We start from the raw sequence: 53,116 nt of genomic DNA, 5'->3' as shown, positions 1-53,116 counted from the left end.
TTCCGATAGACGTTGCTCCGGTTGCCGACATCGATCACGGCAATAACCATCACATTGTCCTCGAACACAAGAATGATCCGGTACTGTCCCACACGAAAAGAATACAACGGACTATTCGGATGTCCTTTCAGTTTTTTGGCGTACAGGCGAGGGTACGGCTCGTCTGCCAGGGCGTCGAGTTCGTCCTTGATTCGTTGGGCATCAAGGTCCGGGAGTTTATTGAGTTTCCGCTCGGCCCCTGGCAGGAGGTGAAGCCGCCAGATCATTTAAGGCCACGTTCCCGAGCATACTCTTCGAAGGGGCGACCCCGACCGGCCCGCATGTCCGCAATGCTTTCTTCGATCTCCTGCAGGGTCTCTTCGGAGAGCGGTTCCGGATCGAAGAACGCGTCCAGGATACGATTGAGTGTCTCGTCATAACTCTCCCGAGGATGCGTTTTCAGGGTATCCAGGCGGGACTTGGTCTCGGGTTGGAGCTGGATCGTCGTTGCCATAACTACCCATAGGTTGCCATAAGATATAACGATTTTGTCAGGGCTCCGTTCAAAATAATGGGCTGAGGATTCCCGCGACTTGAGTCGTGGGAGGAATCGGCCCTCCACATATCCCGATACACGTTCACCTCGCGGGGGTATTCTTTATACCGGGCGAGCGCCAATCGAGACGGCGTATGCAATCGGTGACTGAGTTGCGGTTGTTTGCGTCTCCCGACGAACGACGGCTGCTGTTCGCCACGATGGAGCGGTACAATGCGGCCTGCAACGCCGCCTCGCCGGTTGCCTTTTCTGAGGGGCAGTTCTCTGACCGTGGGCTCCAGGCCAGACGGTATCATCGTATCCGGGGGACCTTCGGGCTCTCGGCACAGATGACCATTCTTGCCCTCCGCAAGGTTGCCGGGAGTTATCGGAGCACCCGGGAGGCGATCAAGGAGCAGAACAAGATGCTCGCCGCTCTCGGCAAACTCTTGAAGTCTCTCACCGAGATCTCGTTCCGGGAGCACGGGGCCATCTGTTACGATGCCCGGGTACTCTCCCTCGGTCGGAACCGGGTAAGCATCTGGACGCTGGACGGCCGGATCAACCTCCGGTGCAGCAGGCGGTCTTCGAATGACAAAAGTCCTGTTTGACGGCTCGGTCTTCCGGCCGTCCGGCCCCATCGATCTCGAAGCAAGAAATACACCATCACAGTACACCTCTCCCCGGAAGAGCCCGACAAGGATCCCGCCTTCGAGATCGCGTCGCTTGCCGTAGACACCCATATCCCCGACCTTGCAGCGGAGCACGACCACTATCTCTACGGATCGCCGAAACGGGTTGCTCACGAGTAATGACAGGTGTTTTGTCGATTCGGCTTGCTGGATCGCACTCCTGAACAGGCACGATAACCTTCATGAAACCGCTAAAACCCTCCATAACCTCCTCGCGGGTGAGGCCTGCCTGCCGGATGATCGCTCGTAATATCCCTCTCCCAAGTTCTTCTCCCTGGTGGACAACGATACCTCTTCCATCAGAGTGCTGCAGAATGATGTGGCTGCCCCTCTGCCGGGTAAAAACCCGTATCATCTACTGGATCAACCGGCGCGATCCAAGGCCAACCCCTAACCGGCAAAACCTCATATCCTGTGATGGCAAAGAACTATCATCGGTAAGTCCCGGAGGTGAACGAGGGTGAAAGAATATCAATCCATCAAGTCGCAAGTTCTGGCCCTCCTTGAGCGTGAGCTTCCTGTCCTCCGGGAGAGATACGGCATTAAAACGATCGGTATCTTCGGCTCCGTGTCGCGTGGAGAGGACACACCGGAATCGGATCTGGACGTCATATACTCATTCCGTCCGGAAATGGACACGTATGACAATCTATTGGATTTAGGGGATTTTCTTGAGGGTCTTTTTCAGAGGAAAGTAGATCTGGTCCCCGAAGAGTGGATGAGTGAGAGGTTCCGTGCGAGTGTGATGACGGAGGCTATTTTCTGTGCACGCGAGCGAGGTACGGCATGACCCGGTTGCGATCGTATCTTACGGATATGTACGAGCAATCTGAAAATATCATGAAGGCGACCGGACGAATGAGTTATGAGGAGTTTCTGGAGGATGCACTATACAACGCGGGTATCATCAGATTTTTTGAGATTATCGGTGAAGCGGCAAAGCATGTTCCGGATGATTTCCGAAACGAACACCCGGAGATTCCCTGGAGAAAGATCTCGGGGCTCCGGGATCGGCTGATCCACGATTATCCCGGCGTGAACTTGAAATACGTCTGGACTCTGGCAACAGTGGAAATACCTGTTCTGCACCGGCAAATCGGAGAGATTCTCGGCGATCTGGAGTAAACGTTACCTTTACCGGTACTTCAGCAGCTTCGTCATGAACTCCTCGCGGGTGAGGCCGGCCGCCACGTTGATCGGGTTATACCCGACAAAAACAAACGTTTTTGTTGGAATATAACCCAACAAAATGTATGCCCTCGGTCCTCGATCTCCTGGTCGCGCTCAACCCCTGGTGGAACGATAAACCCTTCGAAGCCGGCATCAGGCGGGAGAACTACTTTGCGAAGATACAGAAGTACCTCAAGACCAACGAGATCGTCGTCCTGACGGGGGTGCGCCGTTCGGGCAAGACGACGCTCCTCTTTCAGATCATCGACGACCTCATCCGCAACCGCGGGCTCGATCCGCGGTCGATACTCTTCGTCAACTGCGACGAACCGGAGGTGACTCGCCTCGATAACCCGCTTGAGACCCTGCTTGAAACCTACCGGAGAGATGTCTACAGCGGCGATGCAGCGTATATCATCCTCGACGAGATCCAGACGATCGACGGATGGGAGCGGTGGGTGAAGTCACTCTACGACCGCAAACAGTACTCTCTCATCGTGTCCGGTTCGACGTCCTACCTCCTCGACTCAAACCTCGCAACGCTCATCTCCGGGCGATATCTCCCGGTCCATGTCTACCCCCTCGATTTTGCGGAATACGCGGTCTTCTCGGGGGAAGAACTGCCGCACGATCCCGTCGCGCTCGCGGCGGCGAAGTACCGGTTCCTGAACCTGCTCGGCGAGTACCTCAGGGAAGGGGGGTTCCCGCAGGTTGTCCTTTCAGATGATGAGACGATCCGGCGTGATCAACTCAGAGCATACTACGATAGTATCGTCTACCGCGACATCGTGCGGGTCAACGAGGTGCGCAACCAGAAGGCGCTCGGCGATCTGCTCGCATACTGCATGACAAACGTAACCTCCCCCTACTCCTACCGGAACCTCCAGGAGATGCTCGGCATCGATATCGAGACCGTCAAGGAGTACCTCCACTATGCAGAGCAGGCAAAGATCCTCTTCGAGGTTCCCTACTTCAGTTACTCGCTGAAGGTGCAGAGCCGGAACAACAAAAAGATCTACTGCATCGATAACGGCCTCAGGAACGCCGTCTCGTTCCGGTTCTCGAAAGACGAGGGAAGACTCGCCGAAAATCTCGTCTTTGTCGAACTTATGAAACGAGGTCATGAGGTGTACTACTGGAAGAAGAAAGGCGAAGTCGACTTCGTCGTCAAAAACCCGGACCAGTCGCTCTCGGCCATCAACGTCTCCTACACGGACGCTCTCCCCGAGAGGGAAGAGAGAGCGCTGCTTGAGTTTGCGGACCAGTACGGCACGCAAGTGCAGGAGTGTATCCTCCTCACGAAGGATACACAGAGAGTGGCAGGGAGGGTCCGGTATATCCCGCTCTGGAAGTGGCTGCTTTTGCAGCGCTGAGCAGGTGCCGGGTCATGCAGAGATCATGGTATCATTCTCCGGGAAATGAGGTACCTCACCCCGGACAAGGAGAGCAGGCTCTATGGGGATAGGGGGGCGGCACGTCTCCACCATCATCCTGTACGGGTCGTTTTCCCATGGCGACTTCCACGAGGGGAGCGATCTCGACCTGATCATCGTCGGGGACGTTCACGAGCGGTTCCACAAAGCCGGGCGGCGGCCATCCTCGATCTCCCGGGTCGAACCGATCTGCTACACCGAAGAAGAGTTCGCCGAACTGGTCCGGAGTCCCAGCCCGTTCATCCACCCGGCACTGGCCGAAGGTGTCAGGGTGTAGGCACGGATCCCGACGATCTGGCTCTCCCCGGATAGTTCCACGGCATCGGTTGCAATCGACCCGGCAGGGGAACGGAGACTATTCACACAGCAGCCTCCGACCCCGTCGAAGCACATGTAAGAGCGCTGGCCACCTGTCATGACCGGGAGGTGTTGAGAGAGTACAGGAGAGCGAATCCCGACAAACGACTCGTCCTCGACACCTTCAGCTCGCATCATGCCATCGTGGTCGGACAGTATGCCGCCGGCAACGGAATCCGGCTCGTACATCTCCCGCCATACTCACCGGATCGGAGTCCCATCGAGCAGGTCTGGCGGGCGATCAAGCGGGGGAAGTCTCGGCGACGTCCGTCACGGGCTATGAGCACGTGATTGCCACGATTGCACGGGCATTTGAGAAACTGGCGGCGGAAAGAACCTATCGGGAGAAATGGGTGAAGACATTCCTGAGTCCAATATATGCTGCAAAGATGGTGAGCCAGTAGCCATGAAAAGAAAATCAGTATAATCCGTATCTGCTGTGCGCCTGGTTTATTCCCATCACATCATCTATGAGGACCCGCTTGTTTTCGTCATCAATACGATAGAATGCGGTGTGTGTCATCGATACGTGAAGGCGATACGTGTGTTTCTTAGAACCCTTGAGGAGTTTCTTGTTGCACCGCTTAGTTGTCTTTTTCAGATATTCTCCAAGGCATAAAGAGATTACATCTTTCACATGTACCAGGTCTTTTTTCGGTATTTGCGACAGGTATTTGAGCGCTTCCTCACTGAAGATTAGTTTATGCACCTTCGAATACCTCTTCGAAGGAGTAAAACTTAGACTTCTTCTCGATTAGATCTAGATCGGCATCCAGTTTTTCAACATCCCAATTCTCATCGTCGACCATCTGAGATATCACATCATCGTATGTCATGTTCCCCTTCTTCAGCTTCTTCAGTTTCTCCTGGGTCGCACGGCTAACACGGATACTCACCATGTCAGAATTATTTGGACTTGCGCTCTGAGTCATAGATATTGATAATCGTTTCAATGACATTATGTTTCTGCCGGTGACGTGTTTGCCGACATGAACTGTGGACCGTGGTGGCATCTGCGCTGATCGTGAACTACCCCCAGCTTACGCAGGGGGCTTCCTGCTTCATCCCCCTCCCCACCGGGAGCGAGTCCACAGGCTCGACGGCGCTCATCCGGCGCCTGCAAGTGCGAATTGTTTGATATTGATCGCGGCGTTCAGGTCCCGGTCGTGGGTCGTGCCGCAGTCCGGGCACGTCCATTCCCGATCCTTCAGTGTCAGATCGGCTTTCCGGTAGCCGCAGACCGAACAGGTCTTGGAAGACGGCTCGAAGACCCCGATCTTCAGCAGGGTTTTCCCCGCCTCCCGACACTTGTACGCCAGCATCGAAAGGAACGTCCCCCATCCGGCATCACTAATCGATCTCGCGAGAGAGTGGTTCTTCACCATGCCGTCCACGTTCAGGGACTCCACAGCCAGGGCTTGGTTTTCGCGAACCAGTCGAGAAGAGAGCTGGTGCTGGAAGTCCTTTCGTTGATCGGCAATTTTTTGGTGACACCGTGCAACCTTGAGCCGGGCTTTGTTCCGGTTCCGGGAACCCTTCTGCTTGCGGTCGAGTCGTCGCTGTAAGACGGCGAGCCGCGTCTGGGCGTTCCGGAGATACTTCGGGTTCTCCACTTTCTCCCCGGTCGAGAAAACAGCATAGTGTTTCAGCCCCATATCGATCCCGACCGTCTGATCCGGGATCGGATCGGCGGGTTTCAGGGGCTTCCGGCCGTCCTCGACCACGATGCTGATGAAGTACCGGCCGGTCGATCTGCGGATGACGGTTGCGGACTTCGTCGTCCCCACGAAGGTGCGGTGATACTTGACTTTGAGCGTTCCGATCTTCGGGAGTTTCACGGTGCCCTGCTTGAAGTCCAGGGTATACGACTGCGGCACCGTGAACGCCTGTTCGGGGTCGTGCTTCTTTTTGAAGGTCGGTTCTTCGGCGCGACCCTCGAAGAAGTTCGTGAACGCACGGGAGAGATTGTGGATCGATTGCTGCAGGGACTGGGCGTTGACCTCTTTCAGCCACGGCAACTCTTCTTTGAGAGCCGGGAGCTGCTGCATGAGGTCGTACTTTGAGAGACTGAGGCTCTCGTTGTGATATGCCCGGTTCTTGCGGGCGAGCGCCCAGTTGTACACATACCGGCAGCATCCGAGGTGCTTGGCGATCAGGGGTTCCTGATCCTTCGTCGGATAGAGCCGGTACTGGTACCTCCGCAGCATACGATAGGATCATCTGGGACTCTCTCCGGCATAAAGAATACCTGTGTGGTGTGAAAGTGAAGAAGGGGCTCCGCTTTCACCTCCCCCCTTGCGGAGGGAGCCCTCCCGCTCTGCCCCTTCAACCCCGCAGAGGTAGATATTATTCGTCCGTGCCGAAGCAAAAGAGGGTGAGCAGGCGAAGAGATGCATCAGGGAGATCGTCCGGTTGCAAGCGACACAAACGGGGACCCGTGATCGGTCACCCTCTCAAGCATGGTGCAGATGAGGACCTTCTCCACCCGGCGGAGCGAACGAAGATTGATGGTTCCTGCACACCATAGAGAGATGAGGAGGTTCGCAACATTGAGTGCAGAGCCAGTCACGTTGTCGATGAGCTCGCGTTCCGGGTCGCGGTCATTCTCCCCCTGCAGGAGTACGAGCAAAGGATAGACCTTGCTGTGGTGGCGGAGCGGCGTGAAGAGCCGGCCATAGAGTTCAGGGAGCGGGGGGTACGCGATTCGCGACAGGTGCGATCAGAGAGACACCGCGGCGTTGCCGCATAATGCTATTATTCCCATTCTCCAGAGCCCGCCATGAGCTTTCGGCCCATAGATGAGCACAAGACAGAGGTGATCGACCCGATCCTGCGGCAGCCGGAGTGCGGCCGGCGTTCATGCTCCATGAACAATATGTTCACGGATCGAAAACAACATCTCCCCCCACCACAAACAACCTCTCTGGATCATGCTCTCAGAGATCTTCAAGACGGAAGAACGCATCCGCATCCTCCGCCACATCAGCCTCAGGCAATCGGCCACGGTCGGAACAGTCGCCCTCGCCACCGGCGTCTCCAAAGGGCTTGTCTCCGGCTACCTCAATATGCTCGCCAGGGAGGGGCTGCTCAGACCGGAGAACCGGGCATTTCATAGGGATGATACGCCCCTGTGGCCGGCTATCAAGCGCCTCCTCAACCTCGATCTTCTCAAAGACACGATCGTTCTACCGGAATGGGCGCGGGGAGTCGGGATCTACGGGTCCTGGGCCGGCGGCACCAACACCACGGAGAGCGACCTCGACCTCTGGGTCCTCGTCGATACCGCGAGCTCCGACACCGAGATCCGGGCGGCGGAGCTTGAACAGACCCTCGCAATGCATACCCGGTGCGAAGTCAACACCCTCATCCTCACCCCCGATAGAGTACGACATCTTCGAGAACACGACCGGCCGTTCTATACGGCCTTGACGACAGGACACGTAACCATGGAGGGTGTTGACTTTGCGACCGCTTGACGACTGCTTTGCCGGCGGGAAACTCCGGACCGTGGAGCCCTCATACGAGAAGGCATGCCAGTCGATCGCCCTCGCCCGTGCCTACCTTGACGAGGCACGGCAGTCCGGGGCCATCGGCACCACCCGGCTGGCGATGAATGGTCTCTACTTCGCATGGTTTCACGCCGGCCGATCCGTTCTTTTGCGGACGGCATCCGGGAGAAGAGCCACTACTGCCTCGAACAGTATCTCGGCACATACGTCTCCGCAGGGAAACTCGACGCCCGATGGCTATCGCTCTTCTCAAGGATGCGAAAGAGGCGTGAGGACAGCCAGTACTCGTTCAGTCCCGCGCCTCTCCCCGACGAGATCGAGAGTGTTCTTGACCTGACGGAGCAGTTCATTGACCGGATGGAGAGGCTTGTATCAGAACGATAGCAAAGGATCAGATTGCAGTGCAAAGACCCCGGAATCTCTGCATTATGGACTGACGAGAGAGGTCGGTGCGTTTGAGTCATCGGTCCCGGCAGGAGAGAAGGCACTCGACAGCGCCTGCATCATGACCACGCTCGCCGGACAGCATCGTGGGGAACCTGACGCCGCCCTACGCCAGGGAGGACACCGGGGAATGCATCGAGTACGCGGACTCGATCTGCACTGCCGCGAGGCGAACGCTCTTTGGGTGATCGAGCAGGTCCGGGACCTTGCCCGGGGTGCGCCGGCACGTCTCCGCCGTCATCCTGTACGGGTCGTTTTCCCGCGGCGACTTCCACGAGGGGAGCGATGTCGACCTGATCGTCGCCGGGGACGTTCGCGAGCGGTTCCACAAAGCCGGGCGGCAGCCATCCTCGAGCTCCCGGTCGAGCCGCTCTGCTACACCGGGGAAGAGTTCACCGAACTGGTCCGGAGTCCCAACCCGTTCATCCACCAGGCACTGGCCGAAGGCGTCCGGGTGTAGGTGGGAACGAAGCCGCGACCCAGGGTGCTCGTGGCCGAAGGGGTTCCCCGGGCGATGACGAAACTCTCCGTCTTTCTCTCCGGGGAGCCCGACCTCTATACCGCGAGGGATGTCAGGGCCGAGCGCGGTACTAACGTATATCTACACGGAAGTCGAAAGTACGCCTTACCACGCCAAAACCTGCGGGGATGATGATGACATGGCCCAAAAGATCGAGTTAGGCCTCTACCTGGAAGGCGACGACGCCCGCCGCTTTGAGAAGTACATGGCGGACCCCGACCGGTACGACACCCCGGAAGGGCGGGAGATGACCCGGTGGGTACGTGCTCACGGAGAGGAACTGGTAAAATCCATCCGTTGACACCTCTCCGCTACGGCCTATTTTAACGCGATTGAGATGCCCTCCAGGAACCTCCCGGCAACCCCGGACGCCAGATTACCAAAGATACCACTATTGGACATATCTTTCGAGCACCTCGCCCCGGATCATGACCTCCTGCCTTTTTCCTGCAGGCAACAGGAACTGAACGACTACCTGACCGCCGACGCGCTGAAGGATGCTCATGTCGCTGTTACCTATCTCGCCTTGTACGATGGGAAGTGTGTAGGATATTTTTCACTCCTAAACGACAGCATCATCAAGAAGGATATCGATCCTGAGGACGACAAAGACTGGTATGCCCACTCCTACTATCCTGCGATCAAGATCGCCCGGTTTGCTACACACCAGGATTACGAAGGAAGAGACATTGGGCGAGCCATGTTAACCGCGATACGGTCGATAGCGACGGAAGTGGCGAAACACTCCGGGTGTTGCGTTCTCACCGTCGATGCCAAACCCGATGCCGAACCTTTTTATGAACGATTCGGATTTCACAGGACCTTGAAAACCAAAAAGAAGAACACGATACCGATGTATCGTTGCAACATATTCTAAGCTCCCGGGTAGAATTTGCGTCACGAGGGTTCTACGGCATAAAGAGACCTTATCTTCCCATCTATTCCGGGTCAGGAGTTACCCTCACTACAAGGGTGACTGTTCCCCCACTGAAGTGGGGGCCTTCTGCCTGCTTTCTTCGTAAGTCCCGTAGTACCCCGAAGAACCCAGGAAACTTGCCCCTGCTGGAGACAGCAACAACTTCGATGAGGTGATGCTGTCCGACAACCTTCGCCGGCAAAAGAGAGACTCGTCGGGCAAAGAGTGCCTGCAGACCGTATGTCCGGCCATGCCGGCATGACCGGTATCGAAGCGGACGTCAGGGAGAGCGCCCGGACGCTCGCCGAAAACCTCGACGAACTCCGCACCGGGAGACCACAGCGATGATGAAACTTTCCGGGCAGTCGCTCTCCGTCTCTCTCTGAGGAGCCGGACCCCTATACCGCTAGGGATGTCACCCTGAAGGGGTCCTGACGTCACCCCGTCGGGTGACATGGCCCGCCCTCCGGCGATCGGCCCATCCCGGCAGATTTGCCGGGAGGTAACACTCAGTACCCGAACCGGCGATCATAGTTGGTGTGGTCCAGCCACTCGATGATGACCGCGTTTATATCGCCGTCGCGGACTACGGTATACATGAGCCGCCACGATCGGGTGAGATTATACTTCCAGAGATTCTTCAGCGGTCCGCATTTCTTGTGGTAGTCTTTCGGAATCAACTTCTTCGGCACCTGGATCCCGCAGAAGGCATCTGCCGCGATTCTGTCGAGAGCCTGATCCAGCAGCCCGGCTAACCGACGGTCCCCGGGATCCTGGGAGGCCTGAAGAGCCAGGAAGGCCTCCCGCACCTGCTCGTCTGCAAAATAGATTCGGCACTTCATCGGATCCGCAGGTCTTCGCGCATTGCATACTTCCGGACGAGGTCCGGGTTGTGAATCCAGCAGATTGTCCCCCGCGAATCGCTTGCTATCTTCCCCGACTCCAGAAGATACTCGATGATCGTCTTGAACGTCTGGTACATCATTTTCTTTGGCAGGTTCTCCCACAAGGCCCGCCGTTTGTATTCGCCGCTGTGCTCCTGAATGAACTCTTCGACCATCCGGATCGTGTCGAGCTGGGGGCTGTGTGTGCTCGGGTTACACGCTGGCATGAGTGATTTTTAGTTGTATAAGTAAATATAACTATAAGATACAGGCGTCCGGGGTCTTCCCGCTCCGCCCTCTTCACCCCTGCACGATAACCGCCCTGGTGGACGAAGGCCTCCGGCTTGCCGGGAGGTTATCCCCCGATGACCTCACCCGCCCGGTGTGTACTGAGCATGTAACCGGGACCCCGAACCGCCGCCCCCCTCCTCGCCGGTCCGCTGGCACGTAACCCGGCCGGTCGCCAGGGTAGGACTGTGCAACCGGGGAACCGATCCGGGTGTCAATGCAAAGCTCGCCGCCCTGTTCAGGATCTGATCCGGGCGAAGAGCGCGCAAGAGACGCACCAACCGATCATCCGGCTGCGGTCGGTACAGACCGGGGCCCACATGATCCTCTCTCAAGGTCCCGGAGAGCTCCCGGCTGCGGATGAGAACCCTCCCCACCCGGCGGAGCGAACGAAGATTGATAGTTCCTGCACACCATAGAGAGGTGAGGAGGTTCGCAACATTGAGTGCAGAGCCAGTCACGTTGTCGATGAGCTCGCGTTCCGGGTCGCGGTCATTCTCCCCCTGCAGGAGTACGAGCAACTGCAGGAAGACTTCCACGACCTTGCTGTGGTGGCGGAGCGGCGCGAAGAGCCGGCCATAAGATTTGAGGAATTCAAAAAGCGGCACGGACGGTAATGTCTGGCTACGCGATCCGGGTCAAAGCAAGCGTCGAGAGAGATATCTCGGCATTGCCGCGCGATGTACTTCCACGGATCTTCCAGAGTATAGAGGCTTTATCCGAGACGCCTCTGCCGTTTGGCGTGCGCAAGTTAAGCGGGGCAGAGCATCTCTTCCGGATCCGCGTGGGAGACTACCGGATCGTATACGCCGTGGACCACGCAGTGCAGGAGGTCATAATTCTCTACGTCCGGGCCGCAACGTATGTCGTGGGTTGTGACCTCGGGCGAGCTGCCCCGGTCCTCCCGCTTCACCGGGAGAAGAGCAGGGTTCCCGTCTCCATCGCCCGGCGGGCGAGGGGGTTTGCAAGTTCACCCACCGAGTAGGGGAAGAGATCGACGCCGATCCCGATACCGGAGAAGTAAGTGAGATACGCGGGGATACGCTCAAGGAAAGGACGCTCGTCGTGTGTAAGGACGATCATGACATCAAGATCGCTCCCGGGAACGGCCCTTCCTTCGGCAAACGATCCAAAGAGGATGACACGGAGGACGTTCGGGTCATCTGCCAGTCTCTCCACCACCGCTCGCAGCCGTTCGCGGACCAGATCCGTATCAAGCCAGAAGACCGTCACAGAACCGAATGATTCTTTCCGCACCGTTGATTGCATCGTCTGCATCCTCCCGGGTGAAGTAGTCGGCCGGCTTCCCCCGGGAAAACCCGTTTGGGTAGCGTGCCGGGATATAGTTGCGATCGAGACTGCGTGCAACTGAAAAGAGGTCGGCAGGGACCTCCCGGCCGGCCGCCTGGAGACCCTCGAGGAGATCGCGGACGGAGTGACCCCATGCAACCGCCCCATGCTTCTGGTAAACCGCCTTTATCGCTTTTTCAGCGGCCTGCTGGGAGATGAAAGAGGCCCACTCAAAGAACCCGGCATCCCGGGCCAGCCCGGCCATGGCGAGGCCCCGCCAGGCCAGTTCCATCCAGTCCGCACTCCGCTCGGGCATATCGTAAGGGGTTATAGAGGCGCAGTTATATGAATGTAGGGTTGCGTGCCGGGCCGAGCGGTTCGGACCCACCCCGTGAGGGGCTATCTCCAGGTCGCCGGCGGGTGACGCCCGGGGGATCTGCCCTGTCGCTTCCCTGAGCGCGATGGCATCGCTGATATCCTCAAAGCGGAAGGAGACCCCAATACATAGACGACCTCACCGGCGATGGCATCCGTGGCCTCAGGGTATCGGCGATGACGAGGTCCGGCCCCCGGGAGGCCGGAAGTTGACCGGGAGAAGAACCGCGGCGCACTTATATCTTCGGAGCGACAACTCATGGTAACCGTCGGGCAGAGACCATGGATGCGAATATGCGAGAAGCGGAGCGGTGGCTGCGGCAGGGGGAGCGAGATCTTGTCAGCGCGCGAAACAGCTGCCGGTCGGGCGACTTTGAATGGGCCTGCTTTCAGGCGCAGCAGAGCGCGGAGAAAGCCCTGAAAGCCTTGCTGTACGCCAGGGGATTCCGGAGGATCCTGACGCACTCGGTCTACGAACTGATAAGAGAGGTCGGTGCATTCGAGCCCTCGTTCCAGGAGCTGAAGGCCGGAGCGAAGGTACTCGATAGCGCCTACATCATGGCACGTTATCCAGATAGCATCGTGGGAAACCTGACACCATCGGAGTATTACGATAAGGAGGATGCCGGGGAATGCATCGAGCACGCGGACTCGATCTGCACTGCCGCGAGGCGAGCGCTCTTTCGGTGATCGAGCAGGTCCGGGACCTTGTCCGGGAGATCCGGGCACGCCGGCGCATCTCCGCCGTCATCCTGCACGGGTCGTTTTCCCGCGGCGACTTCCATGAGGGGAGCGATGTCGACCTGATCGTCGTCGGGGACTTTCGCGAGCGGTTCCACAAGCGGGCGGCAGCCATCCTCGATCTCACCGAGCTCCCGGTCGAACCGATCTGCTACACCGACGAAGAGTTCACCGAACTGGTCCGGAGCGGCAACCCGTTCATCCTCCAGGCACTGGCCGAAGGCGTCCGGGTGTGAACGATCCCGTCCGTAAGGGTGGGCAGCTCACGAAAAATAACTCGCTGTGCTAATCATTCATCAGTCTTGCCGTGAACTCCTCGCGGGTGAGGCCGGACCCCGGATCGGATCATCGCCGGTCTTAATGGGAACGACCACACTTGCGAGAATCTTCGCGAAGAGCAGGGTGGTCGCGACGGGCAACCCGAACCAGAATTGCATGGCAAGTTTCAAGGGGGTTGTCCTCCATACTCCTGAATGAGAGGGCATGACAGACGGGGCAGGGATCTTAGAGCGGGTCATGACCGAGCGGGACCGGATCTGCGAGATCGCCGCACGCCATGGCGCACACAACGTCCGTATCTTCGGTTCCGTGGCGCGTGGGGAGGCAGAAGCGGAGAGCGACCTCGATCTCTTGATCGACCTCGAACCGGATCGGAGCCTCCTCGACCTCGTTGCCCTGAAATCGGAACTGGAGACACTGCTCGGGATCCCCGTCGATGTTGCCGAGCCCCTAACCCTGCACTGGTATATCAGGGACCGGGTGATGGCAGAGGCGGTGCAGCTGTGAAGGACGCCATGCTCTACCTGATTCACATCAGGGAGTGCACCGACCGAATTGCGAGGTATACTCAGGGCGGGAAGGAAGCGTTTCTTGCTGACGAGATGATACAGGATGCTGTCCTCCGAAACCTCCAGACTCTCGCCGAGTCCACGCAACGCCTTGATGAAGGCCTGAAGGTAAACCATCCGGAGATCGACTGGCGGGGCATCTCTGGATTTCGGAATATCCTCGTGCACCAGTACCTCAGCGTCAATCCCCTGCGGGTCTGGAATGTCATCGAACAATATCTTCCCCTCCTTGCGGGGACAGTCGCCCGGATGCTGGAAGAGATCGGAGATGAATAAGCCTTCACCGACGACGAGAGGGATGCCGGGGAATGCATCGAGTACGCGGACTCGATCTGCGGTGCCGTGAGGCGAACGCTCTTTGGGTGATCGAGCAGGTCCGGGACCTTGCCCGGGGCGCGCCAGCACGTCTCCACCATCATCCTGTACGGGTCGTTTTCCCGCGGCGACTTCCATGAGGGGAGCGATGTCGACCTGATCATCGTCGGGGACGTTCGCGAGCGGTTCCACAAAGCCGGGCGGCAGCCATCCTCGATCTCACCGATCTCCCGGTCGAGCCGCTCTGCTACACCGAGGAAGAGTTCGCCGAACTGGTCCGGAGCCCCAACCAGTTCATCCACCAGGCACTGGCCAAAGGCGTCCGGGTGTAGGTGGGAACGAAGCCGCGACCCAGAGGAGGCGTGCGGCTTCGAGACGCTGGCGTGACTTGATCAGAAGTGCTGCCAGAACCTGTTGAGACTGATCGCTCATCCCTAAACCGCCACGGCATCACGAAAAACATGCCTGATGAAAGGGTACTCCCGGTGCGCTTGCATACATCCGCCCGGGAGAGGACCTTGACCGAGAGCCGCTCACCCGAGAGCATCAGCAGATCGAAAGCAAGTCCGGTGAGGTATTCGCGAAGACGAAAGTCCTCTTCAGACGTGATCACAAGGATATCGATATCGGAGTCCGGCCGATCGTCTCCCCGTGCCACGGAACCGAAGAGCAGGATCTCCTCTATTGCGTCGCCGCACGCCGCACGCGCCTTTGCCGCGAATTCATGGACGATCGGCCGCCTGACCGGGAGCATACAGCGAATACTTGTGAACGCACGGTCATAATGATTGCTGATCGAACCGTCCCCGGAGAAGAAGCAGACCCTGTGCCCCTCGTGAATCAGGGGGCCGTGCGCCGCAGGAAATCGTCCACGAACTCCTTAAACGCCAGATAGAGGGGTTGATGGAGACGATGCCATCGCGGATATCGTCAAGAGGGACCCCGGCATAGATGACCTCGCCGGGGCGGCATCCTGAATCCATGTTAGGGTTGAGGACCCTCCCCACCCGGCGGAGCGAACGAAGATTGATAGTTCCTGCACTCCATATGGAGGTGAGGAGGTTCGCAGCAAATGAGTACAGCAGGAGAACAGTACGTTGTCGATGAGCACGGGAACCGGGTCGCGGTGATCCTCCCCCTGCAGGAGTACGAACAACTGCAGGAAGATCTTCACGACCTTGCTGTTGTAGCGGAGCGGCGCGAAGAACCGGCCATAGGGTTTGAGGAATTCAAAAAGCGGTACGGGCGCTAATGGCTGGATACGTGATCCAGGTCAAGGCAAGCGTCGAGAGAGATATCGCGGCATTGCCGCGCGATGTAATTCCACGCATTCTTCAGAGCATAGAGACTCTGTCTGAGGCGCCTCTGCCGTTTGGCGTGCGCAAGTTAAGCGGGGCAGAGCATCTCTACCGGATCCGCGTGGGAGACTACCGGATCGTGTATGCCGTGAACCATGCCGAGCAGGAGGTCATCATCCTCCACGTTCGTGTCGTAGTGCATACCGCGGGTTGTGAGAACGGGGATCGAGCCCCCTTGCCCCGGTCCTCTCGCTTCACGAGTTGACGGATTGCGGTCAACCTTCCGCCACCCGTCGGGCGAGGGGATTCGCAAGGGGGAAGAGCTCGGCGCCGATCCCGATCCCGGAGAAGTACGTGAGGTACGTGGAGACCCGCTTGAAAGATGGGGCCGTTCAATCGCGTGCAAGGACGATCATGATATCGAGATCGCTCCCGGGAACAGCCCGCCCCCCGGCAAACGACCCAAAAAGGACGACGCGGAGGACGTTTTGGTCGGATGCCAGCCTCTCCACCGCCGCTCGTAGCCGTTCGTGGACGAGATCCGTATCAAGCCAGAAGACCGTCACAGAATTGAATGATTCTTTCCGCACCACTGACTGCATCCTCCCGGGCGAAGTAGTCTGCCGGTTTCCCCCGGGAAAACCCGTCCGGAATATAGTTGCGGTCGAGACTGCGTGCAATCCCAGAGAGGTCGGCGGGGATCTCCCGGCCGGCTGCCCGGAGACCATCGAGGAGAATGACCCCACGCGAACCGCCCCCGACCTCTGGTAGACGGCCTTTATCGCCTTTTCAGCAACCTGCTGCGAAATGAGAACCGAGCCCATTCGAAGAACCCGGTATCCCGGCCATGGCGAGATCCCGCCGCGCCTGCTCCATCCAGTCTGCACTCCGCTCAGGCATACCGCATGAGAATATGGAGACACAAGTTCACTTGAATGCAGGGTTGCGGATGCCGAATCAGGGCAGACACCACATCCTTCACGTGCTGCCCCACAAGCGGCAGGAACCGGCGGGGGAATACTTCGCCGTTACCCAAAGAGAGCAGGCCCAACCATGAGACGCAGGTACCCGAACGTATATTAACTGGATAGGTACAGTGTACCGTAACACGCCCGAAAACCACGCGGGATGACCCGATATGGCTCAAAAGATCGAACCGGGTTTCTCTCTGGAGGACGACGATGCCCGCCGCTTTGAAGAATACGTGGCAAAACCCGATATTACTCCGGAAGGACGGGTACGTGCCCACAGGGAGAATCCATACGCTGAAATATCCCCGAACCAAAGAAGTGCCCGGTGAGTTCAATGGCAAAAAATCCCCTGCTGAAATACTCCGTTGAGGTTCTCCTCGTAGAGGCAAACCCTGCCGGGGAGCCGTTCTTCCGCAAGACCCATCTTTACAAGACCTTGTTCCTGCTCCACCAGAACCTGTTGGGGCAGGGGATCGATATCGGGCTGCCCTACTGCTGGTACCTCCACGGCCCCCTCATCGAGGCGATTACATTTGAAGAGCAGACCGGAACCCCCCTTGATGGAGGGTACCTGCAGCCTGACGGAGCGACTGTGCCTCTTCGTCACGTTCACGACGAGGAACTGATGACCGGGGAAAAGCAGGTGGTTCTCCAGGAGATTCGAAAGATCCTGAGAAAATACCGGAGCGGGACCCGGTGGGAGGAGGGATATGGCAGCAGGCTGGTCGGTGATGCATACAAACTCGCTCCGTTCCGGTATCAGAGGACCTTCAAAAGAGAATACCTGGACTACCTGGTCTCCTTATCGGGCGAACCGCGGGTCTATGATTATGCGTACGGCCGGATCTCCTCAAACATCCTTCGATACCTGGATACGCTGATCAAGCAGTTCCCGGAGAATGAGATGAGCGAACTCCTCGATACCTACCTCGCGTGGGATGATACCGCCCGGCTCTTCGTTGAGACTCGCGATCCGCTTGATGCGCTCTCAAACAGGTACTGGGAGATCTTCTGCAGTCTTTTACGGGTGCGAAAAAACGAAAATGTGCCCGAAGAGATCGTCGAGCGGTGGGAGCGCTCGTTCGCACAGGAACTCCCCCTGTACGACCGCGAGTTCGAAACCACTCACGACGAAGCGCTGGGACGCCTGGAGCAGGATACCCAGAGCAGGGACATCGATCCGATTGTCCTCCGCCTCATGGCGTACGCGCGCGACGAATGCGTGCGGGCTCGCCCCAGGGAGATGTAGGACAATTGCCATATTTTCTCGACTCAAACGTTATTATCGGCTACATCTTTCATGCGACCGATCACTGGGGCAGGGCTGCAGTTCTGGCGTTCGAAGACCCTGAGCCCAACCACTCCGGCTTCGCCGTCCAGCGTGAATGCTTCGGGTTGTGCAATACCGGCATGGGAAAGGTCAGGACCATTCAAAAGGCTGTTGTACGCGCACTGCGGCGCGTGATCTATAACCTGAAGAGAGGCCGCCCCCTCAGTCAGATCGCCGCCAATTTTGATGGTGACGACCACTTTCAAGAGATTCTTGCAGAGATCAGGGTGGTTGCAACGGGCCAATCGAACCGGACGACCGATGCCGTGGTGTTGGAATCTCTGCAGGCCTTTGAGGTCGAAGTCGTCCGGCGGCAGGAGATCGTGAGAACCAATTGTGCATGGCACAGGCGGACCGCTTATTACCCGGACATCTCCGCGGTTCTCAATCGGGATATCTCCGATAGTGATGACGTCACGGTAGTCCTCGATGCGCACGATATCGCTCTGACCGTTCCTGACCTTGCCTATGTCTCCGGCGACTACAACCACATCGTCCGCCACGCCGATACGATCCTGACCCACACACGGATCGTGAGGGTGCTCCCCCTGGGACGGTTCCTGCCGGGATCGTCCTGAACCACGGGATTCCCGGCCACACCGGAGCAGTCGCTCACGACCCCTCAAACGTCCGACGGAGGGGCGGCGTCGTGGATATCCTCGAGGGGAGCCCGGGCACAGACCGCCTCACCGGCGACGGCATCCGTGGCTTCAAAGTATCGGCGATGACGAGGTCCGGCCCCCGCCCCGGGAGAAGAACCGCGGCGCACTTATATCTTCGGAGCGACAACTCATGGTAACCGTCGGGCAGAGACCATGGATGCGAATATGCGAGAAGCGGAGCGGTGGCTGCGGCAGGGGGAGAGGGATCTCGTCAGCGCAAGGAACAGCTGCCGGTCGGGCGACTTTGAGTGGGCCTGTTTTCAGGCGCAGCAGAGCGCGGAGAAAGCCCTGAAAGCCTTGCTGTACGCCAGGGGATTCCGGAGGATCCTGACGCACTCGGTCTACGAACTGATAAGAGAGGTCGGTGCATTCGAGCCCTCGTTCCAGGAGCTGAAGGCCGGAGCGAAGGTACTCGATAGCGCCTACATCATGGCACGTTATCCAGATAGCATCGTGGGAAACCTGACACCATCGGAGTATTACGATAAGGAGGATGCCGGGGAATGCATCGAGCACGCGGACTCGATCTGCACTGCCGCGAGGCGAGCGCTCTTTCGGTGATCGAGCAGGTCCGGGACCTTGTCCGGGAGATCCGGGCACGCCGGCGCATCTCCGCCGTCATCCTGCACGGGTCGTTTTCCCGCGGCGACTTCCATGAGGGGAGCGATGTCGACCTGATCATCGTCGGGGACGTTCGCGAGCGGTTCCACAAAGCCGGGCGGCAGCCATCCTCGATCTCACCGAGCTCCCGGTCGAACCGATCTGCTACACCGACGAAGAGTTCACCGAACTGGTCCGGAGCGGCAACCCGTTCATCCTCCAGGCACTGGCCGAAGGCGTCCGGGTGTAGGCAACGGACCCACGACGCGGTCGCCGATCAGGTTCTCCCCGGGTAGTTCAGCAAGGAGAGAGCCGGCATCGATTACGATCAACCCGGCCGTATACGGGGAGGAAAACCATCCCCATAACAGCCTCCGATCCCATCGAAATACTTTTAATAGCGCTGACGGTGACTACCAGTCATGACCCCGGCCGTCACCATCGATGAACTCTATCTTGAAATCGATACAGGAGACAATGGTCCGGCGGGAGGATCTCGACGCTCGAGATCTCGAGCAACCCCGAGACGATGGCGACGATCCAGAAGAGTGAAGAGGACATCGCTGTCGGACGAATAAACGTTATCTTCACCGATATTTCAGTAGCCTCATCATAAACTCCTCGCGGGTGAGGCCTGCCTGCCGGATTATCGCTCGTAGCACCCCTCTCCCGAGTTCTTCTCCCTGATGGACGGGGATAACGATACTTCTTCCATCAAGGTGCTGCAGAATGACATGGCTGCCCCTCTGCCGGGCAAAGGAAAAGCCAGATTCTTCAAGCACTTTTATTGCTTTTCAGCCTTCACAGGACCTAATTTCAACTGCCTGAACCCCCACAAACTCTCGCGACTCATCAGGTTCAGGCGATTCGTTGACTTCAAGGTAGAGTGAAATTGCCTCATCAAGCCGTACGATCAATTCTTCGTAAGTCTTTGCCTGTGTAAAGCATCCCGGTAGAGAGGGAACCGAGGCATAGTAGTAACCGTCCTCGTCTTTTTCAATAAGGCAATTGACTTTCATGCTAGTGATATCATGTAACGCTGCGGAATCAAATACTTATCTCAAGGGATGCTAAACCGCCACGCCGTCATGAAGAACCTGCCTGATGAAGGGGTACTCCCGGTGCGCCTGCATACATCCGCCCGCGAGAGGACCTTGACCGAGAGCCGGAGAGCATATCGAACGCCAGTCCGGCGAGGTATTCACGAAGGCGGAAGTCCTCCCGAGACGTGATCACGAGGATATCGATATCGGAGTCCGGCCGATCGTCTCCCCGCGCCACGGAACCGAAGAGGATGATCTCCTCTATTGCGTCGCCGCACGCCGCACGCGCCTTTGCCGCGAATTCATGGACGATCGGCCGCCTGACCGGGAGCATACAACGAATACTTGTGAACGCACGGTCATAATGATTGCTGATCGAACCGTCCCCGGAGAAGAAGCAGACCCTGTGCCCCTCGTGAATCAGGGGGGCCGCGCCGCAGGAGATCGCCCACGAACTCCTTAAACGCCAGATAGAGGGTTGATGGAGACGATGCCATCGCGGATATCGTCAAGAGGGACCCCGGCATAGATGACCTCGCCGGGGCGGCATCCTGAATCCATGTTAGGGTTGAGGACCCTCCCCACGGCGGAGCGAACGAAGATTGATAGTTCCTGCACCCATATGGAGGTGAGGAGGTTCGCAGCAAATGAGCACAGCAGGAGAACAGCATGTTGTCGATGAGCACGGGAACCGGGTCGCGGTGATCCTCCCCTGCAGGAGTACGAACAACTGCAGGAAGATCTTCACGACCTTGCTGTTGTAGCGGAGCGGCGCGAAGAACCGGCCATAGGGTTTGAGGAATTCAAAAAGCGGTACGGGCGCTAATGGCTGGATACGCGATTCAGGTCAAGGCAAGCGTCGAGAGAGATATCGCGGCATTGCCGCGCGATGTAATTCCACGCATTCTTCAGAGCATAGAGACTCTGTCTGAGGCGCCTCTGCCGTTTGGCGTGCGCAAGTTAAGCGGGGCAGAGCATCTCTACCGGATCCGCGTGGGAGACTACCGGATCGTGTATGCCGTGAACCATGCCGAGCAGGAGGTCATCATCCTCTACGTTCGTGTCGCGGTGCATGCCGTGGATTGTGAGAACGGGGATCGAGCCCCCTTGCCCCGGTCCTCTCGCTTCACGAGTTGACGGATTGCGGTCATGCAGGCATCGGGGGCTCAAGGTTCAAAAAGAGTGGCGCCACGGACTATAAACATTGGGTCATCTATGAACTTGACAATACTATCAACATTTCATGCTAATTTTTATACAACCCACATCTAATTAGGAGATCCTCCAATTTTGATTAGTTAATACTAAAAACGTCCTGAATACAATTCAGAAAACCCTAAACACCCCCGCCACCATAGTCTTACTCATGCGCTACATCGTCACCGGCGGGGCCGGGTTCATCGGCTCAAACCTTGCAGACACACTGGCACAGCACCACGACGTCGTCGTCATCGACAACCTCGCCACCGGCCGGCGGGAGAACATCGAGCACCTCCTGGATCACCCCCGGGTGACGTTCATTGAGGGGAGCATCACTGACCTCAACCTCCTGATGGAGACATTCCCCGGCGCGGACGGCATCTTCCACCAGGCGGCGATCCCGTCAGTGCCCCGTTCCGTGGAAAAACCCCTGGAGACGAACGCGGTGAACGTGGGCGGAACCGTGAACGTCCTCTGGGCCGCAAAGGAATGCGGCGTCCCGACGGTTGTGGCGGCTTCCACCTCGGCGATCTACGGCGACGACCCGGTCTTCCCCAAACACGAGACGATGGCGCCGACGCCGCTCTCCCCACGCGGTCTCAAAACCGCGGGCGAGCATTACGGGAAGGTCTTTTCCGACCTCTACGGCATCAGGACGGCCTTCCTGCGCTACTTCAACGTCTTCGGTCCCCGGCAGGACCGAACTCCGAGCACGGGCGGTGATCCTGAAGTTCGTCACCCGCCTGCTCGCCGGGAAACCGCCGATCATCTACGGCGACGGGGAGCAGACCCGCGACTTCATCTTCGTCGCCGACGTGGTGCGGGCGAACATCCAGGCGATGGAGGGCGATGCCCGGGGTCTTTAATATCGCCGGCGGCCGCCGGATCAGCCTCAACGAAACGCTGCCTGTCTCTGTGGGATCACCGGCATGCATGCCCGGCCGCTCTACGGACCTCCGAGAGCGGGGGATGTGCGTGATTCGCTTGCCGATATATCGCGGGCCAGGGACGCCTTCGGCTTTTCTCCCCGCAACACGGTCGATGAAGGGCTCCGCGAGACTGTAGGGTGGTTTAGAAGAGCATAAGAGCTTCCGGCCGGCAGGCTCACATCTGCTTGTGCAGGGGTAACTTCACGAAACCCAGAATGCATCTCATCACCTCCCTATGCGTACTGGGTGATACTTACCCTGACGCACAGCCAACCCGATGAACACCTTAAAGTGCCTAGTTTACCTCAGGGGCCTCAAGATTCCAGTTTCCACCTCAGCCCAGCCTCCCCATAACTCACATAAAGAATCCGAGTGTTCAAGTACATCTTCAGGAAATAACTTACATATGTAAGTGTCTCAAAATATCTTACAAACAGGGATGCCGAATGCCTTAATCCCGATCATTTAAGGTGAAATCAGATGTTCCAAGTCACATACACGGCGATTGGGCTGGATCATTACAATCCCGAACTTTCGATATTGTCGATCCTGTGCCCATCACAGAATAGCGGAATATCAACTTGATATTGCCCCTAGTATCGGAGCACCGCGCCACGGGCTATTCACCCCTAGATTGCCGTACTCCCTCAGTATCTACTACATAAACGTAATAAGCAAGATCTTGGATCAAATATGAAAAAGAATAACAACTTTAGCCTTCGCGCATTCGGTGGCGATGTCCTGATCTACTCACTCGGTCAAGCGTTTCTTCTTGCCTTCGGACTCATCCAGAGCCTGATCATCCCCAAGTATCTCTCCACAGCAGATTATGGCTATTGGCAACTCTTTCTCCTCTATGCAACGTATGGAGGTGTTCTTCATTTAGGGTTTCTTGATGGCATGCTGGTCCGCTGGGCGGGGAGGGACTTTCAAGAGATTAAACAAGAAATTCCAGCAGCGTTCAAATTTCTTCTTTTAGAACAACTCCTAGTTGTCGGCACACTTGCGCTGATTCTGGTCGTTTTCGATTTCCCCACTTTGGAGGTAACTCTCATAGTGCTTGTTAATGCTATAATTACTAATGCGCTCACATTTTTCATCTTTACAGCCCAAGCAGCCAAAAAATTCAAATTGGTGACAATTGCTAATACTAGCAAGGGTGCTCTCCTCCTGCTGATGATTATCGGGCTTTTTGTCAGCGGGAATTTTGGGTATGGATACCTGTGCCTCGCAACTATAGCAGCGGGTTCTATCATTCTCGTTCTGTTCGTTGTACATCTCCGTGACAGTTTGTTCCCACCGGGAACTTGGAGAACACCAGTTAAAGCTTATGGCAAAGAGAACATCAACATCGGGATTTATGTACTCTTGGGTAACTTTACCGCAGTACTCTTAGTTACCGTCGATCGGCTGACGGTCAGCTCCTTCTTTTCCATAACCCAGTTTGCCCAATATACCTTCGCAATGTCTATGTGTACGGTCGTCATAATGTTCGTCCAAGCGGTATCACAAGTATTTTTCCCGTATCTGTCAGGATCGTCATCTGAAATACGGACCCAGGTATATCGCATATTCAAACCGACCATTATTATCTTCTGGGCCGGAGCACTCACTGCATACTTTCCATTTACAGCATGGGTGAAATTTTACCTCCCTAATTACGCGGCAAGTCTCCCCCTGATGGCAATCCTCCTCTGCATGACGGGACTCATTAGCCAAACACAGATTCTCCACGTCAACTACTTCAAGGCATACAAGAAACAGCGCCTATACTTTATCTTAGCAGGGCTATCCCTCGTCAGCGCAGCGGGGCTCTACTTCCTTGCTGCTACCTACTTAGGGACGCTCACAAGCATCGCCATCACGACAGTTATTAGTTCACTCCTGTGGTACCTCCTTAACGAGTTCTCTCTTCGACGTTTCACGTCCACGAATAACCAAGAAGTCATTAAATGGCTGCTAGTGATCGGGGGATATTCTGGAGTATTTCTGGCAACGGTTGTGCTGACTCATAACTGGATGTACGGCACCGTCATCTACCTGATCATGTTCACCCTTGTAACCGGTATGATTCTTCGATCCGAAGTTACCAACCTCCTGCACATAGCAAAAACAATGTTAAACAGAGATACTGATAGAAAACCGGTTTAAACAGACTGATAAGTCATCGAACGCAAGAGACAAAATGCCAAATTATTCCACCAATGCCAAATGATGTACCCTGCATTCCCACACCGTTTGGCTACCGACCTCAGGTGGTCACGTAATTTTTACCAGAACAAGATGTCACAGGCACCCAGAACCGTCCTCTGCTTCTCCCCGATCTCCGTGATCAGCATCTCCCCTCCCGTTTATCCTGCTCACGCTGGGGGCTATAGTAGCCATATGCGGTGAAGGGCACCCTTCAATCATCAGTTCCACCGGTTCGACGAACATCGTCTCCTCATTGAACTGGTGCAGGTTCTTAGAGTGGACAATGGTCCGCCTGATCCGGAAGAGGGCCTGCTTCACCACCTTGAAACTCCGTACTGTGGGCATGGGGAACAGAACCTAGTTGTCGGCCAGCGCCCGCAGGTTGATGCCGGAACAGAATCCCGGTCCATGCTCATCATGGACCCGGTTAATCCTAGATGGTTGAGTATTTCAAGGGTGTGTCTGCGCGGCCCCAAGTAGGAGTAGTTTAAGGGGTTTCGGAGCGAGCATAATTTAAAAAGAGGACACAAAGGTATTATTATCATTACGCTTTAAGTACTATAACTATCGGATTTAAGCACTATCTACGACCCAATAAAAGAATTGTGCATATAGAATGGTGAGAGCATATTCAAATACAGTATATATGGACATAAGGGATTCCGATGCATAGAAGGAGCAAAATACTATTCCTTTATGTTATTTTCGCATTGATATTTATTTCTGCGTTTTACTTATTGTTTCGTAGCAGTCATCTTTCCAACGATGATGGCTTCTTTTTTGAAAGGCTTTGCAACTGGATCCCTATTTTCAGTTCAAACTCAGATATTCTCTCATATCAGTATATCATGCCTTTTGCCCCCATATTTCTGCAGATTATCAGCCAAATGACAGGTTTAAACATAATAGACGTATCATTTTTACCTTTAATCCCTATTGCAATGCTTTTTGCCACTCTATTATTCGCAAAAAAAGTGATTTCAGACCATATAGCCATAATAATTATTGGCATTCTCATTCTCTTTCGCCAATTTATTTTAGCATCTCATTTTCAGGAATACTTAATGGCTCAAGTGATGTACGTTTTTTTTGTGGCTTGCCTATACATGTATTATGTACAAACACATGGAAAAGCAAAAGTGGTATACTTAATATTCGCATTAGTATTTTTACTACAGACGAAATATTATGGCCCACCAATGGAGCTTTGGGTGCTAACTTTAACCTGCACGCTCCTCATCGTCATGGGAACTCAGGATCTGATAAAATACAGTATAATAAGATCTCAAACGGGATCAATACTAATACTCTTCATCCTCTCATTGGTAATATTTGCATATTTTAACCCAAAAATTTACGAGCAACTTGTGCATATGGAAGGCTCACTCTCCATACTAGGGAACACTATACTGTCTACATTAGAGATGGCCTTTTCGGGATCATCAACACATCTTGGAGAACTTGAAACCGTTCGGAGCTCTCCACTCGCACTCAAAGTAAATAATTTGCTTTATACAATCATCCTTGCGATTGTACCCCTAATTTGTGTAATGGTCTTAACCATTAAAGAGAAAAATCTATTTTTTTGGCTTAGGAAGCCCCACAGTACGTATATGGCCATATTAGTCGTACCCTTTATTGCAGAGTACGCGCTATACTCAATAATCGGCCTAACAACCTTAAGGTATTACTATTTAATTATGCCTTTCGTATGCATATACTGGTTATTGCAGGTCGATCAACGACGCATCTTCTTTAGAATTATTTCTAGCCTATTAATAATATTGACTTGCAGTTATTTTTGTTTATACATCCACTATGACATAAATTATAGTTTCGTAGGAGAAGATAGTACCTCAACATTGATACAGTTTATGGATAAGTTTTCCCCTCAAGAAAAGCTACAAACCCAGGAAGTGATGATAGACCATCATTCTCTAGGAGAGATAAAAACATATCTATCAAACAACCTCGGAGAGTCAAATACATTCAATTTTATCCAGTATAACGTGGAGCGATATAAGGATCTCATCAATTCTAACCCAAGTTGCGATTCCATGCTTCGATATACAATTGTGAATATCGATAACTACGACAAACCAATCCGGAAAGGGTTACCTGATTGGACGTACTACGAACCAATCAGCCAATACGACGTTCAAGTAGAATCAAATTATAATATAAATAAGATATATAGGAGCAAAGACTACTGCGTTTTCGTTTCCAACCCCATATAACAATCGTGCTGCTCCGAAGTTCTTGAGCACTTTGTTTAATCTCACGAACCTCAGTGAGTTAGTATTCAAAGAGAATTCCAGGTTTACTGTTCACCTTAATTCCTTCAAATATTCTGCCACTCAGTACTAAATGCCAGAGATTCGTCAAGATCTTGTGCCATAGCATAGCTGCATTTCAGTACGAAAGAGGCGAGGAGGGCGAAACCTAAGCTCCTCTTTCCCAACAAAACTGTACGACAAAAACGCTCACCAGATGAGGAAAGAGATAAAAGTCAGGGAATAAGGACTTCACTCCAGCTCTCCACAGATTTCTCGAAAATGTAATTCTCCTCCACGAACCGTCTCCCATTGTCCACAATTTGCTTCAATTTCGGCGAGTTTAACGCTCGAATTACATTCCTCGCAATACATTCAGGAGAGTTGTTTTCCATAATGAAACCAGTCACTTCGTCTTTCACGATGTCCGGTATCGCCCCTACTGGCGTCGCGAGCACCGGGGTCCCGCAGGCCATGGCCTCGAGTATTATGTTAGGGAGGCCTTCGGTATAGGAAGGAAGGACAAGAAGACGCAGTTGATTCAGGTGCTTGGGGAGATCTTCATGCGAGATCCAGCCCGGAAGAGCGGTGTGGGCAGCGAACCCCACTTCCTGCAGGGAAGCTTCGACCGCCTCTCTCAACTGCCCGTCCCCACCAATGAGCACACGGAGATCCTCCCGATCGCTGAGGATGCTAGGGAGAGCTTGGACAAAGTTCATGACACCTTTCTCCCCGCTCAATCGGCCGATGTAGCCGATGAGAGGGGGGCGGTCGAGCAAGAGGGTGGTGACAGTGAAGGTGTTGAGATTCAAAAAATGCTCGTGGGCAATGCGTATTTTGCGACGGTACTTTTCGAAATTCCACTCAGATACGAGATTGTGCGAATAAACCACAATATAAGTAGAAAGAAACAGATTTACCTTTAATGAAAATAAAGTTGCTATATAGAACAAATCATTTTGGTATATGGCATCTTTGATACTCGATCCACCTTTGAGCAATACGATCTTTTTCCCAAATAGTTTTGCAGTTAACATAGGTAAAATGAACTTATCACCACCGAAGAAAAAAACCCATGTGTCAACATGTTTATTTAACCTTTTCACAAGTAGGGCGAGCCTCACTTCCCTATATAAATAACTACTGATTTTCTTTACTAAGTTAGACTCTAAAGTGTAATCAATTCCATAAATAAGAACCCTTGAAGATTCGTTATCCTGAGCCAAAGAGTCAATACTAGTCAGGAGATATATTTGGGGTGAAAATGAACTAAGTATGCTTACTAAGTTTTTGCAAGGTATAGCATTCGATTTTGTTAACGGAAACGAAAAAACTCCCAACTTTAACTGCTTTCTATTCATAGATAGATTCCTCCCGCCGAACAAGGTTAAAAATTTTAACTAATGATGCTTGGATACAGAAAAATTCGTTTTAACTTGCACATCACCAGAAATTGCGCTGTAAAATCCATCAAGATAACTATTTGAAATAACCTTCCAATCTAAGTTTGCTTTGGCGTAATTTTGGACATTTTTGGAAATCTTTGCATCGTAATTACTTAAATAACCTTGAATTTGGGACTCTGCTATATCATCGTCTGATGGGTGAAACAACAGTCCCAAATTATTCTCTTCGATTAACTTAAAGTTTGGGATTCTTGAAGCGATACACGGCAACCCAGACGCCATAGCTTCTGCAACCGTAAGAGTAGGTTCCCCCCCCTCATATCTGCTGGTCATAAAGAAAAAGTCCGAGCAGCTGTATATCTCAGGTAAATCTTTGGATTTAACATAACCCAAAAATTTCACACGCACGTCATTCTTTTTCGCGTATGCTTCTAATTCCGGTAAAAGTTTACCGCCTCCAACAATAACCAAAAGATAGTCCTTGGAGTGCTTTTGAATCCTTTTGAACAAATCAAGCATTCTAAACGGCATTTTGTGGTAAGTTAACCTTCCAACTGATAGAAACACCGTCGATCTTATTGGTAAGCCATACTTTGCCCGGATTTCACCTTTCTTGGAATTAGGGCCAAATAAATCAGTATTAACACCATTCAATATTTTTGTGATCTTTTTTCGGTCAACTCCATTGGCCCTCAAATCTAAAATTGATTGGTCGCTGACTGAAGAAAAAGGAATATCAGGATCCAGCTTATTCAGACAGTAATTTTCAAGAACTCTAGAAAAGATCTGGTACGGTTTAAGGTAGAATGGATACTTTATGCCGTACGCGGTTGAATGAATTGTTACATAACTCCTCTTGAACGGATTCGACTTTAACATTAATGGGTAATGTAACCAAGCTATATCGTATTGATTCTGTCGGTTTTGAAAATATTTGGAAACTTTATACCAGTAATGGGCAAGGGTGAGTCTTCCGCATCCAGATATGGGTTCAATCTTTATATCAGGCCCTGTAGGAGAACAGACAGTGCATTCAATCCCCTTCTTTTCTAACTGCTGAACAACATTATACGCGACATTAGCAATCCCAGAACCATAGGGATAGTATTCCGTTGTGCAAACTAGCAATTTCATTCCTACACCTCTGATCTGACTTCATAGTCGAGATTTCAGTCCGCTCGTGATTGAATATCCACTATTTGGCGAACCCAGCTTCACTCTGCAAGTACATAGCATCTTTTTCATCGGCAGCTTTGGGTTGAGACATTTTGAGAGGATTGAACAGGTAAGCACAGTTCCCTCAAGGATTCTGCATAAACCACTCAACATACTTGCACAAACCCTCCCTGATAGAGACCTCCGGCCTGTATCCAACAAGTTCCCCCGCAAGAGATGTATCCGCGAGCGTATGCTCCGCATCACCCTTCTGCTTGTCAGAATAAACAACCTCAGATGCACTCACAGTGATCTCCCTGAGATGAGCAATCAGGTCGTTCACCGTGATCCGGTGACCGCCACCGACGTTCATCGCATAACCATCGGCATCACTTGTCTCGAGCAACCTTCGGTTCACCCGGACGATATCATCGATATAGGTGAAGTCACGGGTCTGCTCCCCGTCCCCAAAGATTGTGATCGGCTTGTTTGCGAGCATCTTTCGGGTGAAGATCGAGATCGCGAGGTCCGGGCGCATCCGGGGGCCGTAGACGGTAAAGTAGCGGAGGGAAACCGTCGGGAGGCCGTAGACCTCATAGAAGACCCGGCAATAGTGCTCGGCGGCAAGTTTCGAGACCCCATAGGGGGAGACCGGCATGGTGGGATGCGATTCGTCAAAAGGCAAATACTGCACCTTCCCGTAGACCGAAGAGGAGGATGCGTTGATCACCCGCCTGACACCGGCATCGAGGGAGGCCTTGAGGACGTTTAAGGTGCCGAGCACGTTGACGTTATTCGGTTTGAACGGGTCCTCGACTGATATCCGAACACCGGCCTGGGCAGCCTCGTGGAAGACAAATTCCACGTCAGAGTCGATCACCCTCCGGAGAAGACCCGAATCAGCGATGTCGCCCTTGATAAAACGCACATTTGGATCTGCAAGGAGGTTCTCGAGGTTCCGCCGCTTCAAATCCGGTGAGTAATAGTCATCGAGATTATCGATGATGACGATCTCGTACTCCTTTGCGACCTCTTCGGCAATGTGGGATCCGATGAACCCCGCCCCTCCTGTTATGACGACCTTTGACATAATCTCCCTATCACTGATCCTTTTCAGAGGAATCTGCAGTTGTCTCTGATACGACTCGTCCGGCCGAGAAAACCTCCGGTTCGTACTTCCCAAGCGACATAAGGTGCCCGGCGACATCGTCGCATGTCTCGGGATTTGCTAACGCGAAATCGATTATCGCCTTGATGTACCCCGCCTTGTCCCCGGTATCGTACCGCTTCCCCTGGAACACATGAGCATAGATCTCCTGGAACTGGAGAAGGATCCGTATCCCGTCGGTGAGCTGGATCTCGCCGCCAACGCCTGGGGTCGTATGCTCCAGGCACTCGAAGAGCTCGGGGGTGAAGACATACCGCCCGATCGCCCCGATGTTCGAGGGCGCCTCCTCGACCCGGGGCTTCTCGACGATATCGTCGATACGGTAGAGTGACGGGGCCACCCGTGTCCCCTGGATGATCCCGTAACTGCTGACCTTCTCTTGGGGGACCGTCTCGACCGCGATAACAGACCGCTGTTTCTCCCAGTAGAGATCGATAAGCTGCTTCGTGCAGGGGGTGCGATTCTTGATGATATCATCCCCGAGGAGCACCGCAAACGGTTCGTCACCGATATGCTTCTCGGCACGCAGGATAGCATCTCCAAGCCCTCTCGGCTCTTTCTGCCTGATGTAGTGTATATCGATGAGGGAGGAGATCTCCTGCACTGTCTTGAGCGCCTCGAACTTCCCGTGGTCGCGCAGGTGCATCTCCAGTTCCGGCGAGTCGTCGAAGTAGTCCTCGATCGCCCGCTTCCCCCGGCCGGTGATGATGATCAGGTCCTCTATCCCTGAGTCGATCGCCTCCTCCACCACATACTGGATCACGGGGCGGTCGATGAGCGGGAGCATCTCCTTGGGCATCGACTTCGTCGCCGGGAGGAATCGGGTCCCGAGGCCTGCCGCCGGGATGACAGCCTTCCTTACCTCCTTCACCAGCAGACCCCCTCGTAGATATCCGCGGTCCGGGAAGCCGCAGCAACCCTCCGGCCGTCGATGACGGTCTTCCCGCTGTAATTGAGGCGCTCAAACTCCTCCCACTCGGTCGTGATCAGGACGGCGTCGGCCGCAAGAACGATCTCGGCCGAGGGTGCGTACTCGATCTGCGGGAAGAGTGCGGCGAAGTTCTCCATGGCAAGAGGGTCGTAGGCGATGACCTCGGCCCCGGCATCGAGCAGCGCCCTGATGACCGGGATGGCCCGGCTTTCCCTGATATCATCGGTGCTGGGCTTGAAGGCAAGGCCCAAGACACCGATCCGCCGGCCCTTCAGGTCGGGGATGTGCGCCTGGAGCAGCCGGACCAGTTTCAGGGGCTGGCCCTCGTTGACACAGAGCGCTGCATGGAGGATCTGGAGATCCTCGCCATGACCTCCCGCTCCGGCGATCAGGGCCCGCACATCTTTGGGGAAACAGGAGCCGCCAAACCCGATCCCCGTCCGGAAGAAGGCCGGGCCGATCCGGTTGTCAAGCCCGACACCGGCAAAGACCTCCTCCGAATCGATCCCGAGTTTCTTTGCGAGGTTCCCGATCTCGTTGGCAAAACTGATCTTTGTCGCAAGGAAGGCGTTGCTCGCGTACTTGATCATCTCCGCCGTCCGGATCGAGGTCTCGATCTTCGGGCAGGTGAAGGAGGCGTAGAGATCCCCGAGCGCCCGCATCGTCCTCGCATCTTTGGCGCCAAGCACGATACGGTCAGGCACGCAGAAGTCGTGGACGGCGTTTCCCTCCCTGAGAAACTCAGGGTTAGACCCGAGGCCGAAGTCCACAAACGCCCGCTTCCCCGATGCCTCTTCGAGCGCCGACCGGATCGGCCCCTCGGTGCTCCCCGGGAAGACGGTGCTCTTGACGATGATCGGATGGAAGTCCGGGGTCTCCCGCAGGGCCTTTCCGATCGTGGCGCCTGCAGAGAGGACGTAGGTGAGGTCGATCGACCCGTCGTCCCGGGACGGGGTGCCGACGCAGATGAACGTGATGTCCGTATCACGCACGGCAGCGGTGAGGTCCGAGGTCGTGGTGAGGCGCTCCCGGTTTTTCTGGATCAGGTCATCGAGCGAGGGCTCATAGATTGGTGACTCCCCCCGCGAGAGGAGATCCAGTTTCTTCCTATCAATATCGTAAAAGATGATGTCGTGACCGAAGTCAGCAAAACATACGCCGGTGACCGTGCCGACATACCCGCAGCCAACAATTGAGATCCTCATACCGTTTCACCTATATTCGCAACACCAGCCATCCGGCTCACCTCACCTCATCTGGACGGGAGACCCCAGATACACGTTTAAGATGGCTGTCCCCACTCTCGCGAGATTTATCTGCCGCCCCATCTCCAATAAGAGATGTATACAGGTCAAGAGTCTTAGAGACAGTGTCGCTCCAAGAGTACATGGAGACTGCTCTCTCCCTCCCGTTCTTTCCGTAAATTTGAGCCGCCTCAGGGTCTGATGCCAGCGTTGAAAGAGCAGCAGCCAGAGCCTCAGGATCCCTGAGCGGGAACAACAGTCCACACCCAGAAACAATTTTGATCAGCTGGGGAAGTTCGGTGCAGGCAACCGGGACGCCACAGGCCATCGCTTCGAGGATCGTCCTTGGAACACCCTCTTCAAGGCTCGGAAGAACAAACAGAAAGGACTCCTGATATACCTCGGGAAGATCCTTGTTCTGAACAAAATCCCTGAGAATAACCTTCTCCGTGAGGCCCAGATCCTCAACCATTCTGAGGCAATCCTCCTTCTGAGGCCCTCTTCCGATCATCAGGAGTGTATAATCCGGGAAATCTTTTGAGAATAACTGGAAGCCTCGCAAGAGGTATTCGACACCCTTTCCCGGGACATATTTACCAATCCAGAGGATCTGCTTTTTAGGAGTAACATTCGTTAAAGGAGCGAAACGGTCCGTATCTACACCGTTGTGGATGACCGATATCTTTTCAGGGGGGATACCTAAGTCGATTAACTGATCCCGCTCTGTCTCTGTGTAACAGATGATCTTATCAGCGGTGCTATAAATCCACCTGCCAATAGTCGGGATGTATATCTTCTGTAGCCACATGGGAGCAGTCTGCGAAATGAGCCCGTGATTCGTAACCAAAAGAGGAGGTGAACCTAACATTCTCACAAGGGCACAGAATACTGTCGAGAAATACAGGTGGGAGTGAGCATGGATGATATCATATGCTTTCCTCTCTTGAAATAGACGATAAAATAGCCTCGGAGCTATTGAATTTCGGAAAATCGTTATTCCTCTGAACCTGACGATACGGTAATTATCACGCACCTCTTCCAGGGGTTCATCATCCCAGATAGACGTATAGACCGTCACTTCGTTGCCTGAAGATGCCTGCATCTTCGACATTTCGTGAGCATGAATGGCAATCCCGCCAACGAAAGCGGGGTACAGGTCACCTGCAACCCTCAGGATCTTCACGCTAAACCACCTCCGGATTCTTTGGTGAACTCACTTACGATCTCATCAGCGGCGTTTGAGCCGGCTTCCATCGCACGATACTGGTCCATGTAGGTGAAAGTCCCGGAGCGCCCGATCAGTTTGAGGTTCTTTAAGCCTCCCAGATAGGCCATTACAGTTCTCAGACGATCCGCATACCCAAGATCATAGACCGGGTATGCATATCGCTCCCTGTGAACAAAATAATCGACGACATCGCCCTCTTTGACAATACCTAGTTCCTCGAGTTTGGGTATAGCAATCCTGAATAACCCTGAGTCATCCTTATTCCAGAGATCGTCCTCATACCAACAGAAGAACTCGACAGCCAGAGCAGTCATATCATCGGGGCAGGTGTTCTGGTTGTAATTCTTCTGTTCCATCAGTCGTGCAAACGGGATTTCAGGGTCCGGGTAGTAAATACAATGTTCACGTAGCACACGGCATTTATTGACGATTAAGTATAGACACAGATGTGACCTGTGTTTTAAGTTCAAAACAGAATCTATAATCTCAACTGGCGGCTTCGGATCTAATAATTGGATAAGTTGACCGATTGGAATAGACGAAAGAACATAGTTGGGGTGATAGGACTGGATTGTGCCTTTTTCACAAACTACAACTTCGTGAATGCGTCCGTTATCGTGTAGAATACGTACTGGATAAGAATCGGTCTTTACCTCGCCGATGTTGGCTTTTTCAATGTTTGCTTTAATCTGTTCGCAGATTAATCCTATACCCATCTCAGGATAGCAGACCGGATGCCCTGATTGGGAGCGAAGGTTCTTCCCAAAGTTGGAGATCTGACCTATAAGGACATCCATTATTGAGAACTCACCAACCCGCCAGGCCAGATCAGAAGAGAGGTCCGAACATTTGAGCCCCCATGTTTTTTCGGAGTATTTGAGAATAAAGAGATCCGCCAGAGATCTCCCTAACTGGGTGGTTATCACCTGTTCAAATGACGTATTTCCATTCGAATTATGTGGAGATTGAGACTTGGCACCTAGATAGTCATAGACCATGTGCAGGGCGCTCAAAAAACCGACATTTTGCAAGGCATTTTTGATTTGAATCGGGTAATCAAATGCATCCTCGCCAACACGGACAGTTTCCAGATATTTTCGGTTTAACGTCTCATAGTGGATCAACTTATCGCCCAGCAAGTCTTCGATAAAACGATACATTTTCTCATTGTAATCATACACATAGGGTTTGGTGCACAGGATATGGGGGCCGACATCCAGGGAAAATGGGCCATATTGTATTGTTTTCGCAAGACCGCCAATAATATTCTCTTTTTCAACGACTGAAAAATTAACGCCATTACTAAGCAATCTCGAAGCAGCTGACATCCCTGCCGGGCCTGCACCAAGAATCAGAATATTGTTATCCATAATGTCTACCTACACCGGTTTTGCATATGTTGCATCATTTTAACGATCCATAAAGCGATGCTGAGAGGGCATTGATATCGCCAAAAAAGCCTCAGACCTGTCAGTGGCCTCCTTTTTGCTCGGTTCTTTGCGGAGGATGTACGAGGGAAGATGAAATCAAAGGGGAATCAGAAGGCGTAGCAGAGGACCCGACTGCCCCCTTCTTCCCCTGCTCAATAATCTGCACAAGCGAGTAGAGGATGATTCCCACGGTCGCGAGCAAAAGCCCGAGGATCATCACTGAGAACCCACCGGTGAAGACGATGTAGTGGAACTGAGCGGTGCGATAGTACTCGGAGAAAGTGTAGATCTCTGCAGCAACCCCGATGAGGGCAAAGACCGCCCCCGGGATCCCGAAGAACACCAGCGGCCGGCGGAGACTGATCAGCCGTACAATGTTCATCAGCACCCCGACCCCGTGGGAAACCGGGTTCTCGCTCGATGTCCCCTCGATGTCGTAACGCACCTTGATCGGCACCTCGGCGACCTGCAGGCGGTGGTCGCTGATCTGGATCAGGATCTCGGAGCCGGCGCTCATCCCCTCGCCGCTGATATGGATGGCCTCGATCGCCCTCCGCCCATAGGCCCGAAACCCGCTCTGGGAGTCGGTGATCGCGAGGTTGTTCCCCGCCATCGTCGTCGCGGTGTCGAGGACCTTCATCCCTACTTTCCGGTAGGTGGGGATCTCCCCGGCCGAGCCCTCGACGAACCGGGAGCCGATCACGACGTCGTTCCCCGCCCGGAGCTCCGCAAGCAGCCGGGGGATATCCCCCGGATTGTGCTGGCCGTCGGCGTCGATGATGACGAGCTCCTCCGCCCCCATCTCCCGGGCGGTCGTAAAGATCGTCTGGAGCGCCCCGCCGTAGCCCTTGTTGGTCGCGTGGCGGATGACGATCGCCCCGAGCGCCTCCGCGATCGGGACGGTCTCGTCCTTCGAGCCGTCGTCGACGACGAGGACGGCGTCGGCGTGCTGCCGGGCGCCGAGAACGGTCTTCGCGATGTAGGCCTCCTCGTTGTAGGCCGGCATGGCGACGAGGGTCCGGACGGCCCGCCGCGGCCTCGCCTGGCCTGCGAGACTCTCGACGAGGAGGATCGCATCCTCCCCATTGTCGCCGGCTCTGGTGACCGGCCCGGCCGGGCGGGCGGGAGGAGAAGGGGTGCGTGTGCGGGTGCTCATCGTGATTCCTCCGGGGGGGTCCCGGTATACGCCGGAATAACCGCCGCGAGTTCCGGCTCCGGGGCGGCACGGGTGCTCTCCGGGCGGGAGAGGCTCTGAGGGTTAGCAGATTCGATCATGGATATGCCGGTATGCTGGGTCGTGAGAAGCCCCTGGGTAAGGGATGGGACGACTGTCCGCCGCCCGCCGGGGCAGGGGGCGGGGCTGGGACGCTGCTTCTAATACGATAAGTACTACAGTTGGATGAATAAATATATCGATATAAATCAGGAAATGCTGCGGAGCATTAACGAAAAAATGCCCTTCCTGGGGGCGGGAAAAGGGATGCCGGTCACCGGGGGCCGGTCGGGCTTCCAGCACAACCCGGCAATTCCCATATAAGAACGTTCCCAAAAAGGATCTTTCCTGAACGTGGCCGATTACAGATAATCGCGGTTAAAAACCCCCATTTGAGAAATATTCTTTCCTCCTCCGCCAAAATCACCATCCGGAGATGATGGTTGCTCCATCGGGATATCTGACGAACAACCGGGATGTTCTCCCTCCCGCCCCGCCCGGGTCACCCGCGACAGAAGGCCTCCCGCGGGCCGGTGAGGCAAAGCGCGTTGCGGTAGCCGCCCTGGCCGGAGACGGAGCGGTGGCAGGGCGCCCCTCAAGGCCGGGAAGGGGATACAGTGCTGCGGTGAGCCCGAGAAACCCCCAGGGGAGCCCGCTACCCGATCTCCCCGGCAAGCCGGAGGTATGCCGCCTCGAGCGCCTCGATATCCTCCCTCGCGGGGTCGTCGTGGCCGTAGGCAAGGCGGTCCGCATCCGCAAAGAACCGGGCAAGCCCCTCCCGATCCCCGGGGAAGGCGTCCAGGGCGTCCGCAACGGTGACGATGCGGGAGCCGGTCCGACCCCGGATCAGGGCGATCATCTCCCGCGAGAGGAGGCGCGCTGCTTCCCGGGCCCTTCCCTCGTCAAGGGAGACCCGCCACGGGGCCGGAGGCGTCTCCACAGCCGCAGGGGAGAGAGCAGCCGGCACCTCCCCTGCCACGACAGGGGCGATCTCCGCTTCAACGGCCGGGAGGTCCCCCTCCTCCCCGGCCCGGGAGGCCTGCCGGCGCTGCCGGTAGAGGTACCCGGCGCCGACGGTCACGGTGCCGGCAAGAAGGCCGAGAACGAGGAGAGGGAGCGCCATCCCCTCAGGGGGCAGGGTGGTCGTGTTCCCCGGGTGGTGGCGGGAGCCGCGGTTGCCGTAGAGGGAGTTACCGCCGTGGAAGGGGTTCCCGCCGTGGGGAGGGAGTTACCAGGGTGGAAGAGGGAGTTACCGCCGTGGTCGAGACCCTGATCACCTCGTGGAGCGAGGCCACGACGCCCGTGGTGCCGTCCGCGGTGAGGGCGACGTGGTTGACCCAGCCGTTGAGGGCGTAGGTGTCGAGGAGGCGCCCGGCGCCGTCGAGGAGATAGGCCCGCCCGTCCATCGAGCCGGCAAGAACACGGGAGCCGTCCTGCGACACAGCAACGTCCCGGATCCAGCCGCCGGCGGCAAACGTCCAGACCGCCCCTCCCTCCCGGTCAAAGCAGGTGAGGGTGTTGTCCTGCAGCCCGAAGACGACACGGGAGCCGTCCTGCGCGATCGCGAGCGCAGTGACCGGGCGGGGACACCGGTGCGTCCAGAGAGTTGCCCCCGTGCGGTTCAGGAGGCGAACGCTCGCGTCCGAGGCCGCGGCGATCTCGTTCCCGGTCCCGGAGACGGCGACGGCGGTCCCGCCCGTGAGGCTATCCTCCAGCGCCCAGAGGCTCCGCCCGGCGCCCGTATAGTAAAAGAGGCCGCGGGTGGAGATGATCGCAACGTACTCGCCCTTCCCGGAGAGGGCGACGTCGCGGATCCCGGAGAGGGCCTCGACCCCGTCATCGGGGTCGCCCCGGGTGTCGGCCGTGGCACGGAGGGTGCCGTCGGCGTCATAGAAGTACACCTTGCCGAAACGATCCGCCGCCACAACCCGCTTCCCGTCCGGGAAGAGGGCAAGGGCCACGGCGGCGGAGGGCAGGTCCCGCCTCCAGATCACCGCAGCGTCCCGGCCAAAGAGGGTGAGGGAGGGGCCGGCCGCCCCCGCGATCAGGCGCCCGTCGGCAGAGCAGGCGGTCAGCCCCGCCGTCCACTCCTGCCAGAGAGGGGTGCCGTTGCCGGCAAGGAGGCAGAGCCGATCCCCGCCGGTCAGGACATACGAGCCGTCCGGAGTCAGGGACAGACCGGTGATCTCGGACGGCACGGAGTGGGTCCAGAGGGGGCTCCCTGCCAGGGCACCGGCCGGCAGGGCGGCAAGGAGGAGACAGACACCGAGAAAGACCATCGCGCACCGCATACGCGAGAATGTTTCTGGAGCGATACCATAATGTTTCCGTTTTGTATAAAGGGGCATTTAAAATAGTATAATCATGATCCGGGCCCGATGGAACCGGGGACCAGAGGTCCCGGCACCCGCTCACCCCCCGATTCCCCCCGTCCGCCCGGAGACGGGAAGGCATCATTTCAATAAGATTATCTCTTGCAGAGCCGAAATTTAGTCAGGATGGCGGGTGCGAAGAAATACTATGCTGCGGCCGTACTCGCAGCCTGGCTCATCATCGTCGCCTTCTTCATGGTCCTCTCCCGCACGCTCGACCTTGAGGTCTTCTTCGTCCTCTCGCTCATCGGCCTCCTCGTCGTCGCGGTCCTGATCGACGGGGCCTTCTCGCGCCCCCGCTACATGCGGTATATCGGCTACCTCATCGCCGCCGGAGTCGCCCTCTTCGCCTACATCGTCGCCCAAAAAATCCTGGAGATCCTTGCCGCATGAACCCCCGGGCCTCGCGCGCCGTCCTCATGGCGGCAGCCGTCCTCGTCCTCGTCCTCCTCGGAGCCCGGGCGGCCGACCCCGTCCTCTACACGGCCGAGAACATATCGACCGCCGCCCACGCCGACCCCGCGACCGTCCAGAAACGCTCTCCGGGCGACGCCGCGGCGCTCGTCCCCCTGATGGACGACCTGCTGGGCCAGACCGGGACCCTCGCCCTCACGATCAAACTTAAAGACTACGAGAGCGCCGAGGGGGACCTCGCCCGCTACAGCGAACTCTCCCGCCAGTTCGACCGGCTCGTCGTCACCCTCGACGTCTCCGGGACCGACGTCGGCGAGTTCCAGCAGAACAACCGGCAGAACCAGGAGGCCCTCACGACCCTCTTGAACGACACCCGGCGCTTTGAGGATCTCCAGCGCCTCGAGATCGAGGTCCGGGGCGACGACGAGCAGCACATGGCCGTCGTCTACGAGGGCGAGGCCCTCCGGCAGAAGATGCGGGAGGGTTTCTCCGCCTACGCAAAGAGGGAGGCCGCGACGACCCGGATCGCCGAGCACTACGAGATCAACACCACCCCCTACCAGGAGAGCGTCGAGGACTTCGCGAAGATCGCCGACGCTGCGGACGACTGGCGGGAGAAGACCGGCGGCAGAAGCGCCCCGAAGTCCCCCCTCAGGATCGCGGTCACCCCTGATGAGGGGCACTACGGGGACACCCTGCTCATCGCCGGGACCCACGCCGGCGGCAGACCGGGAGCTCCCGTCGAGATCTACGTCGACAGCAGGCTGACAGCGACCGTCACCCTCGACGACGGCGGGCCCTACCGGCACCCCTACCGGGTCGGCCGGGTCCCCGCCGGACCGCACCTCGCCTACGCCGTCGCAGGACCCATCTTCTCCGAGGTCACGACGTTTGAGATCCTCTCCGGGAACACCAGCATCACCCTCGCCCTCGCGGAGGTGAACGGGACAGCCGTCGCCTGCACCGGGAACCTCACGACCGGCGACGGCCGCCCGGTCACGCTCGCCCCGGTCCTCCTCCGGGTCGACGGCGATACCCTCGTCGCCGCGGAGACCGACAAAAACGGCACCTACGAAAAAGAGATCGCCCTCCCCGCCGGGGAGCACACCCTCCGGGCCGAGTTCCACGGTGCGGGCTACCCCCTGAACGCATCGGAGAGCCCGGCGGAGACGGTCACCGTCCCGGGCGAAGGGCTCTCCCCCCTCCCCTTCGCCGCAGCACTTGCAGGTCTCTTCGGGACCGGGTGGTACCTCCGGCGGCGCCGGAACCGCCGGGAGGAGAGCCCGGTCGTCGAGCCAGCCAGAGAGACAGCAGAGGAGGCCGCGGTACCGCCGCCGCGGGTAGAGATCGCGGGCCTTCCCCCGCGCGAGGCCGCGACCGTCCTCTTCTGCACGCTCCGTGCCCGGCTCGGCATCGCGGAGACAAAGACCCCGCGGGACTGCGCCCGCATCGCTCCCGGCCACGCCGGGTTCTTCGAGCGCTACGAACTGATCCGGTATGCAGGAGAGACCCCGTCCGAGGAGGAGCTCCGCGCGATGGAAAAGGAAGCCCTGGGAGGGGATGCGGATGCAGCGTGAGGCCTGGGCGGTCATCCTCATCCTCCTCCTTGCCGGCGGAGCCGTCTTTGCCCACGTGACCACCACCCCCGAGGAGTACAGCCGCTACAACACGGGCTGGAACGGCACGTCGGGCTTCGCCGGGGCGGAGGTCCGCGACCTTCGCGGCCTCGACCCCGGGGCGGCCCTCCTCATCCTCGCGCCCGACCGGCCCTTCACGGCTGAAGAGGTCGGGCACCTCAGGGCGTTCCTCGACGACGGTGGGCGCGTCATCATCGCCGACGAGGACGGGGCGGCAAACGGCCTCCTCGCGGATCTCGGGAGCACGATGCGGGTCCGGCCGGGGAACCTCGCAAGCCTCGACCGGGACCACGCCGACCCCGGGCTCTTTCTCGCCCGGGTGGTCGGGAACGACACCCTCTTTGCCGGGGTCGAGACCATCCGGGTCAACCGCCCCGCGGCGGTCGAGGGGGGCGTTCCCCTCCTCGAGACATCCATCCTCACGTGGGAGGACGCCGACGGCGACGGCCGGATCACCGGCGCCGAGACCTTCGAGGCCGCGGTCGTCTGCGCCCGGGAGGGGAACCTCACCGTGCTTGGCGACCCGAGCCTCTTCATCAACGCCATGCTCGCCGAGAACCCGGAGTTCATCGAGAATACCCGGCCGGTCCTGCTCGACGGCACCCACAGCAGGACCGGCACCACTAATCGAATCATCAACACAAGATTATGGATACAGGAGACGCCGCTGGCCGTGGCAGCCGCGGTGGCCCTCGCGGTCCTGCCGGTGGCCTACCGGTTCGGGAGGAGAGAGAATGAGTGACAACCTAACCGAGCGCATCGAAGCAATCGCAAACGCCTACGAAGAGATCAGGACGACGACCCAGCAGGTGGTCGTCGGGAACCAGCCCCTCATTGAGGTGATCTTCATCAGCATGATCAGCGGCGGCCACCTCCTCATCGAGGGAGTCCCGGGAACCGCGAAGACCACCGTCTGCAAGATCGTGGCACACCTCATCGACTACGACTTCAGGAGGGTCCAGGGAGCCGTGGATATCCAGCCGGCCGACATCATCGGAGTCCGGGTCTACGACCGGAACCGAAACGAGTTCGTCCTCCAGAGAGGCCCGATCTTCACGAACTTCCTGATGGTCGACGAGATCAACCGCTTGACCCCGAAGACCCAGAGCGCCCTCCTCGAGGCCCTGAGTGAACGCCAGGTGACGATCGACGGGATCACCTACCCGCTCGCCGACCCCTACTTCACCATCGCCACCCAGAACCCCCACGAGGCCGAAGGAACCTTCCCCCTCATCGAGGCCCAGCGGGACCGGTTCATGTTCAGCACCACCCTCACCCACCTCAACCCGGAGAACGAGCTCGAGGTCCTCCGGCGGGAGCGCGCCGGGGAACTCGACTGGAATATCTACCGGGACCGGATCACCCCCCTCCTCAACCCCGCCGAGGTGGGGGCCATGGCCGAGACCATCCAGGAGATCAGGGTCGATGAAATGGTCCTCGCCTACATACGCGACCTCGTCCTCGCCACGCGGAACCACGGCGACATCCGGCTCGGGGCGAGTTCCCGTGCCTCAATCGCCCTTCTCCGGGGTTCAATGGCCCGTGCGGCCTTGAGCGGCCGGACCTACGTCATCCCCGACGACGTCCGGGATCTGGCCCACCCGGCGCTGCGCCACCGCATCCTCCTCTCCCGGGAGGCCGCGATCGCCGGGGTCACCCCCGACCAGATCATCGACGAGATCCTCGAGAGCATCGGGGTGTCGTAGCGATGATCCGGCCGACCCGGACGACCGGGGGGGTCGCGGCCCTCGCCCTCGCCCTCACCGCCGTCGCCATCCTCATCGACAACCCTGCCGCGGCCCTTGCCGCCGGCTCCCTCGCCATCTTCCTCTTCTGGCGGGCCTGGCGCTTCAGCCGCGACTTTCAGGCCCTTGCAGCCTCCCTTGTCATCGAGCGCGAGGTCGACCGGACGATCCTCCGGCAGGGGACGGAGGTCCACGTCAGGGTAAGGGTCGACCTTGCCGTCCCGCCCGGTATGGAGATCCGGGTGCGCGACATCCCGCCGGCGGTCGCCGTCGGCGACGCTCCCCCCTCTCCGCCCCAAAAGACCGTGGCTTACACCATCAGGCTCATGGCGCCCGGCAAGACGGCATTTGAGGGGGTCGTCCTCGAGGCGAGCGACGAGTACTTCTCCCACGACCTCGTCATCCGCCGCCCCACCGCCCCTTCCCTCAGGGTCTTTCCCGTGGGGACCGCAGAGACCAGCGGGGAGAAGGAGGCCGGGGTGAGAGACGGCGAGGTGGACCGGAGGTCTACCCTTGAAGGGCCCAGCGTCCGCGGGTTCCGCCTCTACCAGGTGGGCGACGGCCCCGGGCGGATAGACTGGAAGATCTCGGCCCGGCGCGGCACCCTCTACGTCCGGGAGCTGACCGGCCTCGAGGCCGGGGCGCCCCTCGTCGCCGTCGACATCCCCACGCGGGAGGGGAGCGACCCGGAGGTCTTCGCACGATACTCGATGATCGTCTGCGACGCGGTGGAGGGTGCGATCGAGTCCCGCGTAGGATGCTCGCTCCTCGTCATCGCCGGCGGGGAGGTCCTGCGCTTCCTCCCCTGGACTCATGACGTCGGGAAGGCGCTCTCGACCCTCGGCGGGCTTGCCCCGGTTGAGCCCCGCGCCCCCCTCTACCGGTCGCCGGGGCCGGCCATCCTCGCCGCCCGGGCCCGGTTGCCCGGGAGAGAGGGAGGCGGGGAAGGGACCTACATCGCGAGACTCGGCGGTGTGCTCGCGGCGTTTGCAGCCGAGAGTACCTCACCGTTCGCCGTCACGGTGGGGAAAGCCCTGGACCGGGTGGAAGCGTCTGAGATCCACCTCTACACGCTCCTCAACCAGAGCGATACGAGTCACCTTCTCCAGGTCGCCCACCAGGCAAAGATCCGGGGGATGCGGGTCGTTCTCCGGGCACCCGTTGGCTCGCCCGTCATCATTCCGGGCGTCGATGTCGTGGAGGCGATCTGATGGAGTTCGACCGGCGGTTCCTCCTCCTCTGCGCGGGCGAAGTCCTGGTCGTCGCGGCGGGCAACCTCGCGGCGGCCCTCATCCTCCAGGTTATCGTCCTCGGTGCGTTCCACGGTGACCGGCGGGGCTACTGGGCCTTCATACCGGCCGCGGCCCTCTTCGCCGCGGTCATCGCAATCTCCGGCACCGTCCTCCTCCCCCTCCTCGGTCTCGCCGCCGCGCTCGGCTGCGGCTATGCTGTCCTCACCCTCTACGACTACCGGCTCACCGTCTGGGCGGGAGGAGAGGCATGACCGCCAGAAACCCCTACCGCGGAGCCTTCCTCCTCATCACCGCCGCGGCGGCCCTCCTCGTCCTCGCGGCCGCGACCGGCCGGGGGGACATCACCACCGCGACCCTCGTCCTCGCAGGTGCCGGCTGCTTCATCGCCGGGGTCTTCCTCCTCGCCCTCCACAAGGGCGAGCCCCTCGACCCGGAGATCGCCGCCCTCCTCCCGGTGCAGGGGACGGTCAGCATCGCCACCCTCTGCGCGGACCTCGGCGTCCAGGGCGACGCCTGGTTCATCCCGGAGGGAGAAACGGTCGTCGAGGTCGTCCCGGTGGCAGGCAGCCTCCCGGAGAACCCGGGCGACGACTACTCCTACATCACCGGCGAGGGAGGGTGTGCCGTCCGGCTCGCCCCGGCCTGCGCCCCGCTCCTCGCACGGCTCCGCGAGAAGCACGCCCTCGAGGTGCCGGGGGAGGACGAGGCCCTCCTCGCCTGCATAACGGAGGTCTGCGAAGACCTCCTCGAAATCGCCGAGAAGGCGGAGGCGAAAAGAGACGGCGCAAACATCGTCGTCACCCTCTCCGGCTACCGCCTCATTTCGGGCTGCCGGGCGGTCCGGGCGGCCTCGCCGAAGTGCTGCACCATGATCGGCTGCCCGGTCTGCAGCCTGCTTGCGGCGCTCGCGGCGCTCGGGACGGGGGTGCCGACGACGCTCGAGCACATCAGCGTCGACGAAAAAAGAGGCGTGGTCCGGGTGATCCTCACGCCGGCCGGACCCGCACCCAGAGGTGCAGGTCCCGGTAACTCGCGTTGATCCGGTCCTGCCCCGCGATCTCTTCTCCCGGGACCGTCTCGTTATAGAGGAGGAACTCGATCCGGTTGTAACCGGTCGACGGCACCGAGAACTCCCAGGCGAGTTCCCTGGTCTCGTTGTGGGGGACCGTCACCACGAACCGGTCGAGCCGCTCAGCCGCGTGGATGGTCGACGTGTTCGTCGCGGGGTCAAAGGTCTGGTTGAGAGCGAACGCCTCAACCGTGTAGGGGATCTCCCGGTACTCGTGGTTCCCGACCCCGATGATCAGCGACCGGGTTGATGCGGCCGGAAAGTCGGTCGGGTAATCCGCGGCCTTCCCCCCTGGCCCGAGGATGTAGAACTCGGTGAAGTGCTCCCCCTCTTTTGGCACCGCGATGACGTAGGCGGTCGTCGCGAGCGCCGCGACGATCGCGACCAGGAGGACGGCGGAGAGCCCCCGGTCGAGCCGGGAGGCCCCCGGGTCAAAGAGTTCCAGCCGGGCGGCGGCAAGCATCGCCCGGGCCGGGACGGTGAAGCGGTCGGCGGCCGGGAGGAGGAGGCGCCGGTACCAGGCGGCCGCGGTCATCGCCAGGGTGAAGAGGGTGAGCGACGCAAGGATCGGGTCGAGCCGGATCCCCCAGGGGGTGTAGTTGAGCGCGAGCCCGATGAGGGGGACGACGGCGATCGAGAGCCCGAACGAGAGCGCGACCCGCTCGATACCGTCGAGGTCGCCCTTTGCCGGGAAGAGCGCCGCGATCAGGGCGTAACCCGGGATGAAGAGGACCATCGCCACACCAACGAGGATCCGGAGGAAACTCTCGTTTAATACCGGGATGTAGACGCAGGCGAGGGTCACGGCTGTTGCAGCGGCGACCGCGATGAGGTCGCCGGGAACGTCGCCGGCGGCCTCGACGATCAGGGGTCGGTGATCTTGGGGGTCCATGGATGGTTCTGTCAGCCCCTTCTCTCCCACCAGAACATCAAGATTGCGAAAGCGATCGCCGGGAGGAGGGGAGCCACCGGGGCTGCGGCCGGGGTCGTCGCCGCGGGGGTGGTCGCAACGGCCGCGGTGGTCGTCGTCGCCGTCGCCGTCAGGGTGGGCACCTCTGCGGGGACCAGGAGGACGTACGAGCCCGCCCGCGAGACCGCCGCCGTGATCCGGTCACCCTCGATCTTCGAGGGGACCGGCGACCAGATGCCGTCCTCGAACCTCGCGATCGTCGCCGTCGCGCCGGCCGAGGGGAGGGGGAAGGAGAGGACCGCGGCGGGGTCGAACGTCAGGGTCGCGGGGGTCACGGCGTAGGCGTTCCCGGCCGTAGACAAGCCGGGAAGGATGGTGCCCTGGAAGGGGAGGGGCTGGAGCCCGGCGCCCGCGATATCGGTCCCGGTGAGAGAGGCCTTCCCGTCGGCCGAGGTCACCGTCGTGACGCCCGGGGTGGATGTGGCGGTCGGGGGGGTGGTGCTGCCGCCGCTGTTGCCCCCGCTGTTGCTGCCGCCGCTGCTCTGTGTGGTGGTCGCGGTCGGCGTCGTGGTCTGTGTCGGCGCCGGGGCCTCTCCCCCGATCGCGATCGTCCGCGAGAGGGCCTCCGCCCCGTCGATGTAGACGGAGACCGTCGCGGTGCCCTGCGTGACCCCCTCGATCGCAAACGAGATCGTGCCGGAGTCAGGCCCCCGCTTCGTGCCCATCATCACGAGATCGGTGGTGATGCTCTCCGCCGCAGCCTTCCCGTCGAGGGCGACGAGGCTGAGGGTCCCGCTCGGGAGGTTGCGGGGCTGGCCGATCCGGACCTCGCCGTTCTTATCGGCGGTGTAATTCATGCTGACGGAGCCCCCGTCCGGCAGTTCGGCCGAGAGACGGGTCCAGTTCGTACCCTTCGTGTAGGCGGTCACCTCACCCCCGTCGAGAGCGAAGGGGAGCGAGAGGTCCCGGGCCGAAAAAGAGAACGTCTCGCCCGGGGTCGCGGCGAACTCGCCGCGGATGCCGAGCGAGAAGGCAGCGCCGTCGGATAGATCGTTCACGGTCACGGTGACCGTGTCACCGGACCGGATCGCATCAGGGCTGATCGTGATCGTCGCCGCGGTCGCGGCCGGGATCAGCAGGAGAAACAGGAGCAGGAATCCACCCAATCTCTTCACGAGTAACATCTCCTTATCTTTTGGATACGGTATAGATGGCCTTCCAAAATAAAAATGTTTATCCGGGGATGTCAAAATCGGGCGCACTACGGACCCAGAAGAGATCCAACGGCCTCCCGGGCGAAACAGACGACCACGAGGCCCCAGAAGAGGAAGTAGCCGAAGATGTTTGCGGTGGCGTAGCGGAGGGCGCCCGCCCGTTCGGCACACCGGTTCGAGAACCCCCACAGGGCAATCCCGAGCGGGATGCACGATATCACGGCCACCGGCCGGAAATCCACGGGGGCAAAGGCCCCCATGAGCGCAAAGAGGGTGAAGGCCGCGGTCGCGAGGGCCGCCGCGACGGCGATGAGCGCAAAGCCAAAGATCCGCCCCCGCCGCACGACGAGGGTCCGCTTCCCCCCGGCGATGTCGCCCTCCCGGTCCGGCATCTCGACGCTCACGATGAAGACGAGGCCGTAGAGCGAGAGCGGGACGGCGAACGTGAAGAAGGCGGCGTCAAGCCCCCCCATCGCGACGAAGTAGCCCGCGCCGGGCATCAGGAGGCCGAAGGTGATCATGTTCGCGACCTCGCCGAGGTTGTGGTAGGCGAGCGCGAACGGCGGCGCGGTGTAGAACCAGCCGAGCAGGTTCCCGGCGAGGCCGAAGACGAGGAAGACCGGCGGGTAGTCGTAGATGGTGACGAAGGCCCAGCCGATGAGGAGTGAGGCCGCCATCAGGGCGACGGCCGCACCGAGCGCGGCGGGCTTGAGTTCGGGGTGAGCGGCGAGGACGCCGCTGCCCCCCGATATGGCCGTCGTCTCGACGAACCGGTCCGCGTCGGCGTCGAAGTAGTCGTTGCTGTAGTGGACGGAGAGGTGGGCCGCCGCCATCGCCGCGTAACCGAGGAGGAACTCGCCCGGGGTGAACCGCGCCCCGAGAAGGAACGCAAAGAGCGCCCCGGCGGTGAACGGGACAAAGCCCGAGAGGAGGAAGGGGAACCGCCCGAGCCGGATGAACGCGCGGAGGGCACGGGTATCCATGAGGTAATCTCCCGCTCCGGGAAGGGCGGGTCCGGTATATAACGTTATCCCGCTACCCCGCCGGGCCGGGCACAAGGAGCGGCACCGCACGCCTGAGGGCGTCGGCGCCCCCCTCGACGGAGATGAGGCCGAGGACGGCCCGGGCAAGGGTCTCCTTCTCCCGGAGGAGGGTCTCGCCGGCCGGGCGGCGGCGGCAGAGGAGACCGATCAGGCTCTCGTGGAGATCCCACCGGTCGGAGAGCGCCGCCAGATCGCGCACCTCCGCCTCCGGCCCGGAGAGGACCTTCAGCCGCAGGGTGACGTCGCCGATGAGGGCGAGGGCCCGGGCGTCGTCGGGGAACGCCCCGAGGCGGGCGAGGTCGTGTGCCGGGACCGGGAGCGCCTCCTCCGGGAACCCGGCGAGTATCCCGAAGAAGAGCCGTTTCGTGGAGGGGTCCATCAGGACCCGGAGGAGGCCGTCGGGGCCGGGGAAGGTGTGCCCGGTATCCCGCTCGATGCGGGGGAGGGTCTCGCGGACCACCCGGCCGGCCCCGGAGATCAGGCGGCCGGTCTCCCGGCTCCACCCCCGTATCCGCCGGAGCCTCCTCGTCCTCCGGGGGGACCGCCGGTGGGCGGGCAGGTATTCAGCCCGGTACTCGCGCGCGAGGCCCGCCTGGATCGCCGCGAGGGTCTCTTCGATCGGGCGGGCTGGCGGGCCGTAGTCGTATGCCATGCAGTCTACGGTGGGACAAATGAATGCATTTACCTTTCCGCTCCGGTCAACAACCTCTCCGGCTACAGGAGGAGCAGAACGAGCGCGGCGGCGAGGACGACGTGCAGGCAGAGGAAGAGGGGGACGAGCCGGAACTTCGCCTTCTGCGTCTTGTGCCGGAAGACGCGCATCGCAGCCGCGGCCCCGAACGGCCCGAAGAGCGCGAGGACGAGGAGCCTTCTCTCGGAGGTCCTCCGCGCCGACCGTTCTGCCGACCGTTTGTCGTGGCGGAAGGCAGCAAACGAGACGACATTTACGAGGAGGTAGACCGTGATCGCGGCCGGGAGGAGGGGCATCCCGCTATCCCTCCCGCCCGGGTATCCCGGGTTTGGGCACGCCTGTCCTGTTGAGGTTCTGCACACCGTATCGTTCTCTCCCGGATCAAAAGAGGTTGCCGTCTGACGGCCCGGACCGGTCTTCCGGAAAAGAGCGGCAGGGGGACCAAGCCCCCTCACCGCGGACAGAGCCCGGTCAGGTTCATCAGGGTGGCGTTCTCCGCCGTGACGTTGAACGGCACGATCACGATCGCACCGTCCATCTTCTGCTCGACGTCGGGGACGGGATACTCAAAGACGCCCTCCCTCCCGGCGTCATGGTGCAGGACCGCAAACAGGGTGTCGGTGGCGACGAACGTATGGACCGTGACGGTGACATTCGTGTTCACCCCGGGCTCGACCGGCGCATACCCGATGACCCCGCCGGGATGCCCGAAGAGGTTGTTGTGGATGACGAGCCACCCGGTGCCGTTGCTCACGGCCTCGTCGACCGTGACGTTCCCGACAATCCCGTCGCCCGGGATCGCCTGGTCCTTCACCGTGATCGAGGCGTTCGTGGTCGCGCCGATCTCGCCGGAGACGAGCCCGACACAGCAGGCCGCAAGGACCGCCGCAATAACCAGCCAGTAGTTCTTCATTACCGTCGACCTCCCCCGTGGGGGAGGGGGCAGGTGTTCCGGGGGTATATATAGGGTCCGGGTGGGACCTGCAACCTTTTTTGAGCACGGCCGCATAACCCGTCACGTACCATCATGAGAGAGACCCTTGCCGCGCTCGCCGACCTGACCCGCGCCCACTTCTTCTTCGTCTGGCCCCTGCTCTTCTGCTCGGGGCTCGCGCTCGCGTTTGCGAACTACGGCGGGTTCTCGTGGGAACTCGTCGGCCGCGCGGCGCTCATCGGCCTCTTCGGGTTCGAGGCCGGGCTCGTCTTGAACGACTACGTCGACCGGGAGCACGACCGGCGGGACATCGACGGCTCGCTCACCCGTTACTGGCGGCCGTTTGGGGCGCGGCCGATACCGGAGGGGAGGGTCTCGCCCCGGGCGGCGTTCGCCCTCTTCCTCATCCTTGCCGGGTCCGCGGCCGCCATCGCCGCAACCCTCCCTGCGCCGCACAACCTCTACGTCCTCGGCATCATGGGCTACTCCTACCTGGTCGAGTACTTCTACCAGACAAAGAAGCGGCGCCAGACCCTCCCGCTCGCGCAGGTGGTCGGGCGGACGGACTTCGCCCTCTTTCCCGTCGCCGGCTACCTCGTCCACGGCAGCCCGGATGCGGCCGCCCTCCTCATCTTCCTCTTCTTCTACCCCTGGGCGCTCGCGCACCTCGCGGCAAACGACATCGCCGACGTCGCAAACGACCGCGCCCGGAGGATGGCGACGATCCCGGTCCTCTACGGTATGCGGGGCGCGGTTCTCTGGGTCCTCGGCTTTGCGGCCGTCCATGCCGCGATGGCGCTCGTCTTCGGCCTCACCCTCGGCCCCGTCGCGCTCGCGGGGTTCGCCGCAGGACTCATCCTCCTCGGCGCCGCAACCTGCCTCATCCTCCGGGGGAAGAGCCCGGCGGCCGGGATGCGGGCGCTCCCCCTCATCCACGCGACCCTGATCGTCTACGCCGCGGCGATCATCGCGGCCGTCGTGCTCTAAAAGGGAGAGGGGGCCCCCTCACTCCACGATGAACGCCCCGTTCATGAACGGGTGGACGTCGCACCGGAAGAAGTAGGTCCCCGGGGTCCCGGGTGCGGTGAAGGTGTAGGTCGCCCGGCCCGGGCCGGCGACGATATCGCCGACGAAGATCGCGTCGGCCGCCGAAGAGTCGGTGTAGACCGAGATGTTGTGCGGGATGCCGTTGTCCCGGTTCTCGAAGTGCACCGTCACCTCCGCACCCACGGGAACCGTGATCGTCCCGGCATCGAAGACCATGTTCGCGGCCGCGATCTCGACCGTCACGCTTTTAGCGGTTTGGGCTGTGGTCGTCTCCGGCGTCACGCCCGCACCCCCATGACTGCAGTTGCTCGCGTCATGAGCCCCACCCTCTCGCCCGGGTCGTATAATGGTTACGCCTCCGGCGCGTAGATCCGGACCCCGTCTCCCTCGTAGATCAGGACGAGCCCGTGCTCCGGCAGGCGGACGTCGTAGCGCTCCCGCTCCGGGCTCGCCGACGTAGAGGAGGGTCGCGTTAATTTCGCCATCAGAGCGAGGGTCTCCCCGGGTCCTCGTAGATCGCGCGGATATCCGCCGGGCGATCCGCGCACCACGCGCCGTTCCCTCGCCAGGTCGAAACCCGTGGCTGATCTGCCCGAGGACCGTGGGGATGCCGGTGAAAGACGAGACCCGGAGTAGTAGCCGTAGTCCCCGTTCTCCGCCTCCACGATCCGGTGGCTGCCGCCGAGCGTCCGGAGGTAGTCGATCGCCGCGGCCTCCCCGGGCCGGGTGGCGTCGAGGTAGGCGAGGCCGTCGAGGGTGTGGTAGCCCGCCGGGGGCATTTGATCCCGAGGAGGCCGCGGCCGATCTCGATGTTGAGGGCGACCGGCGCGGCGATGAGCGCCGCGGCCGCAATGACGGCAAGCCACCGCCGCCCCAGGGAGGACCGGGCGGCTGGCGGCAAACCACCCCGACGATGAGGAGCGAACCGGTGCCGAGGAGGACCCAGGCATCGAAGTAGAACTTGAAGATGGTGTTGAACCGGCTGTAGTCGCCCCCGAGCATCTCTTTGAGGTAGAAGATCTCAGTGAAGGCGAGCACCGCGAGCCCGGCGATGCAGAGGAGGTCTGCAAACGAGCGTTTCCGCCGGAGGAGGAGGTAGGTCGAGCGGCACCGCGGCGAGCGCGCGCGCGGCGTAGCCGGCGAAAAGAAACGGGAGAGCGATACCGAGGTAAACGGGAGCCCGCCGGATATCCCGGGCGACGGCGGCGTAGACCACCGCGAGGAACCCGCCCCAGATCGCGAGGAACACGAGGGGTCGGTGGGGAAACCCCACCCGATCCCGCCCACGCCCGCGGGTTCGGGTTTGCAGGTAGTAGGGGAGGTAGATGAGGAAGGCGACTGCGGGGACCGCGACGACGGCGGCAACGGTGGATCGGTCCCGTTCGCGGAGCGCGAGCGAAAGGAGGAAGACCGCAGCGGCCGGGCCGTAGACGAGGGCGTCCCAGGAGGAGAGGAGCGGCATCGAGCCGAGGGAGAGGGCGATGAGGAGGGCGAGGGCGGACCGCCCCGGGAGATCGAGCCCGCGCCACCGCAGCCACGCAAACCCGAGGAGGAAGATGAGGAAGGCCTGGTTGAACACGGCCATCTCGAAGGCGTGGGCGTTCCCGAGGAAGAGGGAGAAGACCGGGAACTCGAACCGCGCCCCGGCGACGATCCAGTTGGTATCCTGGAACGCCTGATAGATATCGGCGCCCGCGGCGAGGAACCAGGGGACCGACGGCGGGACGAGGAGGAGGACCGCGAGCGGCACCCACCGCAGCCGCCGGAGGAAGAGACGCCCGAGGGCGTAGAGCGTCACGAACGCCGCCCCGTAGACCGTGGCCGGGATGAGGTTGAAGACAACCTCCGGGGGGACGCCGGTGACGACCCCGAGGCAGCCCATCAACCAGTGGCCGAGGTAGTAGTAGACGGTGAGGTGTCCGCCCGCAAACCAGGGGTCGAGCGGCGGCACGACGGGCTCCCGCATGACGCTCGCGAGGAAGGCGTGGTTCATGTACTGCTCGCTGAAGCAGCCGATGACCGGGTTCATGAACCGGACGGAGAGCGCGAACAGGAATCCGACGAGGAAGACCGCATCGTGGGCGATGAACCCCCGGATCCCCCGGTAGTCGCCCCGGTAAAGGCCGTAGGCCCCGAGGGCGGCGAAGAGGAGAAGGGCAAGGGCGACCGGGACGCGGAGGAGGCCGCAGTACCAGGTCGCGAGGGCGAAGAGGAGGA

Annotated in this window: 69 protein-coding genes and 4 pseudogenes (1 of these 73 only partly in view); 36 read left to right on the top strand and 37 right to left on the bottom strand. The window is 58.8% G+C overall.

All coding sequences use genetic code 11. The features are described 5' to 3' along the window. Together QZ408_RS05250 and QZ408_RS05245 are read right to left on the bottom strand one after the other, a co-directional pair. The coding region (locus tag QZ408_RS05250; RefSeq protein WP_292490151.1) for a type II toxin-antitoxin system RelE/ParE family toxin at positions 1–266 on the bottom strand (266 nt) is incomplete at its 3' end. Then, the gene (locus QZ408_RS05245; RefSeq protein ID WP_014868006.1) at positions 263–493 is read right to left on the bottom strand and encodes a hypothetical protein; all 231 of its coding nucleotides are present in this window, start codon (positions 491–493) and stop codon (positions 263–265) included. The genes QZ408_RS05250 and QZ408_RS05245, both read right to left, overlap by 4 nt. Positions 494–669: 176 nt before the next feature. Here QZ408_RS05245 and QZ408_RS05240 point away from each other — a divergent pair, with 176 nt between their 5' ends. Then, positions 670–1,125 (top strand): hypothetical protein, encoded by a 456-nt coding sequence (locus QZ408_RS05240; RefSeq protein WP_261597892.1) that lies wholly within the window; start codon positions 670–672, stop codon positions 1,123–1,125. 55 nt (positions 1,126–1,180) lie between these two features. Here QZ408_RS05240 and QZ408_RS05235 read toward each other — a convergent pair whose 3' ends face one another. Continuing rightward, positions 1,181–1,561: a type II toxin-antitoxin system HicA family toxin gene (locus tag QZ408_RS05235; protein WP_082070463.1), complete on the bottom strand. Its 381-nt coding sequence runs from the start codon at positions 1,559–1,561 to the stop codon at positions 1,181–1,183. Between the two features lie 105 nt (positions 1,562–1,666). Between QZ408_RS05235 and QZ408_RS05230 the strand changes: the two genes are divergently transcribed. The 5 genes from QZ408_RS05230 to QZ408_RS14855 all read left to right on the top strand — a co-directional run bounded on the left by QZ408_RS05230 (position 1,667) and on the right by QZ408_RS14855 (position 4,457). Next, positions 1,667–1,996, top strand: coding sequence for a nucleotidyltransferase family protein (locus QZ408_RS05230; RefSeq protein WP_261597891.1), 330 nt, complete (start codon positions 1,667–1,669; stop codon positions 1,994–1,996). Then, positions 1,993–2,331, top strand: coding sequence for a DUF86 domain-containing protein (locus tag QZ408_RS05225; protein ID WP_365995582.1), 339 nt, complete (start codon positions 1,993–1,995; stop codon positions 2,329–2,331). Before QZ408_RS05230 ends, QZ408_RS05225 begins: the two co-directional genes overlap by 4 nt. A gap of 128 nt (positions 2,332–2,459) precedes the next feature. Then, the gene (locus tag QZ408_RS05220; RefSeq protein ID WP_292490149.1) at positions 2,460–3,749 is read left to right on the top strand and encodes an ATP-binding protein; all 1,290 of its coding nucleotides are present in this window, start codon (positions 2,460–2,462) and stop codon (positions 3,747–3,749) included. 82 nt (positions 3,750–3,831) lie between these two features. Next, on the top strand, positions 3,832–4,086 hold the full coding sequence (locus QZ408_RS05215; protein ID WP_292490148.1) for a nucleotidyltransferase domain-containing protein: 255 nt from the start codon (positions 3,832–3,834) through the stop codon (positions 4,084–4,086). Positions 4,087–4,130: 44 nt separating this feature from the next. Further along, entirely contained in the window at positions 4,131–4,457 is a 327-nt protein-coding gene (locus tag QZ408_RS14855; RefSeq protein WP_365995593.1) for a transposase, read from the top strand. Between the two features lie 410 nt (positions 4,458–4,867). Here the strand turns inward: QZ408_RS14855 and QZ408_RS05210 are convergent, their stop codons facing one another. From QZ408_RS05210 to QZ408_RS05200, 3 genes are all read right to left on the bottom strand, one after another. Next, the gene (locus tag QZ408_RS05210) at positions 4,868–5,098 is read right to left on the bottom strand and encodes a hypothetical protein (protein WP_292490147.1); all 231 of its coding nucleotides are present in this window, start codon (positions 5,096–5,098) and stop codon (positions 4,868–4,870) included. A gap of 174 nt (positions 5,099–5,272) precedes the next feature. After that, positions 5,273–6,373 (bottom strand): IS200/IS605 family element RNA-guided endonuclease TnpB, encoded by a 1,101-nt coding sequence (gene tnpB, locus QZ408_RS05205; RefSeq protein WP_292490146.1) that lies wholly within the window; start codon positions 6,371–6,373, stop codon positions 5,273–5,275. A 188-nt stretch (positions 6,374–6,561) separates the two neighbouring features. Next, positions 6,562–6,795 carry a hypothetical protein gene (locus QZ408_RS05200; RefSeq protein ID WP_292490145.1) on the bottom strand — a complete coding sequence of 78 codons (234 nt, stop codon included), beginning with the start codon at positions 6,793–6,795 and terminating at the stop codon, positions 6,562–6,564. 301 nt (positions 6,796–7,096) lie between these two features. On the opposite strand from QZ408_RS05200, the gene QZ408_RS05195 reads away from it, so the two are divergent. The 5 genes from QZ408_RS05195 to QZ408_RS05175 all read left to right on the top strand — a co-directional run bounded on the left by QZ408_RS05195 (position 7,097) and on the right by QZ408_RS05175 (position 9,516). Further along, a complete protein-coding gene (locus tag QZ408_RS05195; RefSeq protein WP_292490144.1) occupies positions 7,097–7,642 on the top strand; it encodes a nucleotidyltransferase domain-containing protein in 546 nt (181 codons plus the stop codon). A gap of 153 nt (positions 7,643–7,795) precedes the next feature. Continuing rightward, positions 7,796–8,059 carry a hypothetical protein gene (locus QZ408_RS05190; protein WP_292490143.1) on the top strand — a complete coding sequence of 88 codons (264 nt, stop codon included), beginning with the start codon at positions 7,796–7,798 and terminating at the stop codon, positions 8,057–8,059. A gap of 275 nt (positions 8,060–8,334) precedes the next feature. Beyond that, positions 8,335–8,637: a nucleotidyltransferase domain-containing protein gene (locus tag QZ408_RS05185; protein ID WP_292490164.1), complete on the top strand. Its 303-nt coding sequence runs from the start codon at positions 8,335–8,337 to the stop codon at positions 8,635–8,637. Positions 8,638–8,778: 141 nt separating this feature from the next. Next, entirely contained in the window at positions 8,779–8,940 is a 162-nt protein-coding gene (locus tag QZ408_RS05180; RefSeq protein ID WP_292490142.1) for a hypothetical protein, read from the top strand. A 36-nt stretch (positions 8,941–8,976) separates the two neighbouring features. Next, positions 8,977–9,516, top strand: a complete 540-nt coding sequence (locus QZ408_RS05175) for a GNAT family N-acetyltransferase (RefSeq protein WP_292490141.1) — start codon at positions 8,977–8,979, stop codon at positions 9,514–9,516. Positions 9,517–10,064: 548 nt separating this feature from the next. Here the strand turns inward: QZ408_RS05175 and QZ408_RS05170 are convergent. Next, positions 10,065–10,397, bottom strand: a complete 333-nt coding sequence (locus QZ408_RS05170; protein WP_292490140.1) for a hypothetical protein — start codon at positions 10,395–10,397, stop codon at positions 10,065–10,067. Next, positions 10,394–10,666: a hypothetical protein gene (locus QZ408_RS05165; protein WP_292490139.1), complete on the bottom strand. Its 273-nt coding sequence runs from the start codon at positions 10,664–10,666 to the stop codon at positions 10,394–10,396. The genes QZ408_RS05170 and QZ408_RS05165 overlap by 4 nt, the downstream gene beginning before the upstream one ends. 677 nt (positions 10,667–11,343) lie before the next feature. Here QZ408_RS05165 and QZ408_RS14850 point away from each other — a divergent pair. Next, complete coding sequence (locus QZ408_RS14850; protein ID WP_365995577.1) at positions 11,344–11,712, top strand: type II toxin-antitoxin system RelE/ParE family toxin; 369 nt, start codon at positions 11,344–11,346, stop codon at positions 11,710–11,712. Here QZ408_RS14850 and QZ408_RS05160 read toward each other — a convergent pair. Further along, positions 11,637–11,960 carry a nucleotidyltransferase domain-containing protein gene (locus tag QZ408_RS05160; RefSeq protein ID WP_292490138.1) on the bottom strand — a complete coding sequence of 108 codons (324 nt, stop codon included), beginning with the start codon at positions 11,958–11,960 and terminating at the stop codon, positions 11,637–11,639. The genes QZ408_RS14850 and QZ408_RS05160 overlap by 76 nt on opposite strands. Next, a complete protein-coding gene (locus QZ408_RS05155; RefSeq protein ID WP_292490137.1) occupies positions 11,941–12,333 on the bottom strand; it encodes a HEPN domain-containing protein in 393 nt (130 codons plus the stop codon). The genes QZ408_RS05160 and QZ408_RS05155 overlap by 20 nt, the downstream gene beginning before the upstream one ends. 353 nt (positions 12,334–12,686) lie before the next feature. Here QZ408_RS05155 and QZ408_RS05150 point away from each other — a divergent pair, with 353 nt between their 5' ends. The 5 genes and pseudogenes from QZ408_RS05150 to QZ408_RS05130 all read left to right on the top strand — a co-directional run. Next, positions 12,687–13,082 carry a HEPN domain-containing protein gene (locus QZ408_RS05150; protein ID WP_292490128.1) on the top strand — a complete coding sequence of 132 codons (396 nt, stop codon included), beginning with the start codon at positions 12,687–12,689 and terminating at the stop codon, positions 13,080–13,082. After that, positions 13,025–13,369, top strand: a complete 345-nt coding sequence (locus QZ408_RS05145; protein WP_292490136.1) for a nucleotidyltransferase domain-containing protein — start codon at positions 13,025–13,027, stop codon at positions 13,367–13,369. The genes QZ408_RS05150 and QZ408_RS05145 overlap by 58 nt, the downstream gene beginning before the upstream one ends. Positions 13,370–13,616: 247 nt before the next feature. Then, positions 13,617–13,919 carry a nucleotidyltransferase family protein gene (locus tag QZ408_RS05140; protein WP_292490135.1) on the top strand — a complete coding sequence of 101 codons (303 nt, stop codon included), beginning with the start codon at positions 13,617–13,619 and terminating at the stop codon, positions 13,917–13,919. Further along, the gene (locus QZ408_RS05135; RefSeq protein WP_292490134.1) at positions 13,916–14,257 is read left to right on the top strand and encodes a HepT-like ribonuclease domain-containing protein; all 342 of its coding nucleotides are present in this window, start codon (positions 13,916–13,918) and stop codon (positions 14,255–14,257) included. The genes QZ408_RS05140 and QZ408_RS05135 overlap by 4 nt, the downstream gene beginning before the upstream one ends. Before the next feature lie 108 nt (positions 14,258–14,365). Further along, positions 14,366–14,449 (top strand): annotated as a pseudogene (locus QZ408_RS05130) (nucleotidyltransferase domain-containing protein); the annotation flags it as partial. A gap of 94 nt (positions 14,450–14,543) precedes the next feature. On the opposite strand, the gene QZ408_RS05125 reads toward QZ408_RS05130, so the two are convergent. Continuing rightward, entirely contained in the window at positions 14,544–15,050 is a 507-nt protein-coding gene (locus QZ408_RS05125; protein WP_292490133.1) for a nucleotidyltransferase domain-containing protein, read from the bottom strand. A 318-nt stretch (positions 15,051–15,368) separates the two neighbouring features. Here QZ408_RS05125 and QZ408_RS05120 point away from each other — a divergent pair, with 318 nt between their 5' ends. Further along, complete coding sequence (locus QZ408_RS05120; RefSeq protein ID WP_292490132.1) at positions 15,369–15,548, top strand: type II toxin-antitoxin system prevent-host-death family antitoxin; 180 nt, start codon at positions 15,369–15,371, stop codon at positions 15,546–15,548. Beyond that, positions 15,548–15,859, top strand: coding sequence for a type II toxin-antitoxin system RelE/ParE family toxin (locus QZ408_RS14845; protein WP_365995572.1), 312 nt, complete (start codon positions 15,548–15,550; stop codon positions 15,857–15,859). Before QZ408_RS05120 ends, QZ408_RS14845 begins: the two co-directional genes overlap by 1 nt. A 127-nt stretch (positions 15,860–15,986) precedes the next feature. Here QZ408_RS14845 and QZ408_RS05115 read toward each other — a convergent pair whose 3' ends face one another. Next, positions 15,987–16,187, bottom strand: coding sequence for a nucleotidyltransferase domain-containing protein (locus tag QZ408_RS05115; RefSeq protein WP_292490131.1), 201 nt, complete (start codon positions 16,185–16,187; stop codon positions 15,987–15,989). Between the two features lie 712 nt (positions 16,188–16,899). Here QZ408_RS05115 and QZ408_RS05110 point away from each other — a divergent pair. The 4 genes from QZ408_RS05110 to QZ408_RS05095 all read left to right on the top strand — a co-directional run bounded on the left by QZ408_RS05110 (position 16,900) and on the right by QZ408_RS05095 (position 19,453). Beyond that, positions 16,900–17,814, top strand: a complete 915-nt coding sequence (locus tag QZ408_RS05110) for a hypothetical protein (protein WP_292490130.1) — start codon at positions 16,900–16,902, stop codon at positions 17,812–17,814. A 5-nt stretch (positions 17,815–17,819) separates the two neighbouring features. Continuing rightward, positions 17,820–18,473 carry a hypothetical protein gene (locus tag QZ408_RS05105; protein WP_292490129.1) on the top strand — a complete coding sequence of 218 codons (654 nt, stop codon included), beginning with the start codon at positions 17,820–17,822 and terminating at the stop codon, positions 18,471–18,473. 249 nt (positions 18,474–18,722) lie between these two features. Continuing rightward, complete coding sequence (locus QZ408_RS05100; RefSeq protein ID WP_292490128.1) at positions 18,723–19,118, top strand: HEPN domain-containing protein; 396 nt, start codon at positions 18,723–18,725, stop codon at positions 19,116–19,118. Beyond that, positions 19,061–19,453 carry a nucleotidyltransferase domain-containing protein gene (locus tag QZ408_RS05095; protein ID WP_292490127.1) on the top strand — a complete coding sequence of 131 codons (393 nt, stop codon included), beginning with the start codon at positions 19,061–19,063 and terminating at the stop codon, positions 19,451–19,453. Before QZ408_RS05100 ends, QZ408_RS05095 begins: the two co-directional genes overlap by 58 nt. 139 nt (positions 19,454–19,592) lie before the next feature. On the opposite strand, the gene QZ408_RS05090 is transcribed toward QZ408_RS05095, so the two are convergent. From QZ408_RS05090 to QZ408_RS05075, 4 genes are all read right to left on the bottom strand, one after another. Continuing rightward, positions 19,593–19,748 (bottom strand): hypothetical protein, encoded by a 156-nt coding sequence (locus QZ408_RS05090; protein ID WP_292490126.1) that lies wholly within the window; start codon positions 19,746–19,748, stop codon positions 19,593–19,595. Continuing rightward, complete coding sequence (locus QZ408_RS05085) at positions 19,745–19,939, bottom strand: type II toxin-antitoxin system HicA family toxin (RefSeq protein ID WP_292490125.1); 195 nt, start codon at positions 19,937–19,939, stop codon at positions 19,745–19,747. The genes QZ408_RS05090 and QZ408_RS05085 overlap by 4 nt, the downstream gene beginning before the upstream one ends. Before the next feature lie 12 nt (positions 19,940–19,951). Beyond that, the gene (locus tag QZ408_RS05080) at positions 19,952–20,176 is read right to left on the bottom strand and encodes a type II toxin-antitoxin system HicB family antitoxin (RefSeq protein WP_292490124.1); all 225 of its coding nucleotides are present in this window, start codon (positions 20,174–20,176) and stop codon (positions 19,952–19,954) included. 67 nt (positions 20,177–20,243) lie between these two features. Next, complete coding sequence (locus QZ408_RS05075) at positions 20,244–20,534, bottom strand: nucleotidyltransferase domain-containing protein (protein WP_292490123.1); 291 nt, start codon at positions 20,532–20,534, stop codon at positions 20,244–20,246. 491 nt (positions 20,535–21,025) lie between these two features. Here QZ408_RS05075 and QZ408_RS14840 point away from each other — a divergent pair, with 491 nt between their 5' ends. The 4 genes and pseudogenes from QZ408_RS14840 (at position 21,026) to QZ408_RS05065 (ending at position 24,480) form a co-directional block, all read left to right on the top strand. Further along, on the top strand, positions 21,026–21,337 hold the full coding sequence (locus tag QZ408_RS14840) for a type II toxin-antitoxin system RelE/ParE family toxin (RefSeq protein ID WP_365995567.1): 312 nt from the start codon (positions 21,026–21,028) through the stop codon (positions 21,335–21,337). A 229-nt stretch (positions 21,338–21,566) separates the two neighbouring features. Beyond that, positions 21,567–22,046, top strand: a pseudogene (locus tag QZ408_RS14835) (NAD-dependent epimerase/dehydratase family protein); the annotation flags it as partial. Between the two features lie 73 nt (positions 22,047–22,119). After that, positions 22,120–22,266, top strand: a complete 147-nt coding sequence (locus tag QZ408_RS14830; RefSeq protein WP_365995591.1) for an NAD-dependent epimerase/dehydratase family protein — start codon at positions 22,120–22,122, stop codon at positions 22,264–22,266. Positions 22,267–23,022: 756 nt separating this feature from the next. Then, a complete protein-coding gene (locus tag QZ408_RS05065) occupies positions 23,023–24,480 on the top strand; it encodes a hypothetical protein (protein WP_292490122.1) in 1,458 nt (485 codons plus the stop codon). A 135-nt stretch (positions 24,481–24,615) separates the two neighbouring features. Here the strand turns inward: QZ408_RS05065 and QZ408_RS05060 are convergent, their stop codons facing one another. After that, positions 24,616–24,843, bottom strand: a complete 228-nt coding sequence (locus tag QZ408_RS05060; protein ID WP_292490121.1) for a hypothetical protein — start codon at positions 24,841–24,843, stop codon at positions 24,616–24,618. A 527-nt stretch (positions 24,844–25,370) separates the two neighbouring features. Here QZ408_RS05060 and QZ408_RS05055 point away from each other — a divergent pair. Further along, complete coding sequence (locus QZ408_RS05055) at positions 25,371–26,759, top strand: hypothetical protein (RefSeq protein WP_292490120.1); 1,389 nt, start codon at positions 25,371–25,373, stop codon at positions 26,757–26,759. Between the two features lie 272 nt (positions 26,760–27,031). On the opposite strand, the gene QZ408_RS05050 is transcribed toward QZ408_RS05055, so the two are convergent. The 10 genes from QZ408_RS05050 to QZ408_RS05005 form a co-directional block, all read right to left on the bottom strand. Further along, a complete protein-coding gene (locus tag QZ408_RS05050; protein ID WP_292490119.1) occupies positions 27,032–28,156 on the bottom strand; it encodes a glycosyltransferase family 4 protein in 1,125 nt (374 codons plus the stop codon). A gap of 39 nt (positions 28,157–28,195) precedes the next feature. Continuing rightward, on the bottom strand, positions 28,196–29,335 hold the full coding sequence (locus tag QZ408_RS05045) for a glycosyltransferase family 4 protein (protein WP_292490118.1): 1,140 nt from the start codon (positions 29,333–29,335) through the stop codon (positions 28,196–28,198). A gap of 166 nt (positions 29,336–29,501) precedes the next feature. Continuing rightward, positions 29,502–30,446, bottom strand: coding sequence for an SDR family oxidoreductase (locus tag QZ408_RS05040; protein ID WP_292490117.1), 945 nt, complete (start codon positions 30,444–30,446; stop codon positions 29,502–29,504). A 10-nt stretch (positions 30,447–30,456) separates the two neighbouring features. Then, positions 30,457–31,395, bottom strand: a complete 939-nt coding sequence (gene galU / locus QZ408_RS05035; protein WP_292490116.1) for a UTP--glucose-1-phosphate uridylyltransferase GalU — start codon at positions 31,393–31,395, stop codon at positions 30,457–30,459. Then, entirely contained in the window at positions 31,392–32,660 is a 1,269-nt protein-coding gene (locus QZ408_RS05030) for a UDP-glucose/GDP-mannose dehydrogenase family protein (RefSeq protein WP_292490115.1), read from the bottom strand. Before QZ408_RS05030 ends, galU begins: the two co-directional genes overlap by 4 nt. Before the next feature lie 37 nt (positions 32,661–32,697). After that, positions 32,698–33,882 carry a glycosyltransferase family 4 protein gene (locus tag QZ408_RS05025; protein WP_292490114.1) on the bottom strand — a complete coding sequence of 395 codons (1,185 nt, stop codon included), beginning with the start codon at positions 33,880–33,882 and terminating at the stop codon, positions 32,698–32,700. After that, the gene (locus tag QZ408_RS05020; protein WP_292490113.1) at positions 33,879–35,297 is read right to left on the bottom strand and encodes an FAD-dependent oxidoreductase; all 1,419 of its coding nucleotides are present in this window, start codon (positions 35,295–35,297) and stop codon (positions 33,879–33,881) included. The genes QZ408_RS05025 and QZ408_RS05020 overlap by 4 nt, the downstream gene beginning before the upstream one ends. Positions 35,298–35,397: 100 nt before the next feature. Continuing rightward, entirely contained in the window at positions 35,398–36,513 is a 1,116-nt protein-coding gene (locus tag QZ408_RS05015; RefSeq protein ID WP_292490112.1) for a glycosyltransferase family 2 protein, read from the bottom strand. A gap of 712 nt (positions 36,514–37,225) precedes the next feature. Further along, on the bottom strand, positions 37,226–37,693 hold the full coding sequence (locus QZ408_RS05010) for a hypothetical protein (RefSeq protein ID WP_292490111.1): 468 nt from the start codon (positions 37,691–37,693) through the stop codon (positions 37,226–37,228). Between the two features lie 67 nt (positions 37,694–37,760). Next, complete coding sequence (locus QZ408_RS05005) at positions 37,761–38,861, bottom strand: WD40 repeat domain-containing protein (RefSeq protein WP_292490110.1); 1,101 nt, start codon at positions 38,859–38,861, stop codon at positions 37,761–37,763. Positions 38,862–39,068: 207 nt separating this feature from the next. Between QZ408_RS05005 and QZ408_RS05000 the strand changes: the two genes are divergently transcribed. The 7 genes from QZ408_RS05000 to QZ408_RS04970 are packed head-to-tail and all read left to right on the top strand — an operon-like array spanning position 39,069 to position 45,030. Further along, a complete protein-coding gene (locus QZ408_RS05000) occupies positions 39,069–39,335 on the top strand; it encodes a hypothetical protein (RefSeq protein WP_292490109.1) in 267 nt (88 codons plus the stop codon). Further along, positions 39,332–40,933: an Ig-like domain-containing protein gene (locus QZ408_RS04995; protein ID WP_292490108.1), complete on the top strand. Its 1,602-nt coding sequence runs from the start codon at positions 39,332–39,334 to the stop codon at positions 40,931–40,933. The genes QZ408_RS05000 and QZ408_RS04995 overlap by 4 nt, the downstream gene beginning before the upstream one ends. Continuing rightward, positions 40,923–41,735 (top strand): DUF4350 domain-containing protein, encoded by an 813-nt coding sequence (locus QZ408_RS04990; RefSeq protein ID WP_292490107.1) that lies wholly within the window; start codon positions 40,923–40,925, stop codon positions 41,733–41,735. Before QZ408_RS04995 ends, QZ408_RS04990 begins: the two co-directional genes overlap by 11 nt. Then, positions 41,728–42,699: a MoxR family ATPase gene (locus tag QZ408_RS04985; protein ID WP_292490106.1), complete on the top strand. Its 972-nt coding sequence runs from the start codon at positions 41,728–41,730 to the stop codon at positions 42,697–42,699. The genes QZ408_RS04990 and QZ408_RS04985 overlap by 8 nt, the downstream gene beginning before the upstream one ends. A gap of 2 nt (positions 42,700–42,701) precedes the next feature. Further along, positions 42,702–43,949 (top strand): DUF58 domain-containing protein, encoded by a 1,248-nt coding sequence (locus QZ408_RS04980; protein WP_292490105.1) that lies wholly within the window; start codon positions 42,702–42,704, stop codon positions 43,947–43,949. Then, a complete protein-coding gene (locus tag QZ408_RS04975) occupies positions 43,949–44,242 on the top strand; it encodes a hypothetical protein (RefSeq protein WP_292490104.1) in 294 nt (97 codons plus the stop codon). The genes QZ408_RS04980 and QZ408_RS04975 overlap by 1 nt, the downstream gene beginning before the upstream one ends. Further along, positions 44,239–45,030 (top strand): hypothetical protein, encoded by a 792-nt coding sequence (locus tag QZ408_RS04970; protein ID WP_292490103.1) that lies wholly within the window; start codon positions 44,239–44,241, stop codon positions 45,028–45,030. The genes QZ408_RS04975 and QZ408_RS04970 overlap by 4 nt, the downstream gene beginning before the upstream one ends. Here the strand turns inward: QZ408_RS04970 and QZ408_RS04965 are convergent. The 6 genes from QZ408_RS04965 to QZ408_RS04940 all read right to left on the bottom strand — a co-directional run bounded on the left by QZ408_RS04965 (position 44,978) and on the right by QZ408_RS04940 (position 49,831). Then, a complete protein-coding gene (locus tag QZ408_RS04965; RefSeq protein WP_292490102.1) occupies positions 44,978–45,952 on the bottom strand; it encodes a DUF1616 domain-containing protein in 975 nt (324 codons plus the stop codon). The two genes, QZ408_RS04970 and QZ408_RS04965, sit on opposite strands and share 53 nt — an antisense overlap. 11 nt (positions 45,953–45,963) lie before the next feature. Continuing rightward, positions 45,964–47,154, bottom strand: coding sequence for a hypothetical protein (locus tag QZ408_RS04960; RefSeq protein ID WP_292490101.1), 1,191 nt, complete (start codon positions 47,152–47,154; stop codon positions 45,964–45,966). A gap of 77 nt (positions 47,155–47,231) precedes the next feature. Next, the gene (locus tag QZ408_RS04955; RefSeq protein WP_292490100.1) at positions 47,232–48,167 is read right to left on the bottom strand and encodes a prenyltransferase; all 936 of its coding nucleotides are present in this window, start codon (positions 48,165–48,167) and stop codon (positions 47,232–47,234) included. 52 nt (positions 48,168–48,219) lie between these two features. Continuing rightward, entirely contained in the window at positions 48,220–48,879 is a 660-nt protein-coding gene (locus QZ408_RS04950; RefSeq protein WP_292490099.1) for a hypothetical protein, read from the bottom strand. Between the two features lie 62 nt (positions 48,880–48,941). Further along, positions 48,942–49,214, bottom strand: coding sequence for a DUF1294 domain-containing protein (locus QZ408_RS04945; protein ID WP_292490098.1), 273 nt, complete (start codon positions 49,212–49,214; stop codon positions 48,942–48,944). Between the two features lie 155 nt (positions 49,215–49,369). Further along, the gene (locus tag QZ408_RS04940) at positions 49,370–49,831 is read right to left on the bottom strand and encodes a hypothetical protein (RefSeq protein ID WP_292490097.1); all 462 of its coding nucleotides are present in this window, start codon (positions 49,829–49,831) and stop codon (positions 49,370–49,372) included. A 114-nt stretch (positions 49,832–49,945) separates the two neighbouring features. Here QZ408_RS04940 and QZ408_RS04935 point away from each other — a divergent pair, with 114 nt between their 5' ends. Further along, positions 49,946–50,839 (top strand): UbiA family prenyltransferase, encoded by an 894-nt coding sequence (locus tag QZ408_RS04935; RefSeq protein WP_292490096.1) that lies wholly within the window; start codon positions 49,946–49,948, stop codon positions 50,837–50,839. Between the two features lie 18 nt (positions 50,840–50,857). On the opposite strand, the pseudogene QZ408_RS04930 reads toward QZ408_RS04935, so the two are convergent. The 4 genes and pseudogenes from QZ408_RS04930 to QZ408_RS04915 all read right to left on the bottom strand — a co-directional run. Then, positions 50,858–51,151, bottom strand: a pseudogene (locus QZ408_RS04930) (plastocyanin/azurin family copper-binding protein); the annotation flags it as partial. Positions 51,152–51,249: 98 nt separating this feature from the next. Next, positions 51,250–51,678, bottom strand: coding sequence for a hypothetical protein (locus QZ408_RS04925; protein ID WP_292490165.1), 429 nt, complete (start codon positions 51,676–51,678; stop codon positions 51,250–51,252). 214 nt (positions 51,679–51,892) lie between these two features. Then, positions 51,893–51,937: pseudogene (locus QZ408_RS04920) on the bottom strand (hypothetical protein); the annotation flags it as partial. Next, a protein-coding gene (locus tag QZ408_RS04915) for a DUF2298 domain-containing protein (RefSeq protein WP_292490094.1) crosses the window boundary here: on the bottom strand, positions 51,921–53,116 show its 3' portion. Its footprint extends 133 nt past the window's final position; the window shows 1,196 of its 1,329 coding nt (coding positions 134–1,329); its start codon lies off the right edge, out of view; its stop codon occupies positions 51,921–51,923. The pseudogene QZ408_RS04920 and the gene QZ408_RS04915, both read right to left, overlap by 17 nt.

This window comes from Methanoculleus sp. 10, from assembly GCF_913757945.1.
Lineage (GTDB): Archaea > Halobacteriota > Methanomicrobia > Methanomicrobiales > Methanoculleaceae > Methanoculleus.
This window is presented reverse-complemented; position numbering and strand designations above follow the sequence as displayed.

Excerpts from the sequence above, each read along its gene's own strand:
- QZ408_RS05155 (WP_292490137.1), bottom strand. The coding sequence starts at position 12,333 with ATGCCCGAGCGGAGTGCGGACTGGATGGAACTGGCCTGGCGGGGCCTC.
- QZ408_RS04980 (WP_292490105.1), top strand. The coding sequence starts at position 42,702 with ATGATCCGGCCGACCCGGACGACCGGGGGGGTCGCGGCCCTCGCCCTC.
- QZ408_RS05175 (WP_292490141.1), top strand. The coding sequence starts at position 8,977 with ATGCCCTCCAGGAACCTCCCGGCAACCCCGGACGCCAGATTACCAAAG.
- QZ408_RS05170 (WP_292490140.1), bottom strand. The coding sequence starts at position 10,397 with ATGAAGTGCCGAATCTATTTTGCAGACGAGCAGGTGCGGGAGGCCTTC.
- QZ408_RS04995 (WP_292490108.1), top strand. The coding sequence starts at position 39,332 with ATGAACCCCCGGGCCTCGCGCGCCGTCCTCATGGCGGCAGCCGTCCTC.
- QZ408_RS05065 (WP_292490122.1), top strand. The coding sequence starts at position 23,023 with ATGAAAAAGAATAACAACTTTAGCCTTCGCGCATTCGGTGGCGATGTC.
- QZ408_RS04960 (WP_292490101.1), bottom strand. The coding sequence starts at position 47,154 with ATGTTACTCGTGAAGAGATTGGGTGGATTCCTGCTCCTGTTTCTCCTG.
- QZ408_RS04940 (WP_292490097.1), bottom strand. The coding sequence starts at position 49,831 with ATGAAGAACTACTGGCTGGTTATTGCGGCGGTCCTTGCGGCCTGCTGT.
- QZ408_RS05245 (WP_014868006.1), bottom strand. The coding sequence starts at position 493 with ATGGCAACGACGATCCAGCTCCAACCCGAGACCAAGTCCCGCCTGGAT.
- QZ408_RS05235 (WP_082070463.1), bottom strand. The coding sequence starts at position 1,561 with ATGATACGGGTTTTTACCCGGCAGAGGGGCAGCCACATCATTCTGCAG.
- QZ408_RS04925 (WP_292490165.1), bottom strand. The coding sequence starts at position 51,678 with ATGCCCCCGGCGGGCTACCACACCCTCGACGGCCTCGCCTACCTCGAC.
- QZ408_RS05015 (WP_292490112.1), bottom strand. The coding sequence starts at position 36,513 with ATGAGCACCCGCACACGCACCCCTTCTCCTCCCGCCCGCCCGGCCGGG.
- QZ408_RS05145 (WP_292490136.1), top strand. The coding sequence starts at position 13,025 with ATGCATCGAGCACGCGGACTCGATCTGCACTGCCGCGAGGCGAGCGCT.
- QZ408_RS05030 (WP_292490115.1), bottom strand. The coding sequence starts at position 32,660 with ATGAGGATCTCAATTGTTGGCTGCGGGTATGTCGGCACGGTCACCGGC.
- QZ408_RS05080 (WP_292490124.1), bottom strand. The coding sequence starts at position 20,176 with ATGAAAGTCAATTGCCTTATTGAAAAAGACGAGGACGGTTACTACTAT.
- QZ408_RS05225 (WP_365995582.1), top strand. The coding sequence starts at position 1,993 with ATGACCCGGTTGCGATCGTATCTTACGGATATGTACGAGCAATCTGAA.
- QZ408_RS05055 (WP_292490120.1), top strand. The coding sequence starts at position 25,371 with ATGCCTTTTGCCCCCATATTTCTGCAGATTATCAGCCAAATGACAGGT.
- QZ408_RS05140 (WP_292490135.1), top strand. The coding sequence starts at position 13,617 with ATGACAGACGGGGCAGGGATCTTAGAGCGGGTCATGACCGAGCGGGAC.
- QZ408_RS05125 (WP_292490133.1), bottom strand. The coding sequence starts at position 15,050 with ATGCTCCCGGTCAGGCGGCCGATCGTCCATGAATTCGCGGCAAAGGCG.
- QZ408_RS05010 (WP_292490111.1), bottom strand. The coding sequence starts at position 37,693 with ATGGCGCTCCCTCTCCTCGTTCTCGGCCTTCTTGCCGGCACCGTGACC.
- QZ408_RS05120 (WP_292490132.1), top strand. The coding sequence starts at position 15,369 with ATGAGTACAGCAGGAGAACAGTACGTTGTCGATGAGCACGGGAACCGG.
- QZ408_RS04985 (WP_292490106.1), top strand. The coding sequence starts at position 41,728 with ATGAGTGACAACCTAACCGAGCGCATCGAAGCAATCGCAAACGCCTAC.
- QZ408_RS04990 (WP_292490107.1), top strand. The coding sequence starts at position 40,923 with ATGCAGCGTGAGGCCTGGGCGGTCATCCTCATCCTCCTCCTTGCCGGC.
- tnpB (WP_292490146.1), bottom strand. The coding sequence starts at position 6,373 with ATGCTGCGGAGGTACCAGTACCGGCTCTATCCGACGAAGGATCAGGAA.
- QZ408_RS05020 (WP_292490113.1), bottom strand. The coding sequence starts at position 35,297 with ATGGATAACAATATTCTGATTCTTGGTGCAGGCCCGGCAGGGATGTCA.
- QZ408_RS04935 (WP_292490096.1), top strand. The coding sequence starts at position 49,946 with ATGAGAGAGACCCTTGCCGCGCTCGCCGACCTGACCCGCGCCCACTTC.
- QZ408_RS04970 (WP_292490103.1), top strand. The coding sequence starts at position 44,239 with ATGACCGCCAGAAACCCCTACCGCGGAGCCTTCCTCCTCATCACCGCC.
- QZ408_RS05045 (WP_292490118.1), bottom strand. The coding sequence starts at position 29,335 with ATGAAATTGCTAGTTTGCACAACGGAATACTATCCCTATGGTTCTGGG.
- QZ408_RS05095 (WP_292490127.1), top strand. The coding sequence starts at position 19,061 with ATGCATCGAGCACGCGGACTCGATCTGCACTGCCGCGAGGCGAGCGCT.
- QZ408_RS14845 (WP_365995572.1), top strand. The coding sequence starts at position 15,548 with ATGGCTGGATACGTGATCCAGGTCAAGGCAAGCGTCGAGAGAGATATC.
- QZ408_RS05210 (WP_292490147.1), bottom strand. The coding sequence starts at position 5,098 with ATGACTCAGAGCGCAAGTCCAAATAATTCTGACATGGTGAGTATCCGT.
- QZ408_RS05190 (WP_292490143.1), top strand. The coding sequence starts at position 7,796 with ATGGTTTCACGCCGGCCGATCCGTTCTTTTGCGGACGGCATCCGGGAG.
- QZ408_RS05100 (WP_292490128.1), top strand. The coding sequence starts at position 18,723 with ATGCGAGAAGCGGAGCGGTGGCTGCGGCAGGGGGAGAGGGATCTCGTC.
- QZ408_RS05220 (WP_292490149.1), top strand. The coding sequence starts at position 2,460 with ATGCCCTCGGTCCTCGATCTCCTGGTCGCGCTCAACCCCTGGTGGAAC.
- QZ408_RS05215 (WP_292490148.1), top strand. The coding sequence starts at position 3,832 with ATGGGGATAGGGGGGCGGCACGTCTCCACCATCATCCTGTACGGGTCG.
- QZ408_RS05110 (WP_292490130.1), top strand. The coding sequence starts at position 16,900 with ATGGCAAAAAATCCCCTGCTGAAATACTCCGTTGAGGTTCTCCTCGTA.
- QZ408_RS05075 (WP_292490123.1), bottom strand. The coding sequence starts at position 20,534 with ATGCTCCCGGTCAGGCGGCCGATCGTCCATGAATTCGCGGCAAAGGCG.
- QZ408_RS05240 (WP_261597892.1), top strand. The coding sequence starts at position 670 with ATGCAATCGGTGACTGAGTTGCGGTTGTTTGCGTCTCCCGACGAACGA.
- QZ408_RS14850 (WP_365995577.1), top strand. The coding sequence starts at position 11,344 with ATGTCTGGCTACGCGATCCGGGTCAAAGCAAGCGTCGAGAGAGATATC.
- QZ408_RS05040 (WP_292490117.1), bottom strand. The coding sequence starts at position 30,446 with ATGTCAAAGGTCGTCATAACAGGAGGGGCGGGGTTCATCGGATCCCAC.
- QZ408_RS14840 (WP_365995567.1), top strand. The coding sequence starts at position 21,026 with ATGGCTGGATACGCGATTCAGGTCAAGGCAAGCGTCGAGAGAGATATC.
- QZ408_RS05005 (WP_292490110.1), bottom strand. The coding sequence starts at position 38,861 with ATGCGGTGCGCGATGGTCTTTCTCGGTGTCTGTCTCCTCCTTGCCGCC.
- QZ408_RS05150 (WP_292490128.1), top strand. The coding sequence starts at position 12,687 with ATGCGAGAAGCGGAGCGGTGGCTGCGGCAGGGGGAGCGAGATCTTGTC.
- QZ408_RS05050 (WP_292490119.1), bottom strand. The coding sequence starts at position 28,156 with ATGAATAGAAAGCAGTTAAAGTTGGGAGTTTTTTCGTTTCCGTTAACA.
- QZ408_RS04950 (WP_292490099.1), bottom strand. The coding sequence starts at position 48,879 with ATGGCATACGACTACGGCCCGCCAGCCCGCCCGATCGAAGAGACCCTC.
- QZ408_RS04975 (WP_292490104.1), top strand. The coding sequence starts at position 43,949 with ATGGAGTTCGACCGGCGGTTCCTCCTCCTCTGCGCGGGCGAAGTCCTG.
- QZ408_RS05165 (WP_292490139.1), bottom strand. The coding sequence starts at position 10,666 with ATGCCAGCGTGTAACCCGAGCACACACAGCCCCCAGCTCGACACGATC.
- QZ408_RS04945 (WP_292490098.1), bottom strand. The coding sequence starts at position 49,214 with ATGCCCCTCCTCCCGGCCGCGATCACGGTCTACCTCCTCGTAAATGTC.
- QZ408_RS05180 (WP_292490142.1), top strand. The coding sequence starts at position 8,779 with ATGGCCCAAAAGATCGAGTTAGGCCTCTACCTGGAAGGCGACGACGCC.
- QZ408_RS04965 (WP_292490102.1), bottom strand. The coding sequence starts at position 45,952 with ATGGACCCCCAAGATCACCGACCCCTGATCGTCGAGGCCGCCGGCGAC.
- QZ408_RS04955 (WP_292490100.1), bottom strand. The coding sequence starts at position 48,167 with ATGGATACCCGTGCCCTCCGCGCGTTCATCCGGCTCGGGCGGTTCCCC.
- QZ408_RS05000 (WP_292490109.1), top strand. The coding sequence starts at position 39,069 with ATGGCGGGTGCGAAGAAATACTATGCTGCGGCCGTACTCGCAGCCTGG.
- QZ408_RS05195 (WP_292490144.1), top strand. The coding sequence starts at position 7,097 with ATGCTCTCAGAGATCTTCAAGACGGAAGAACGCATCCGCATCCTCCGC.